Annotated in this window: 37 protein-coding genes and 2 pseudogenes (1 of these 39 cut by a window edge); 26 read left to right on the forward strand and 13 right to left on the reverse strand. The window is 70.9% G+C overall.

The window, feature by feature from the left end; genetic code table 11:
• Positions 1–137, forward strand: the 3' portion of a protein-coding gene (locus ABH926_RS47785; protein ID WP_370337112.1) for a hypothetical protein. 169 nt of this gene lie to the left of the window's left edge; the window shows 137 of its 306 coding nt (coding positions 170–306); its start codon lies off the left edge, out of view; its stop codon occupies positions 135–137.
• 248 nt (positions 138–385) lie between these two features.
• Here the strand turns inward: ABH926_RS47785 and ABH926_RS47790 are convergent, their stop codons facing one another.
• A complete protein-coding gene (locus ABH926_RS47790; RefSeq protein WP_370374048.1) occupies positions 386–1,279 on the reverse strand; it encodes a 2-dehydropantoate 2-reductase in 894 nt (297 codons plus the stop codon).
• Positions 1,280–1,376: 97 nt separating this feature from the next.
• The gene (locus ABH926_RS47795) at positions 1,377–2,876 is read right to left on the reverse strand and encodes a peptide MFS transporter (protein ID WP_370374049.1); all 1,500 of its coding nucleotides are present in this window, start codon (positions 2,874–2,876) and stop codon (positions 1,377–1,379) included.
• 93 nt (positions 2,877–2,969) lie between these two features.
• Between ABH926_RS47795 and ABH926_RS47800 the strand changes: the two genes are divergently transcribed.
• Positions 2,970–3,638 carry a response regulator transcription factor gene (locus ABH926_RS47800; RefSeq protein WP_012785064.1) on the forward strand — a complete coding sequence of 223 codons (669 nt, stop codon included), beginning with the start codon at positions 2,970–2,972 and terminating at the stop codon, positions 3,636–3,638.
• Positions 3,639–3,695: 57 nt separating this feature from the next.
• Positions 3,696–4,961 (forward strand): sensor histidine kinase, encoded by a 1,266-nt coding sequence (locus ABH926_RS47805; protein ID WP_370374051.1) that lies wholly within the window; start codon positions 3,696–3,698, stop codon positions 4,959–4,961.
• Here the strand turns inward: ABH926_RS47805 and ABH926_RS47810 are convergent.
• Both ABH926_RS47810 and ABH926_RS47815 read right to left on the reverse strand, forming a co-directional pair.
• On the reverse strand, positions 4,924–5,481 hold the full coding sequence (locus ABH926_RS47810; protein ID WP_370374053.1) for a GtrA family protein: 558 nt from the start codon (positions 5,479–5,481) through the stop codon (positions 4,924–4,926). The two genes, ABH926_RS47805 and ABH926_RS47810, sit on opposite strands and share 38 nt — an antisense overlap.
• A gap of 46 nt (positions 5,482–5,527) precedes the next feature.
• Complete coding sequence (locus ABH926_RS47815) at positions 5,528–6,070, reverse strand: GtrA family protein (RefSeq protein WP_370374054.1); 543 nt, start codon at positions 6,068–6,070, stop codon at positions 5,528–5,530.
• 247 nt (positions 6,071–6,317) lie between these two features.
• Here ABH926_RS47815 and ABH926_RS47820 point away from each other — a divergent pair, with 247 nt between their 5' ends.
• From ABH926_RS47820 to ABH926_RS47885, 14 genes and pseudogenes are all read left to right on the forward strand, one after another.
• Positions 6,318–7,475, forward strand: a complete 1,158-nt coding sequence (locus ABH926_RS47820; RefSeq protein WP_370374055.1) for a 5-(carboxyamino)imidazole ribonucleotide synthase — start codon at positions 6,318–6,320, stop codon at positions 7,473–7,475.
• Complete coding sequence (gene purE / locus ABH926_RS47825; protein ID WP_370374056.1) at positions 7,468–7,989, forward strand: 5-(carboxyamino)imidazole ribonucleotide mutase; 522 nt, start codon at positions 7,468–7,470, stop codon at positions 7,987–7,989. Before ABH926_RS47820 ends, purE begins: the two co-directional genes overlap by 8 nt.
• Positions 7,990–8,152: 163 nt before the next feature.
• Positions 8,153–12,142, forward strand: coding sequence for a protein kinase (locus tag ABH926_RS47830; protein WP_370374058.1), 3,990 nt, complete (start codon positions 8,153–8,155; stop codon positions 12,140–12,142).
• A gap of 87 nt (positions 12,143–12,229) precedes the next feature.
• Positions 12,230–12,658, forward strand: a complete 429-nt coding sequence (locus ABH926_RS47835; protein WP_370374059.1) for an NADH-quinone oxidoreductase subunit A — start codon at positions 12,230–12,232, stop codon at positions 12,656–12,658.
• Positions 12,649–13,203: pseudogene (locus ABH926_RS47840) on the forward strand (NADH-quinone oxidoreductase subunit B); the annotation flags it as partial. The gene ABH926_RS47835 and the pseudogene ABH926_RS47840, both read left to right, overlap by 10 nt.
• A gap of 331 nt (positions 13,204–13,534) precedes the next feature.
• A complete protein-coding gene (locus ABH926_RS47845) occupies positions 13,535–14,170 on the forward strand; it encodes an NADH-quinone oxidoreductase subunit C (protein WP_370374060.1) in 636 nt (211 codons plus the stop codon).
• The gene (locus ABH926_RS47850; RefSeq protein ID WP_370374061.1) at positions 14,167–15,135 is read left to right on the forward strand and encodes an NADH-quinone oxidoreductase subunit H; all 969 of its coding nucleotides are present in this window, start codon (positions 14,167–14,169) and stop codon (positions 15,133–15,135) included. Before ABH926_RS47845 ends, ABH926_RS47850 begins: the two co-directional genes overlap by 4 nt.
• Positions 15,135–15,812: pseudogene (locus tag ABH926_RS47855) on the forward strand (NADH-quinone oxidoreductase subunit I); the annotation flags it as partial. The gene ABH926_RS47850 and the pseudogene ABH926_RS47855, both read left to right, overlap by 1 nt.
• A gap of 842 nt (positions 15,813–16,654) precedes the next feature.
• Entirely contained in the window at positions 16,655–17,257 is a 603-nt protein-coding gene (locus tag ABH926_RS47860) for an NADH-quinone oxidoreductase subunit J (RefSeq protein ID WP_370374062.1), read from the forward strand.
• A 1-nt stretch (position 17,258) separates the two neighbouring features.
• Positions 17,259–17,669: an NADH-quinone oxidoreductase subunit NuoK gene (nuoK, locus tag ABH926_RS47865; RefSeq protein WP_370374063.1), complete on the forward strand. Its 411-nt coding sequence runs from the start codon at positions 17,259–17,261 to the stop codon at positions 17,667–17,669.
• Complete coding sequence (locus tag ABH926_RS47870) at positions 17,666–19,816, forward strand: NADH-quinone oxidoreductase subunit L (RefSeq protein ID WP_370374064.1); 2,151 nt, start codon at positions 17,666–17,668, stop codon at positions 19,814–19,816. The genes nuoK and ABH926_RS47870 overlap by 4 nt, the downstream gene beginning before the upstream one ends.
• Before the next feature lie 8 nt (positions 19,817–19,824).
• Positions 19,825–21,339, forward strand: a complete 1,515-nt coding sequence (locus ABH926_RS47875) for a NuoM family protein (RefSeq protein WP_370374065.1) — start codon at positions 19,825–19,827, stop codon at positions 21,337–21,339.
• A gap of 1 nt (position 21,340) precedes the next feature.
• Positions 21,341–22,858 (forward strand): NADH-quinone oxidoreductase subunit N, encoded by a 1,518-nt coding sequence (locus tag ABH926_RS47880; RefSeq protein ID WP_370374066.1) that lies wholly within the window; start codon positions 21,341–21,343, stop codon positions 22,856–22,858.
• A 33-nt stretch (positions 22,859–22,891) separates the two neighbouring features.
• Positions 22,892–23,566, forward strand: a complete 675-nt coding sequence (locus ABH926_RS47885; protein WP_370374067.1) for a hypothetical protein — start codon at positions 22,892–22,894, stop codon at positions 23,564–23,566.
• Positions 23,567–23,575: 9 nt separating this feature from the next.
• On the opposite strand, the gene htpX is transcribed toward ABH926_RS47885, so the two are convergent.
• From htpX to ABH926_RS47920, 7 genes are all read right to left on the reverse strand, one after another.
• Positions 23,576–24,457 carry a zinc metalloprotease HtpX gene (htpX, locus tag ABH926_RS47890; RefSeq protein ID WP_370374068.1) on the reverse strand — a complete coding sequence of 294 codons (882 nt, stop codon included), beginning with the start codon at positions 24,455–24,457 and terminating at the stop codon, positions 23,576–23,578.
• 122 nt (positions 24,458–24,579) lie between these two features.
• Positions 24,580–25,317 (reverse strand): ABC transporter permease subunit, encoded by a 738-nt coding sequence (locus ABH926_RS47895; protein WP_370374069.1) that lies wholly within the window; start codon positions 25,315–25,317, stop codon positions 24,580–24,582.
• A 52-nt stretch (positions 25,318–25,369) separates the two neighbouring features.
• The gene (locus ABH926_RS47900; RefSeq protein WP_370374070.1) at positions 25,370–26,524 is read right to left on the reverse strand and encodes an outer membrane lipoprotein carrier protein LolA; all 1,155 of its coding nucleotides are present in this window, start codon (positions 26,522–26,524) and stop codon (positions 25,370–25,372) included.
• A 66-nt stretch (positions 26,525–26,590) separates the two neighbouring features.
• Positions 26,591–27,082, reverse strand: coding sequence for a YajQ family cyclic di-GMP-binding protein (locus tag ABH926_RS47905; protein WP_370374071.1), 492 nt, complete (start codon positions 27,080–27,082; stop codon positions 26,591–26,593).
• 71 nt (positions 27,083–27,153) lie between these two features.
• On the reverse strand, positions 27,154–28,713 hold the full coding sequence (locus ABH926_RS47910) for a S8 family serine peptidase (RefSeq protein ID WP_370374072.1): 1,560 nt from the start codon (positions 28,711–28,713) through the stop codon (positions 27,154–27,156).
• Positions 28,714–28,821: 108 nt separating this feature from the next.
• A complete protein-coding gene (locus ABH926_RS47915; RefSeq protein WP_370374073.1) occupies positions 28,822–30,852 on the reverse strand; it encodes a protease pro-enzyme activation domain-containing protein in 2,031 nt (676 codons plus the stop codon).
• Between the two features lie 95 nt (positions 30,853–30,947).
• A complete protein-coding gene (locus tag ABH926_RS47920; RefSeq protein WP_370374074.1) occupies positions 30,948–33,056 on the reverse strand; it encodes an alpha-galactosidase in 2,109 nt (702 codons plus the stop codon).
• 24 nt (positions 33,057–33,080) lie between these two features.
• Between ABH926_RS47920 and ABH926_RS47925 the strand changes: the two genes are divergently transcribed.
• The 3 genes from ABH926_RS47925 to ABH926_RS47935 all read left to right on the forward strand — a co-directional run bounded on the left by ABH926_RS47925 (position 33,081) and on the right by ABH926_RS47935 (position 37,762).
• Complete coding sequence (locus ABH926_RS47925; RefSeq protein WP_370374075.1) at positions 33,081–35,018, forward strand: glycoside hydrolase family 5 protein; 1,938 nt, start codon at positions 33,081–33,083, stop codon at positions 35,016–35,018.
• 137 nt (positions 35,019–35,155) lie between these two features.
• Entirely contained in the window at positions 35,156–36,862 is a 1,707-nt protein-coding gene (locus tag ABH926_RS47930; RefSeq protein WP_370374076.1) for a sigma-70 family RNA polymerase sigma factor, read from the forward strand.
• Positions 36,863–36,886: 24 nt separating this feature from the next.
• A complete protein-coding gene (locus ABH926_RS47935; protein WP_370374077.1) occupies positions 36,887–37,762 on the forward strand; it encodes a fructosamine kinase family protein in 876 nt (291 codons plus the stop codon).
• On the opposite strand, the gene ABH926_RS47940 is transcribed toward ABH926_RS47935, so the two are convergent.
• Positions 37,757–38,362: a TetR-like C-terminal domain-containing protein gene (locus tag ABH926_RS47940; protein ID WP_370374078.1), complete on the reverse strand. Its 606-nt coding sequence runs from the start codon at positions 38,360–38,362 to the stop codon at positions 37,757–37,759. The two genes, ABH926_RS47935 and ABH926_RS47940, sit on opposite strands and share 6 nt — an antisense overlap.
• 115 nt (positions 38,363–38,477) lie before the next feature.
• Here ABH926_RS47940 and ABH926_RS47945 point away from each other — a divergent pair, with 115 nt between their 5' ends.
• The 5 genes from ABH926_RS47945 to ABH926_RS47965 all read left to right on the forward strand — a co-directional run bounded on the left by ABH926_RS47945 (position 38,478) and on the right by ABH926_RS47965 (position 43,166).
• On the forward strand, positions 38,478–39,497 hold the full coding sequence (locus ABH926_RS47945; protein WP_370374079.1) for a zinc-binding dehydrogenase: 1,020 nt from the start codon (positions 38,478–38,480) through the stop codon (positions 39,495–39,497).
• A 168-nt stretch (positions 39,498–39,665) separates the two neighbouring features.
• Positions 39,666–40,631: a YdcF family protein gene (locus ABH926_RS47950; RefSeq protein WP_370374080.1), complete on the forward strand. Its 966-nt coding sequence runs from the start codon at positions 39,666–39,668 to the stop codon at positions 40,629–40,631.
• Between the two features lie 46 nt (positions 40,632–40,677).
• Entirely contained in the window at positions 40,678–41,268 is a 591-nt protein-coding gene (locus tag ABH926_RS47955) for a PolC-type DNA polymerase III (protein WP_370374081.1), read from the forward strand.
• Between the two features lie 101 nt (positions 41,269–41,369).
• Positions 41,370–42,431, forward strand: coding sequence for a redoxin domain-containing protein (locus ABH926_RS47960; protein ID WP_370374082.1), 1,062 nt, complete (start codon positions 41,370–41,372; stop codon positions 42,429–42,431).
• 54 nt (positions 42,432–42,485) lie between these two features.
• Complete coding sequence (locus tag ABH926_RS47965) at positions 42,486–43,166, forward strand: TetR/AcrR family transcriptional regulator (protein ID WP_370374083.1); 681 nt, start codon at positions 42,486–42,488, stop codon at positions 43,164–43,166.
• A gap of 442 nt (positions 43,167–43,608) precedes the next feature.
• Here ABH926_RS47965 and ABH926_RS47970 read toward each other — a convergent pair whose 3' ends face one another.
• Positions 43,609–44,805 (reverse strand): MFS transporter, encoded by a 1,197-nt coding sequence (locus ABH926_RS47970; RefSeq protein WP_370374084.1) that lies wholly within the window; start codon positions 44,803–44,805, stop codon positions 43,609–43,611.
• Positions 44,806–44,894: 89 nt separating this feature from the next.
• On the opposite strand from ABH926_RS47970, the gene ABH926_RS47975 reads away from it, so the two are divergent.
• Positions 44,895–45,884 (forward strand): helix-turn-helix transcriptional regulator, encoded by a 990-nt coding sequence (locus tag ABH926_RS47975; RefSeq protein WP_370374085.1) that lies wholly within the window; start codon positions 44,895–44,897, stop codon positions 45,882–45,884.
• Positions 45,885–46,108 lie beyond the last annotated feature (224 nt).

Consider the following 46,108-nt stretch of genomic DNA (forward strand, 5'->3'; position numbering starts at 1 on the left):
ACAAGATGGCCTCGATGGGCTCCGCGTGGCGCAACAGCGCGCTGGTCCAGATCAAGTGGGCGCTGTCCTACATGAACGGTCGTTACGGCTCGCCGTGCGCCGCGTGGACCTTCTGGCAGGCCCACAACTGGTACTGAGGTACCCCGCACCACCCGCGTAACGGGTTGGCAATCGATACCGGGTCGGCAATCGACCCCGGGACAGCCCTCGATACCGGGTCGGCAATCGATACCGAGGTAGCCACCGATACCGACGTACCGACCAGGCCCCTCCGGGACCCCACAGCCGCCGCAGGCTCACGCGTGCGGCGGACCCGGGCGGCCGCAACACCGCCCCGCAGCCGAGCCCCCCACCGGCCGGCCGGGCGGACCAGGAAGGGTGCGTCTCAGCCGTCTGAGGCGGCGGCGAGCAGCGGGACCAGAACGTCGGACACCGGCGTCGGGATCCCGTGCCGCCGCCCCAGGCGGCGCACCACCCCGTTGCGCGCGTCCCACTCCAGTTCCCGGCCGGCCAGCCGGTCGAACAGGATCGAGGAGCCGATGTCGGGGTCCATCCGCTCGAAGATGCCGACCAGGGCCTCGGCCTCCGTCTCCGGCAGCGCCGCGCCCTCGGCGCGGGCCACCGCCAGCGTCTCCTGGGCCAGGGCCAGGGCCAGCTCCCGGATGTCGGGGCGCTGGTAGATCGCCGCGCGCTTGCCGGTCGCGGCCATCACGCCGGCGATCGCGTTCGTGGTCAGCTTGCGCCAGGCGGCGGTCGTGAAGTCCGAGACCAGTTCCACCTCGACCGCCGGGGCGCCTTCCAGCAGCCGGGCGAACTCCTCGCCGTCGGGGCCGGCCGGCACCTGCAGCAGCGAGGAGATGTTGTCGCGGACCGTGACCTCGCCGGGGCCGGTCGGCTCGGCGCTGATCCAGACGATGGCCGGGAGCACGTGCGCGTCGTTCGCGTACGGTGCGACCCGCTCGACGTGCTCCACGCCGTTCTGCAGGGCCACGACGGTCGTCGAGGGCTTGCACAGCGCGTCCAGGTAGCCGGCGGCGCCGTCGGTCTGGTGCGCCTTCACCGCGAGCAGCACCCACTCGGCCGGGCCGGCCACGTCCGCCGGGGAGGTGAGGATCGGGGCGTCCAGGTCCGTGGCGGTGCCCGAGACGTCGTCGACCACCCGCAGCGGCCCCGGGTCGCGCCGTGCGCACAGCGTGACGGTGTGCCTCCCCGTCTGCTGCGCGGCAAGCGCCGCGACCGAACCGATAGCGCCAGGCCCCACCACCGCTATGTCCGCCATGGAACAAGAGCGTATTGCTTCTCCGGCACAGTGTGCGAGGCGACAACAGGTTGCGATCGCAGGTTACCGCCGAGTTCACGCGCCCTGCGGCGGCCGCCTACCGCACGTCGCCCATCAGCCGGTTGATGATCGGCGAGGCCAGGAACACCAGCAGCCCGATGCCCGCCGCCACCGCGCCCAGCGTCAGGAAGTAGGTGAAGTCGCTCATCACCGTGCTGAGCTTGGTGACGTAGACGTTGAGCGCGTTCCCGGTCGCGGTGGCCAGGAACCACAGCCCCAGCATCTGCCCGGCGAAGCGGGCCGGGGCCAGCTGCGTGGTCACCGACAGCCCGACCGGGGACAGGCACAGCTCGCCGATCGTCTGCAGCAGGTAGGTGATCGCCAGGAACCAGATCGAGACCCGGTGCGTGGGCGTGGCGTCCTTGCCGGCGATGCTCATCACGAAGAACGAGCAGCCGATCACCACCAGCCCGATCGCGAACTTCACCGAGGTGCGCGGGGCCCGGTCGCCGAGCTTCTGCCACATCCAGGCGAAGATCGGCGCGAACACCATGATGTAGAACGGGTTCGCGGACTGCAGCCACACCGAGGGCATCTGCCAGCCGAAGATCGACAGGTCGGTCTTGTCGGCCGCGAACAGGTTGAGCTGGCTGCCGGACTGGTCGTAGATCATCCAGAACACCGTGGCGCCGATGAAGAACGCGACGAACGCCAGCAGCTTGGGCCGCTCCCCGGCGGTCAGCCCGCCCCGGCTGAACATGTAGCCGAAGTAGACGAACGGCGTGACGATGATCGGCGCGGCCAGGCCGTCGGCGAACGCCGAGACCGACCACTCGGTGATCGCCATCCAGCCCAGCACGATGGCCAGCACCACCGCCACGATCAGCGCGCCCATCCGCAGCGAGCGCCGCAGCTCCGGCGGGGTGATCGGCTTGGGCGGCCGGAGCCCGACGGTGCCCAGGTGCTTGCCCTCCACGACGTACCAGACCACCGCGAAGGTCATGCCGAGCGCGGCGATCCCGAAGCCCAGGTGGTAGTTGACGTGCTGGCCGACCCAGCCGGCGGTCAGCGGCGCCAGGAACGCGCCGGAGTTGATCGCCATGTAGAAGATCGTGAAGCCGGCGTCCCGCCGGTCGTCGTGCTGGTGGTAGAGCCCGCCGACCTGCGCGGAGATGTTCGGCTTGAGCAGCCCGGTGCCCAGCACGATCAGCCCCAGGCCCAGGAACGAGGTGGCCGCGGTCGGGACAGCCATCACGTAGTGGCCCAGCGCGATGATGATGCCGCCCCACAGCACCGAGCGTCTGGCGCCCCAGACCCGGTCGGCGACCCAGCCGCCGGGCACCGCCATCAGGTACACCAGGCTGTTGTAGATGCCGTAGAAGCTGTTGCCGGCCGCGTCCGACAGTCCCAGGCCGTGATGGGCCGTGGTGTCGGTGAGGAACAGGACGAGCAGCCCGCGCATGCCGTAGAAGCTGTACCGCTCCCAGAACTCGGTCGCGAACAGTGTCTGCAGACCCTTCGGGTGGCCGAAGAACGCTCGATCCTCATCCTGCGGCGGCAGGCCCTGGGCAGGCGAGGGAACGTCGTGGGTCGTCATGCGTTCGGTGCTTCCCGGACCAGATCGCCGCATTACAGACAATGCTCCAGATGGGGGAGCGACAGCAGGTCGACCCCGATTACCATCACACTCATGACCCGAGTACTGCTCGCCGAGGACGACGCCGCCATTTCCGAACCGCTGGCGCGGGCGCTCCGACGTGAGGGCTATGAGGTCACCGTCCGCGCCGACGGCCCCGGGGCCCTGCTGGCCGGTCAGAGTGGCGTCGACCTGGTCGTTCTCGACCTGGGCCTGCCCGGCATGGACGGCCTGGAGGTCTGCCGCCGGCTGCGTGCCGACGGCCACACCTTCCCGGTGCTGGTGTTGACAGCCCGCGCCGACGAGGTCGACACCGTGGTGGGCCTCGACGCCGGCGCCGACGACTATGTGACCAAGCCCTTCCGGCTGGCCGAACTGCTGGCCCGGGTCCGGGCGCTGCTCCGGCGCGGCACCCCGGACCTGGGCAACGGCGTGCACGGCGTCCGGATAGACATCGAATCGCACCGCGCTTACCTGGGCGACCAGGAGCTGAACCTGACCGCCAAGGAGTTCGACCTGCTCCGGGTGCTGGTCCGCGAGGTCGGCCGGGTGGTCACCCGCGACCAGCTGATGCGCGAGGTCTGGGACACCACGTGGTGGTCCTCCACCAAGACCCTGGACATGCACATCTCCTGGCTGCGCAAGAAGCTCGGCGACGAGGCCTCCCGTCCTCGGTTCATCACCACGGTGCGGGGCGTCGGCTTCCGCTTCGAGCGCGGCTAGCGCCCGGGCCCGCCTGCTGTGCGCCGCCGCCTGGTCTCCTCCACGTTCCTCGTGGTCATGATGGTCGTCATCCTGCTCGGTGTGCCGTTGGCCGTGCTCGAGGTGCGCTCGGTGGACACCAGCACCAAGACCATCCTGGCCACCGAGGCCCGAATGCTCGCCCAGACCGTGCGGATGCAGGTCAGCAAGGCCAGCCCGGACGGCACCAACTCCGGGCCGGGCGACTACACGCGGGACTGGCAGCAGATGATCGCCTCCGACCACGACGCCACGGTCAACGTCGACGGCCAGAGCCCGGTCCAGGTCAACAGCGCGCTGCCGCCCGGCGCGCCGACCTTCAGCGTCACCTTCGACATCGACAACGTGCTGCGCAACGTCGGAGTGCACGTCACCGTCCGGGCCTCGCGCGAGCCGGCCGACCAGCAGATACGCAGCTCCATGTACCTGATCGGCGGGGTGGCGCTGGCCGTCCTGGTGGCCGCGACCGGCCTGGCCTACCTGCAGGCCCGCCGGCTCACCAAGCCGCTGGAGGAGCTGGCGGCCACCGCCGAGCGCCTGGGCTCGGGCGACCCGCGGCCCCGGCACCGCCGCTACGGCATCAGCGAGCTGGACCGGGTCGCCGAGGTCATCGACAGTTCGGCGGACCGGATCTCCACCATGCTCGGGGCCGAGCGCCGGCTGGCCGCCGAGGCCTCGCACGAGCTGCGCACCCCGCTGGCCGCGCTGTCGATGCGGCTGGAGGAGATCATCACGCTGGCCGACGACCCGCAGACCGTGCGCGACGAGGCCGAGGTGGCGCTGTCCCAGGTGGAGCGGCTCACCGACGTGGTGCAGCGGCTGCTGACCACGGTGCGCACCCACCGGCGCTCGGATCTTGCGGTGCCGATCGAGGTGGACACCGTGATCCGGCAGCAGGTCCACGAGTGGCGCCCGGCCTACCAGTCGATGCGCCGCGGGATCGTGGTCTCCGGCGAGCGGCGGCTGATGGCCATGGCCACGCCCGGCGCGTTCTCCCAGATCCTGTCCACGCTGCTGGAGAACTCGCTGATCCACGGCGCCGGCACGGTCACCGTGCACACCCGCGCGGTCGGCGGCTCGGTGGTGGTCGAGGTCGGCGACGAGGGCGACGGCATCGCGCCGGACCTGGAGGCGAAGCTGTTCGAGCGGGGCGCCTCCTCGCGCGGGTCCACCGGGCTGGGCCTGGCAGTGGCGCGGGAGCTGGCCGAGGCCGACGGTGGCCGGCTGAACCTGGTGCTTCAGCGGCCGGCGGTGTTCGCCGTCTTCCTCACGGAGCACTCGCCCTTGTCGGTGATTGCGCGCTGAAGCCGTCGTCGTCGGAGCCCTCAGCGCCGCCGGCGGTCCCGGTGGCCGCCCCAGTGGCCCCGGCGCTTCCAGCTGCCCCAGCTGCCCCGGTGGCCTCGGGGAAGACGAACAGGTGCGAGGTCGTGAACCGGAACACCCCGGCGACCGGCAGGCCCAGGATGAACTTGGCGACGTTGGCCGCCTCGATGCTGTGGAAGCCCAGCACCCGGTCCCCGACGAACACGAAGCTGTTCTCGATGATCAGGCCGACCAGGCTGATCAGCGCGAACATCGCCATCTCCCGGCGGCGGGCGTCGGCCGGCCGGTCGCGGAAGACCCAGTAGCGGTTGCCGATGTAGGCGGTGACGGTGGCCACGCAGGTGCCGCCGATGGAGGCGACGGTGTGGCTCAGGCCGGTGTACTGCCACAGGAGGTTGGAGCTGCCGACGTCCGAGGCCACGCCGATGGCGCCGACCACGCCGAACTTGAGCATCTCGGCGTAGAGCTTGCGGAACGTCGAGACGATTCTGGCTACGAGCACAGGAGGATTATCTACAAAGACGCGACGGTGCTGTCAGCCCGCGGCCTCAGCGGCCCGCGGTCTCCGGGACCGGGCGCTGGTGCGCCGCGTGGCTGTTCGAGGTCGGGTACAGCGGCGCGGTCGCGGACGCCGGGACGACCTCGGGCTCCTCGACGGTGCCCTCGGGGAAGACGAAGGTCCGGTAGCAGTACAGGCGGAACAGCATGCCCAGCGGCATACCGAAGACGTACTTGGCGATGTTGACCGCCAGCGTGCCGTCCTGGCCCAGGCCGTACTTGCTGATGAAGACGAACATGACCTCGATGACCATGGCGACGCCGTTGATCAGGAAGAAGAAGATCATCTCCCGGTGGCGGTCGATCTTGTCGCGGTCCTTGTAGGTCCAGTACCGGTTGCCGATGTAGGAGACGATGGTGGCCACCGCGGTCGAGACGATGGTGGCGACGATCTGCTTGTCCTTGACCGCCAGCAGCATGCCGTTCAACACGACGATGTTGACCACCAGGGCTGCCGCGCCCACGGCTCCGAACTTCGACAGCTCGTGGACGAGGTGTTCGAAGCGGTTGTACAGAGAACGCACGACCGTCACGCCTGCCACCTGTCTTCCATCGGTTTTCTCCTAGCGACCCGAGGGTACCGTTCCTATCTGGGCCGCTTCGACTGCTGACCGGGAAACCTCCGTTAAATCTACTCATCGCGACGTAGCTGTGACATTAGGCCGCACCCATTCGTGGTGCTAGGTCCGGGATGTCGGAACCGGATGTGTCCAGAGGAGGCAACCGAAATCCACCCCGCGTGCGTTAAGGGCTCACTGCCGCGCCCCATAGACTTAACCGGTGAGCTTTCCCGTGGTAGGAGTCGTCGGAGGCGGCCAGCTGGCGCGCATGATGCAGCAGGCCGCGATCGGTCTGGGAGTGGAGCTGCGCGTGCTGGCGCAGCGGCCGGACGATCCGGCCGCGCAGGTGACGCCGGGCACCGTGATCGGCGACCACCACGACTTCGAGGCGCTCAAGGCCTTCGCCGCCGGCTGCGACGTGCTCACCTTCGATCATGAGCACGTGCCCACCGACTTCCTGCACGAGCTGGAGGCTGCCGGCGTCGCCGTCCGCCCCGGCCCGGACGCGCTGGTCTACGCCCAGGACAAGGGCTTGATGCGGCAGCGGCTCTCCGAGCTCGGGCTGCCGTGCCCGCAGTGGGCGCTGGTCTCCTCCGACGACGATCTCGCCGACTTCGGCACGACGGTCGGCTTCCCCTATGTCCTGAAGGCCACCCGCGGCGGCTACGACGGCCGCGGGGTGTGGGTGGTCGACGATATGGACGAGGCGCGGGCGGTGCTGGCTGGCGCCGTCGAGCGCGGCGTGAAACTGCTGGCCGAGGCCAAGGTGCCGTTCGTCCGGGAGCTGTCGGCCCAGGTCGCGCGCTCCCCGCACGGCCAGGCGGCCGCCTACCCGGTGGTGGAGTCGCTGCAGATCGACGGGATCTGCCGCGAGGTGTACATGCCGGCGCCGGGGCTGTCCGAGGCCGCCGCGCTGGACGCGCAGCGGATCGCGCTGACCATCGCCAAGGAGCTCGGGGTCACCGGGATGCTCGCGGTGGAGATGTTCGAGACCGCCGACGGCGCCGTGCTGATCAACGAGCTGGCGATGCGGCCGCACAACTCCGGGCACTGGAGCATGGACGGCGCGGTCACCGGCCAGTTCGAGCAGCACCTGCGCGCCGTGCTGGACCTGCCGCTGGGCCAGGTGCGGCCGGTGGCGCCGGTGGTGGTGATGGCCAACGTGCTGGGCCTGGACCTGCCCGAGGTCTACCCGGCGTACAAGCACGTGATGGCGCACGACCCCGGGGTCAAGGTGCACATGTACGGCAAGGCCGTGAAGCCGGGCCGGAAGATCGGGCATGTCAACGTCCTGAGCGTCCAGGGCGGGTCGTTCGAGGACACCGTCGAGCGTGCCCGGCACGCCGCCGCGTACCTGCGAGGAGAGATCGATGAGTGAGCCGGCCACCTCCACCGCCAGCCCCCTGGTCGGGCTGGTGATGGGCTCGGACTCGGACTGGCCGGTGATGAAGCTCGCCGCCGAGGCGCTGGAGGAGTTCGGCATCCCCTACGAGGCGGACGTGGTCTCGGCGCACCGCATGCCGCGCGAGATGATCGCCTACGGCGAGAACGCGGCCGGCCGCGGCCTGAAGGTGATCATCGCCGGCGCCGGCGGCGCGGCGCACCTGCCCGGCATGCTCGCCTCCGTCACCCCGCTGCCGGTGATCGGCGTCCCGGTCCCGCTGAAGTACCTGGACGGCATGGACTCGCTGCTGTCGATCGTGCAGATGCCGGCCGGCGTCCCGGTCGCCACGGTCTCGGTCGGCGGCGCCCGCAACGCCGGCCTGCTGGCCGCCCGCATCCTGGCCGCCCACGACCTGGAACTGCTCGGCGCCATGCGCGCCTTCCAGGACGACCTCAACGCTCAGGCCACGGCCAAGGGTGCAGTTCTGCGGGCCGTTAGGGCAGAGTAGGCCGGACGCATAGCGAGACACACTGGTCTGGTATCCGTTGTCTGTGTTTTTCAGCGGGACCGTGCTCATCGCGGGCGACTTCGGCCGGCCTTAGAGGGGACACTGTGGGTAACACGGGAAACCGCCTCTAAGGCGTGCGCGACGACAATGGGGGAGCAGTTCAGTGGACGCCAACCGACCCGCTCCGGGACCCGGCGGCTACGGCGGCCTCGGCGCCGGCAGCATCGTCTCGAAGAACATCCAGCCGCTGCTGGAGGCCGACCCGCGCCAGATCGGGCCCTACGCGGTGGGCGGGCGCCTGGGTCAGGGCGCGATGGGCAGCGTCTACCTCGGCTTCGCCCCCTCCGGCCAGGCGTTCGCGCTGAAGGTGCTGCGCCAGGACTTCGCCTCCGACCGCGACTTCCGTAAGCGCTTCACCCGCGAGATCGCCGCGGCGCGCGCGGTGCACTCCCCGTTCGTCAACGCCGTCACCGACGCCGACCCGAACGCCGCGACCCCGTGGCTGGCCTCGTACTTCATCCCCGGCCCGCCGCTGAGCTCGGCGGTGCAGCTGGCCGGGCCCTTCGCCCCCCGCTCGGTGGCCCACCTCGGCGTCGGCATCGGCCTGGCCCTGCAGGCCATCCACACCGCGGGCATCGTCCACCGCGACCTGAAGCCGGCCAACGTCCTGGTCGCCTCCGACGGCCCGCGCGTCATCGACTTCGGCATAGCCCGCGCCGTCGACGCCAGCATGCTCACCGCCACCGGCATGCGCCTGGGCACCCCGAGCTTCATGGCGCCGGAACAGGTGGCGGGCAGCGACGTGGACGCCCCGGCGGACGTCTGGGCGGTCGGCGGCATGCTGATCTATGCCGCTACCGGACGGACCCCCTTCGGCGATGGCAACGCGATGGCCATCCTCTACCGCGTCGAGAACCACGACCCGGACCTGCAGGGACTGGAACCGGCTCTGGCGCACATAGCGGGCCGCTGCCTGGCCAAGGACCCCGCCGACCGCCCGACCCCGACCCAGCTCGTCGAGATGTGCCGCGCGGCCCTCAACGGCGGCCTGGCGGGACACCCGGCCCTGCGCGGCTCGGACGTCACCGGCTGGCTGCCGTCGGCGGTCTCCCGCGACCTCGCCGCGCGTGCGGCGGAGCTTTCGAACATCGGGCACGTGGTGCCGGGCCCGGTGGCTGCGGCCGCGCCGGTCGCGCCGCCGTACGCCGGCGGGGACACGGGCACCGGTACCGGTACCGGCACAGGCAGCGCGGGCAGGACCGGCGGCGGCCTCGGCGGATTCTTGCGACGCAAAGGCGGAGGACCGGCCGGCGCCGCTTCCGCGACGGGGGCGCCTCTGAGCGGGCAGCCCAGTGGTCAATACAGTCAGGGGACTGCGATGGGTGGCGGGCAGGGTCAGTACGGTCAGCCGGGCGGCCAGACCGGCGGCGGACAGTACGGACCGCCGCCCGGTTACGAGGGTCAGGACCCGAACGGGACGGGTGGCGGCGGGCAGGGCCAGTACGGCGGGGCTGGTGGGACGGGGCAGATGCCGCCGGCGCAGATGCCGCCCGGCCAGGTGCCGCCTGGGCAAATTCCGCCCGGTCAGATGCCGCCCGGCCAGTATGGGGCGCCCGCTCCGCAGCAGGGTCATCCCGGCCAGTGGGGCCAGCCTCAGCAAGGAAGCTTCGGTGGCCAGCAGCCTGCCGCGCCTGCGTGGGGACCCTCGGGCCCTTCGGGCAGCGACATGCCCACCATCGTCACGCCCCCGAACGCGCCTGCTCCTGCACCGGAACCCCAGGGGCCGGCCTGGCGGGTGGCGACGTCTTCACAGCCGCCGGCGGCCCCGGAGCCGGAACCCGCAGGAGTCGCCGGGCTTCCCGCAGGCTTCACTCCGATCGGGGAAGAGGCCAGGCGACTCGCTGAAGCCGTTGACGGTGCTCCGGGTGGCGGTACCGGGCAGCAGCCGGCAGGGAGCGGTCCTGCCTGGGGGCAGACTCCCGGCTCAGGCTTCGGTCAGCAGCCTGCGAGCGGTGCTTCGGGTTGGGGGCAGCCTGCGCCTTCTGACGCTCCTGCTTGGGGCCAGCCCCCAGCTGCTTCTTCTCAGCCGGCCGCTTCCGATGCTCCGGCTTGGGGCCAGCCTGCCGCTGCTTCTCCGCAGCCCGCTGCCTTCACGCCCGACTCTTCCGCAGCCCCCGACGTCGATGCGGCCTTCGGCGCGCCCAAGCCCGCCAACTCGGCCATCCCCCAGATCGCGGAGCCGACCTTCGCGACCAACTTCAATATCCCGGCGGTCACCCCGCAACCTGAGGCCGGCGCCGAATCCGGGCCCGCCCGGTCGGGTATCGGCGTGCCTTCCATCGCCGAGCCGACGTTCGCGACCAACTTCAACATCCCGGCGGTCACCCCGCAACCTGAGGCCGGCGCCGAATCCGGGCCCGCCCGGTCGGGTATCGGCGTGCCTTCCATCGCCGAGCCGACGTTCGCGACCAACTTCAACATCCCGGCGGTCACCCCGCAGCCCGAGCCCGCCGCCGATCGCGCCGAGCAGCCGCAGGCCGCGCCGTCGGCCCCGACCTCGGCCCCGGTACCCGCGCCCTCGTTCGGGATCCCGCAGATCGCCGAGCCGACGTTCGCGACCAACTTCAACATCCCGGCCGTCACCCCCACGCCCGAGCCCGCCGACTCCGCCGCTGCCGCCGACGCCCCCGCGTCCCAGGCCGCGCCGTCGGCCCCGGCGCCGGCTCCCGCGCCGTCGTTCGCGATCCCGCAGATCGCCGAACCCACGTTCGCCACCAACTTCAACATGCCCGCCGTGACCCCGCAGTCCAGTGCCGCGGATTCCGACGCGCCCGAAGCCTCGGCACCCGCGGCACCGTTCGGCGGGGTCAGCGTCCCGCAGATCGCCGAGCCGACCTTCGCGACCAACTTCAACATCCCCGCGGTCTCCGCCGCCGGCCCGAACGCGGACGCCGACTCGGCCACCGACGCGCCCTCGGCCCGTACCGGCCCTCCCGCGGTCAGCGTCCCCTCCATCGCTGAACCCTCCTGGGCCACCGGCTTCATGCCCGCGGTCACCCCCGAAGCCCCGGCCCAGGACCCGATCCCGGACGAGCCGGACCCGGCCCCCAAGCCGGTGACCCACGCCCCGCCGATCCCGCCGCACCTCCAGCAGCCGATGACGCCGCCCAAGGGCTTCGGCGCCCCGTCAAGCACATCGAGCTCGCAGCAGCAGCCGACGCCGCAGCCTCAGCAGCAGGGCTTGCCCTTCCAGCAGCAGGCCCCGGCTCAGCAGCCCTTCGCGCCATCTCAGCCCTCGACGCCCCAGCCGCCGTTCGCCCCGCCCCAGGCACAGGCGCAGCAGCAGGGCCAAGGTCAGCAGCAGCAGCCCTACGCCGCCGGCGGCTACGCTCCCCAGCCCCAGCCCCAGCCCCAGCCCCCGTACGCCCAGCAGCAGCCCCCGGCGCCCCAGCCCCAGCACGGCTACCAGCAGCAACCGCCGCAGCCCTACCAGCAGCAACCTGCGCAGGGGTACCAGCAGCAGCCGCCGCAGGCTTACCAGCAGCCGTACCAGCCGCAGCCTCAGCAGCAGGGCCAGCAGCAGGGCCAGTACCCCCAGCCGCAGTTCGGCTACCAGCAGCAGCCCCCAGCGCCGCCGCAGCAGCAGCACGCGGCCTACCAGCAGCAGCCCCCGGCCCCGCCGCAGCACGCCGCCCCGCCGCAGCAGCACGCGGCCTATCAGCAGCAGCCGCCCCAGCACTCCACTCCGAGCCCCAACGCCAACCCCAACCAACCCACCACCCCCCGCCCGGACCACAACCCCCAAGCCGGCGGCCTCACCATCGTCCCCCTCCCGCCCTCGATGGAGTCCCCGTACGGCGTCCCCGAACGCCCCCACGGCCCCGGCCCGACCCTCCTCGACACCGACACCGCCAAGGGCTGGTCCTCCTGGTCCAGCAGCAAGCGCATCATCGTCCTCGCCGTCGTGGGCATCGTGGTCGTCGGCGGCATCGTCGCGGGGATCCTCGCCATGTCCGGCGGCGGCTCCTCCAAGTCCGGCGCCTCCACCCCCGGCTCGCCCGTCGTCGGCAACACCGCCCAGACCAGCGGCTCCAGCAGCTTCGCCGCCGCCGGCCAGGACCCCCACTGGCTGTTCGAGGCGGCGAACGCCTGATCCACGCGCGGTCTGGAGGTCCGTCCAGCGGTCCACTGGACGGCGCCGTGCTCAACGCGACCCGGCCGGACCACTAACCTGTCAGTCATGACAGGGCATGGACCGGCCGTCGCAGCGGTCGGAAACACGGCGGGCACGGGGAGTAGCGGGACATACTTCAGCGCCTACTCCGTGGTCGGAATCCTCCTGCTCCTGGGAGTGGCGTTCGTGGCGACCGCTTTTGGCGCCAACCGCTTGCTGCGTCCCCACGCACCGAGCCCGGAGAAGCTCCTCACCTACGAATGCGGCGTGGACCCCGTCGGCGAGGGGTGGGCCCACACGCAGGTCCGTTATTACGTATATGCGTTCCTCTACGCCATCTTCGCCGTAGACGCCGTATATCTGTTCCCCTGGGCGACCATCTTCGCGGCGCCCGGCTTCAAGGGCACGACGCTCGTGGAGATGTTCGTCTTCCTCGGCTTCCTTGCGGTCGGCCTGCTGTACGCCTACAAGAAGGGTGTGCTGGCATGGCTGTAGACCTCCCCGTCCCGCGCGTCGGAGCGCCTGTGCAGTCCTCCGCACAGGGAACAGGTACGGGAGCCGCTTTAGGGCTCCTCAACAGTGCCGCTCCCCAGCCGATGCGCGTCGTCCTCAACTGGGGACGCCGTTACTCCCTCTGGGTCTTCAACTTCGGTCTGGCCTGCTGCGCGATCGAGTTCATCGCGACCTCCATGGCCCGCCACGACTTCATCCGTCTGGGCGTCATCCCCTTCGCGCCGGGGCCCCGTCAGGCGGACCTGATGGTCGTCTCCGGCACGGTCTCGGACAAGATGGCCCCGGCCGTGAAGCGTTTGTATGACCAGATGCCCGAGCCCAAGTACGTGATCTCCTTCGGCTCCTGCTCCAACTGCGGGGGCCCGTACTGGGACTCGTATTGTGTTACCAAGGGTGTCGACCAGGTCATCCCGGTGGACGTCTACGTGCCGGGCTGCCCGCCGCGTCCTGAAGCTCTGCTTCAAGGAATCATTAAGCTGCAGGAAAAGATCGCGGGGGAGGACCTCCGGTCTCGCTATAGCGGACGCGATCCTCGGCACCCTCCGCGGCTCCCCTTTATGCGTCGCTCGCCTAAGCATCTCTCCAAGGGGTCCGCGTCCGGGTCCCAGTACGGGTCCGGGTCCGCGTCCGCAGAGTCGACCGACAACAAGGCCTCCTCCCAGACCATCGCGGACATCCTCGCGACGGCCCAGGCGCCGGTCTCGCTTCTTCCCCCGCGCGAGGACGCCTCGACGATCCTCCTCCCGGTCGTGGAGACGCCGAAGCCGCCGAAGCTCTTTTACCGCCGCTACCCGAAGGAGCTGCGGCGCTCCCGCGACATCGGCCTCAACATCCTCAACCAGAAGCCGGACGCCGACGATGACTGAGACCGAGACCTGGGACGACGTCCAGGAGACCTTCGGCGAGCGGACCGTCACCGTCGCCTCCGGCGACTGGCTGGCCACGCTTGAGCGGACCCACGGACTGGGCTACACGTTCTTCGACTGGCTGACCGCGGTCGACGAGCAGGACGCGGGCTTCGACGTCTTCGCGCACGTCGCCAAGGTCGAGGGCGACGAGCGTGCGACCCGCCTGCTGATTCGGACCCGCATCCCGAAGAACAAGCCCGAGCTGCCCTCGGCCGTGCACGTCTACCGGGGTGCGAACTGGCACGAGCGCGAGACGTTCGAGATGTTCGGCATCACGTTCACCAACCACCCGAACCTGATCCCGCTGCTCCTGCCCGACGGCTTCGACGGGCATCCGCTGCGCAAGGACTTCGTACTGGCCGCGCGGGTCGCCAAGGAGTGGCCGGGCGTCAAGGAGCCGGGGGAGGGCGGGCCTTCGCACGCCGCCCCCGCCGGGCGCGCGACGCGCCGCCGGATGGTGCCTCCGGGCGTCCCGGACGGCTGGCTGAAGCCGCTGCCGGAGGACGAGGCTCACGGGTCCGAGGGGTCCGAGGGGTCCGACAGGTCCGATGCCTCTCCGGCCGAGGGACAGGAAGGCGGAGCATGACCGTCACGGACGCCGTCGTCCGGCTGGCCGTCATCCTGGGGTTCTTCCTGGTCGTGCCGCTGGTGGTGGGCCAGATGGAGCACAAAGTCATGGCGCACATGCAGTCCCGCGTGGGGCCGATGTACGCCGGGGCCTTCCACGGCTGGGCGCAGCTGGTCGCGGACGGTGTGAAGTTCGCGCAGAAGGAGGACGTGGTCCCGGCCGCCGCCGACCGCCGCGTGTTCCAGCTGGCGCCGGCCGTCGCGCTGATCCCGTACCTGGTGGTGCTGGTGACGATCCCGATCGGGCCGGGCACGCAGGTCGGGCGGAACCTGGACGCCGGGCTGTTCTTCGTCCTGGCGGTGATGGGCGTCGGCGTGCTGGGCTCGCTGATGGCCGGCTGGGCCAGCGCCAACAAGTACTCGCTGCTCGGCGGCATCCGCAGCGCGGCGCAGCTGATGGCGTACGAGCTGCCGATGATCCTGGCCGCGTCCTCGGTGGCGATGGCCGCCGGCACGCTGTCGCTGACCGGCATCGCCGAGGCCTGGCACTGGTACTGGATCCCGTGGCAGCTGATGGGCCTGTTCGTGTTCTTCGTCTCGGGCCTGGCCGAACTCCAGCGGCCGCCGTTCGACATGCCGGTGGCCGACTCCGAGATCATCTTCGGCGCCTACACCGAGTACACCGGCATCCGCTTCGCCCTGTTCCTGCTGGCCGAGTACGGCGGCATCGTGGTCCTGTCCCTGCTGACCACGGTGCTGTACCTCGGCGGCTGGAAGGGCCCGTTCTACTTCGGCCTGGGGGCGGCCGGCTTCGGCTGGTTCTGGACCCTGGCCAAGACCCTGGTGCTGGCCTTCCTGGTGATCTGGCTCCGCGTGAGCTACCCCCGCCTGCGCGAGGACCAGCTGCAGAAACTGGCGTGGACGACCCTGATCCCGCTGGCGTTGGCGCAGATCGCGCTGACCGGAATCCTGAAGGTGGCCTGATGGCTGCGGACAAGACGGGCCCCGACAAGACGGGCGCCGACAAGCGCGGCCTGCCCGGCGCCGGCCTGGCCAAGGGCCTGGCCACGACCCTGAAGACGATGACCCGCCGCTCCGTCACGGCGCAGTACCCGGACGTGAAGCCGGAACTCCCCCCGCGCACCCGCGGCGTCATCGCCCTGCTGGAGGAGAACTGCACCTCCTGCATGCTCTGCGCCCGCGAATGCCCCGACTGGTGCATCTACATCGACTCCCACAAGGAAGTCGTCCCCGCCACCGAACCGGGCCAGCGCGACCGCACCCGCAACGTCCTCGACCGCTTCGCGATCGACTACAGCCTGTGCATGTACTGCGGCATCTGCATCGAAGTCTGCCCCTTCGACGCCCTCTTCTGGTCCCCCGAATTCGAATACGCCGAATTCGACATCGTCGACCTCCTCCACGAAAAGGACCGCCTCCGCGACTGGATGTGGACGGTCCCCCCGCCACCCCCGCCCGCCGCGAACGCCGAACCCCCGAAGGAGATCGCCGCCGCCCAGAAGGCGGTCGAGAAGCAGGCCGCCGCCGACGCCAAGGCGGCGGCGGACCGCGCGACGGTGGCGGAAAAGCCCGCTCCCGCGAAGCCGGCTCCCGCGAAGGCCGCACCCCCGAAGCCCGCCCCGCGCGCGCCGGAGGCCGACACGACGGAGATCCCGAAGATCACGGGCCCCGCCGCACCGGCGGACCGCGACACGTTGAAGGACACCGCGGAGCTGCCGGTGGTCGAGTCGCCGCAGTCTGGGACACAGCCGCTGCCTCGTCCTGAGGCGGCGACGCAGCCGTTGCCCCGGCCCGAGGCTGCGACCCAGCCGCTGCCCCGCCCGGAGGATGTGGCCGAGTCGCTGTCGGCCGGGCTGATCGCGGAGATCGCGGCCGCGGAGGCTGCGGGCAAGCCGGCGGCGGAGCCTGAGCCGGTCGCTGAAGCCGAGCCTGCTGCCGAAGCTGAGCCGGAACCTGCCGTCGAGCCTGCTGCTGAGGCCGAGGCGGAACCTGCCGTCGAGCCTGCTGCGACTGCCGAGCCTGTTGCCGAGGCCAAGCCGGAACCTGCCGCTGAGCCTGCTGCAACTGCCGAGCCCGCTGCTGAGGCCGAGCCGCAACCCGTCGCCGAAGCAGCCCCCGGCGAGCCCGAGGCCCCAGCCCCGACTCCGGCCGAGCCGGCAGCCGAAGCCAAGCCAGCCCCCACCCGTGCCCGCAAGACCGCGGCATCCAAAAAGGCCGCCGCTCCCAAGACCACCGCCGCCAAGAAGTCCGCGGCATCGAAGACCGCCGCCTCCAAGTCCCCGGCCCAAAAGGCGACCCGCCCTCGCAAGACCGCGGCGGCTCCCGACACCGCAGCCGAAACCCCCACTACCCCCGAGTCGCCCGAAACCCCCGAGTCGCCCAAGCCCAAGCGCCCCCGCAAAACCGCCGCCCCCTCCGAGCCGCCGGCCGAGCCCGACTCGGGCGACGGTGCCTCCGGCCCCGACTCGCCGGAGGCCGCCGGATGACCGCCACGCGGGCGATCGGGTCCACCACCGGGGTCGAGATCACCTTCATCCTGGTCGGGTTGCTGACCTTCGGTGCCGCCGTGCTGACCGTGACCGTGCGCAACCTCGTGCACGCCGCGCTCTGGCTCGTTGTGGCGCTCGGGGGGCTTGCCGGCTGCTATCTGCTGCTCGCCGCCGAGTTCGTGGCGTGGGTGCAGGTGCTCATCTATGTCGGTGCGGTGGCCGTGCTGTTGTTGTTCGGGCTGATGTTGACGCGGGCGCCGATCGGGCGGACCACCGAGCTGGATTCCGGCAATCGGTGGGCCGCGGCGGTGGTGGGGCTCGCGACGGCCGGGGTGCTGGTCAGTGTCGTCGGTGATGCGGTGCGGACCATGTGGTTCGATCCGCGGCAGGCGGTCGTCAACGGGACTGCCAAGGCCGTCGGGTCCAGCCTGTTCCGCTACTGGGTGCTGCCCTTCGAGCTGCTGTCCGTGCTCCTGCTCGCGGCGCTGGTCGGGGCGATCGTGCTGTCCCGGCGCGATGTGTCCGCGGACGCCGAGGGCTACGCCGATGCTGTTGCCGACTCCGGCGCCGATACCGTGACGGAGGCCGAAGCCTGACATGCACGCCATCTACCCCCTCACCCTCGCCGCCCTCCTCTTCGCGGTCGGCGTCTACGGCGTCCTGGCCCGCCGCAACGCGGTGGCCGTCCTCATGGCGATCGAGCTCCTGCTCAACGCCGTCAACCTCAACCTCGTCACCTTCTCCAGCCTCCTGCGCGACCAGTACGGCATGGGCCAGGTCTTCACCATCTTCCTGATCACCGTCGCCGCCGCCGAGACCGGCCTGGGCCTGGCGATCGTCCTGCTGCTGTACCGCAACCGCGGTACCGCGGCCATCGACGACGCCCGCGAACTCGGCGAGGACGGCGCGCTGGGCATGCGCCGGATCCCGCAGCAGGCGGACGGCGCAGGTGCAGCGCGGGGCGCCGGCGCCGGCCCCACCTCCGCCCCGAAGGCGGTGACCAAATGAGTATCAGCACCCTGGCTCTCTGGATCCCGATCCTCCCCCTGCTCTCCGCCGCGGCCCTCGCGGCGGTCTCGCTGTCCGGCCGCGCCCGCGCGGCGGTCCCGGCCCTGGCGGTCCTCCCGATCGCCGCCGCGGCCGTCCTCACCTTCGTGGTCCTGTTCGGCCACGGCACTTCCGCCGCCACCGAGTCCCAGGTCCGCTACGCCGCGACCGGCGGCCCCGAGATCTGGCTCGGCGCCCGCGTCGACGGCCTGGCCGCGCTGATCGCGGTCCTGGTCGGTGTGGTGGCCACCGCGGTCCAGCTCTACTCGGTCAGCTACATGGCCCACGAGGAGCGCTACACCTCCTACTCCGCCCTCATCTCGCTGTTCACCGGCGCGATGCTGGTCGTCGTCTACTCCACCGACCTGATGGTCCTGCTCGTCGGCTGGGAGGTCATGGGCGCCTGCTCCTACTTCCTCATCGGCCACCACTGGGAGCGTCCCGAGGCCCGCAGCGCCAGCATCAAGGCGTTCCTGGTCACCAAGTTCGGCGACGCCCCCTTCCTGCTGGGCATCCTGTTCCTGGCGCACGGCGCGGGCTCGTTCCGCATCCAGCCGATCCTTCAGCACGCGATCCAGCAGGGCGGCCACGGCTACACCGCCGCCGGTGCGATCCTGCTGATCGGCGGCGTGATGGGCAAGAGTGCGCAGCTCCCGCTGCAGACCTGGCTCCCGGACGCGATGGCCGGCCCGACCCCCATCAGTGCCCTGATCCACGCGGCCACCATGGTCGCCGCCGGCGTCTACGTCGTGGCGCGCCTGTACCCGGTGTTCCTGGTGACGCCGGCCGCGTTGTGGATCCTCGCCATCACCGCGGCGATCACCGCCGTGAGCGCCGCGGTGTCCGCGTTCGCCCAACGCGACCTCAAGCGCATCCTGGCCTACTCCACCGTCAGCCAGCTGGCGCTGATGGTCGGGGCGCTGGCGGCCGGCGGCCGGGACGCGGCCGTGTTCCACCTGATGTCCCACGGCGCGTTCAAGGCCTTGCTGTTCCTCGGCGCCGGCGTGATCATCCACAAGGCCGGCACCGGCGACGTGGACGAGCTCAACACCCAGGATCTGCGCCGCAAACTGCCGCTCACGTGCCTCACCATGACGATCGGCCTCGCCGCCCTGGCCGGCGTCCCGCCCTTCTCAGGGTTCTTCTCCAAGGAGTCGATCGCGGGCGTGGCCTACGAAACGGCGACGCACAGCGGCCCGACAAAGTCGCTCCTGGGCATCACCCCGGCCGCGGGCATCGGCTGGCTGGTCTTCGCCGCGACGCTGCTGACCGGCTTCCTCACCGCCGCCTATGCCACGCGCACCTGGTGGATGCTCTTCGGCCCGCTGGAGCGCGGCTGGTTCCGTTCGGCGGTGGAGATCACGCAGCGCCAGCCGAAGACGCCGAAGACGCCGAAGGCCCCGGAGCCGGCCGGCGAGGCCGAGACCCCGACGGCCGCGGAGGTCGCCGCGGCCAGCGAGTGGGCGCTGGAAGCCCTCGTCGCGGAGTCGATGCGCGAGGAGACCGAGGCCGCGGAAAAGGCGGCGGCGAAAGCGAGAACCGGTCCCGAGGCTCCCCGCGCCGAGCTTCTCCCGCTGGTCGTGCTCGCCGCGGTCACCACGGTGTTCGGCTTCGTCGGCCTTAACCTCGGCTGGTTCCCGTCCTGGCTCGGCGACGCGAACGGCGGCGCCTACCGCCCCTCGGCGGCCAGCGCCGGCAAGCTCATCCAGCCCGCCGACGCCTACCACCTGGCCCCCGCGCTGGTGTCGACGATCCTGGCGGTGGCCGCCCTGGCGCTCGGCGTCGTCCTGGTCCTGGCCGCCGTCCGCGCGAAACCGGGCACGGACCCGAACCACGTCCTGGGTTTCCTGCGCAAGCCCGCCTTCCTGGGCTTCCGCGCCGACGACCTCCAGGACGCGATCGTGGTCCGTCCGGTGCAGGCCGCCGCCGACGCGGTCGGCTTCCTGGACACCGAGGTCGTGGACGGCTACGTCCGGGGGAGCGGCGCCGCCGCCCGGCTGCTCGGCGAGGGTCTGCGCCGGCTCCAGACCGGCAACGTCCAGCTCTACCTGACCGGGGTGCTGACCGGAGTCGTCGTCATCGCCGCCGCCCTCGGATTCGGAAGGTAGGGAAAGCGATGAACGCCCTTCTGCTGGCGATGCTGCTCGTCCCGCTGGCCGGTATCGCAGCGCTCTACCTTCTACCGAAGGCCGTCGCCGAACGAGCCGCGACTCGCCTGGGGTTCTACGCCGGCGGCGCGGTCCTGGTACTCGCCGCCGCGCTGGCCTGTGTCTTCAACTATTCGAAGACCGGATACCAGGGGACCGTCGACTGGAACTGGATCCCCGCGCTGCACGTCCGGTTCCACCTCGGTATCGACGGCATCTCGTTGCCGTTGGTCCTGCTCACCGCGCTGCTGTCGGCCCTGTGCTTCTTCTACTCGATCCGGCACATGCCCGACGGTGGAAGTCAGAGGTCTTACGTCGCCCTGCTGCTGCTCCTCGAGATCGGCATGCTGGGGACGTTCCTGGCCGTGGACCTGATCCTGTTCTTCGTCTTCTTCGAGATCGTCCTGATGCCGATGTGGGCGCTGATCGCCTACTGGGGCGGCGACGGGGCGAAGGCGGCGGCGAACAAGTTCATCCTGTACACGCTGCTCGGCTCCGCGGTGATGGTCGTCGGGTTCCTGGTCGTCTTCGCCTACGCGGACAGCTTCGACATCGCCTGGCTCACCGCCCACGCCCGGAGCGACGTGCCCAAGGGCGCCGCCCTGACCGCCTTCGCGCTGATCGCGCTCGGGTTCGCGGTGAAGACGCCGATGTTCCCGCTGCACACCTGGCTTCCCGACGCCCACACGGCCGCGCCGACCACCGGATCCGTGCTGCTGGCCGGGGTCCTGCTGAAGATGGGCACGTACGGCTTCATCCGCATCGCGGTGCCGATCCTGCCGCAGGCCGCGCCGACATACGCACCGGCGCTGGCGGCGTTCGGCGTCGTGGGCATCATCTACGGGTCGCTGGCGTGCCTGTCGATCGCGCGCAAGCCTGACGGGGACCTGAAGCGGCTCATCGCGTACTCCTCGATCGGCCACATGGGCTTCGTGCTGCTCGCGATCGGCTCGCTGACCCCCGTCGGGATGAACGCGGCGCTGTTCGCCTCGGTGGCCCACGGTCTGATCACCGGGCTGCTGTTCTTCCTGGTCGGCGGGCTCAAGGTGCGGGTGCACTCGGCGAAGCTCGACGACATCGGGCGGGCGCTGTACCGGCGGGCCCCGAGGTACGGCGTGCTGATCGCCTTCGCGGCCATGGCCTCGCTGGGGCTGCCGGGGCTCGCCGGGTTCTGGGGCGAGGTGCTCGCGCTGTTCTCGGCGACCAAGCCGGGGTCCGGGTTGCGGCAGGGTTCTTACATCGCGATGGCCTCGATCGCGGCGCTCGGGCTCGTGTTGACCGCGACCTATCTGCTGGCCGTGGTGCGGCGGGTGTGCATGGGCCCGGCCGCGACGCCGAGCGAGGAGCCGGTGACCGAGCTGACCGCGGTGGAGACCGCGACGTGGTCGCCGCTGGTTCTGCTGACGCTGCTCGCGGGGCTGTGGCCGGCGTTGCTGTTGGGCGTCACCAATCCGGCTGTCCAAGTCCTGATGAAGGGAGTCTGACGTGACGATCTCCTCCCTCGTCCAAAACGTCTCGTACGCCCAGATCGCCGCGCCGCTGATCGTCGCGGCCGGGGCCGTGGCGGTCCTGGTGGCGGAGGTCTTCCTGCCGCCGAGGCGCAAGCAGCTGGTGTCGTGGCTGTCGCTGCTGGTGCTGGCCGGGGCCGCGGCGCCGGACATCGCTTTGTGGCCGGGGCGGACGGTCGGGACGTTCTGCATGCCGCAGAGCGCCGCCAGTCTCTACTCGCTCGGGATGGGCGAGCCGCGCACGCTGCCGAGTACGTGCTCTTATGTCGCGGACCGGTTCACGCTGATCTTCCAGTTCATCGCGCTGGCCGGGGCGTTCGTCGTGGTCCTGATGTCCGCCGGATCGATGAAGCGGGACCGGATCCCGACGGGGGAGTACCACTTCCTGCTGTTGTCCTCGGTGGCCGGGGCGCTGGTCCTCGCGGCGTCGCGGGACCTGATCACGCTGACCGTCGCGCTGGAGACCGTGTCCCTGCCGGCGTTCGCGCTCGTCGGGTTGAAGCGCTGGAGCGGAAGGTCCTCCGAGGCGGCGCTGAAGTTCTTCCTGGTGTCGGTGGCCTCGACGGCGGTGATGCTGTTCGGGATCAGCCTGGTCTACGGGGCCACCGGGAACGTGCACTTCGGGCCGGTCGCCCTGCACCTGCACGCGCTGGCCGCATCGTCCAACGGGCCGATCCGGCACCTGGCCTACCTCGGTGTCGGGATGACGCTGGTCGGCTTCGGGTTCAAGGTGTCGGCGGTGCCGTTCCATTTCTGGACGCCGGACACCTATGCCGGCGCGCCGGTCCCGATCGCGGCGTACCTGTCGGTGGTGTCGAAGGCGGCGGGCTTCGCAGGGCTGATCCTGTTGACCGGCACGGCTTTCAGCCCCCTGCTGGACAAGACCGGCCCGCTGCTCGCGGTGCTGGCCGCGCTGACCATGTCGCTGGGCAACCTGGTGGCGCTGCGGCAGCGGGACGCGGTGCGGCTGCTGGCGTGGTCCACGATCGGCCAGGCCGGCTACATCCTGGTGCCGCTCGCCGCGCACGACCCGGTGTCGTACGCGAAGCACGTCAACGCCTCGATCGCGTACATCATCATGTACGCCGCGATGAACCTCGGTGCGTTCGCCGTGGTGCACTCGGTGCACGACACCAGCCTGGAGGCGTACCGCGGCCTGGCCAAGACGCGGCCGCTGGCCTCCGCCGCGCTGGCGTTCTTCCTGCTCTGCCTCGCCGGGCTCCCCCCGGGCCTGATGGGGCTGTTCGCGAAGGTCGCCGTCTTCGGCGCCGCGGCCGGCTCGCACCTGGTCTGGCTCGCGGTGGTGATGGCGGTGAACGTGGTGATCGCGCTGTACTACTACCTGAGCTGGACCGCGAGCCTGTTCGCCGCGCCCGGCGAGGCCACGGCCTCGGTCGGGCGCTCGCCGGCGACGCTGCGGTTCGCGATCGGGATCACGGTGGTGGCGGCGGTGCTGTTCTCGGTGTGGCCGCAGTCGGCGCTGGGAGCGTTCTGAACTCAAGGTTCTGCGAAACGGGCGGGGGAGGCCATGCGGGACGGTGTGGTCGGCTGGGGCGAGGAGACAGTGCCGCCCCAGCAGGATGCGGTGCCCTCGGCGTCGGAGAGCGGGCCCGAACCCGAGTCCTTCTGGAAGCGGTGGCGCGCCGAAACCGCGATCGCAGTCCTGGTCATCGGGTTCATAGCCGGCGCCGTGGTCCCGGTGATGCTGTGCCTGCGAGGCTGGCATTCGGCTGAGACGATCCGTGGCCTCGGAGCCGGCCGGGGCGTGTTCACGGTCGTCTCCTGCGGCGATCAGCAGAAGGACGACGACGACAACTCCACCTACACCTGTACCGGCACGTTCGCGCTCCAGGGGGCGTCCGCCGTCGGCGACTCGGCGGCCCCCCGCATGTACAAGGTGACCGACGACATCACCCACAAAGCCGGGGCGACCCTACTCGGACGCATGAACAGCGATGGCGACGTCTCCCTGCCCGACGGGCTCGGGGCGGCCGCGACGATGGCGTTCTGGCTCGTGGTGGCGCTGGAAACGGCATTGGCCGAGGGAATGGTCGTTCGCATGCTCGCGCGATGGATCCGCGGCGTTCCTCAGGGCCTGGAGTGGGGCGATGCGCTCATATGGGTGCTCGCCGCGCTCTTCGTGGGCGTGATGCTCCACCTGCTGCTTTTGGGGATCGTGGCTGTCTGCTTCGCGATCTGGTAGCGACCGGCTTTACCGCAGACTCTCCCCGGCGATCTGCTCCAACCGGCGTACCCGGTCCGGAATCGGCGGGTGCGTCGAGAACAGCCGCGACATCCCGGCGCCCTGGAACGGGTTCGCGATCATCATCGAACTGGTGGTCATCAGCTCCGGCTCCGGGGCCAGCGGCCGGGCCTGGGTCCCGCGCTCCAGCTTGACCAGCGCCGAGGCCAGGGCCAGCGGGTCGTTGGTGAGGCGGGAGCCGGAGGCGTCGGCCTGGTACTCGCGGGAGCGGCCGATGGCCAGCTGGATCATCGAGGCGGCCAGCGGGCCCAGGAACATGATGGCGATCATGCCGACCAGGCCGGGGCCCTCGTCGTCCTCCGAGCGGCCGATCGGGATCAGCCAGGCCAGGTTCACCAGCCACATGATCACGCTGGCCAGGGCGCCGGCGATGGAGGCGATGAGGATGTCGCGGTTGTAGACGTGCGACAACTCGTGGCCCAGGACGCCGCGCAGTTCGCGCTCGTTCAGCAGGTCCAGGATGCCGGTGGTGCAGCACACGGCCGCGTGCTGGGGGTTGCGGCCGGTGGCGAAGGCGTTCGGGGCGTCGGTGTGGGAGATGTACAAACGGGGCATCGGCTGGCGGGACTGCGTCGACAGCTCGCGCACGATGCGGTACATCGCCGGCTGCTCCACCTCGCTGACCGGCTGGGCGCGCATGGAGCGCAGCGCCATCTTGTCGCTGTTCCAGTAGGCGTAGGCGTTGGTGCCGACCGCGATGAGCAGGGCGATGGTGACCCCGGTGCGCCCCCAGAAGCTGCCGATGCCGATGATGATCGCCGACAGCAGCCCCATCAGCGCCGCGGTTTTCACGGCGTTGTGGCGGCCATGGAGATGCGTGGTGGATGTCATCGACGTCCTTGCCCGTTTGCGTGCGTTCCTTGCCCTTCCCCCTTCGGTCCAACGTAGGTGAAGATCTCCGGGGTTCCCGGGGGTGTGGGCCGGGCGGGTGAGGCGCGAGGGGTTCGGGTGGTCTAAACCGCCAGATCCCGGGAGGTGAAGCGGGCCCAGGCCAGGCTGAGCGCGACCAGTGCGTAGCCCGCCTGGAGCCACAGGCTGTGGGAGATGGTGCCCCAGTACACGGGGGTCCGTAAGAGGTCGGCGAAGGCCAGCCAGTCGAAGGAGAACAGCCAGGGCTGCAGCGCGGCCAGCTGCGGGATCGAGCCGGCGATCTCGGCGGCCACGATCAGTCCGATGGTGCCGGCCAGCGCGGTGGCGGGGGAGTCGGTGAGCGTGGAGATGGTCAGCCCGAGGACCGCGACCCCGGCCATGCAGCAGGTCACGACCCCGGCGATGAGCAGCGCCCGCCCGAAGGCCGCCGACAGCGGGATCGTCGTGCCGCTGAGCAGCGTGACGGCCCGCATCGGGAACAGCATGCTGCCGGTGGCCAGCGCCGACAGCGCCACCGTGCACGTCGCCGCCACCGCGTAGACGACCGCCGCCAGCAGCTTGGCGGCCAGCAGCCGGGTCCGGCCGACCGGCCAGGCCAGCACGGTCCGCAGCGTCCCGTCGGCGGCGTCCCCGGCGACCTGGTCCGCGGCGACCACGCCGACGGCCACCGGCAGGAACAGCGGCACGGTCAGCGCGAGCGAGGCGAACACCAGGAACAGGCCGTTGCCGGCCACCTGGTTCAGCATCCCCGTGCCGCTCCCGGTGCCGATCCCGGACACCTTGACCGACACCCCGACCAGCACCGGCACCAGCGCGAGCACCAGGAGGATCAGGAGGTTGCGACGGCGCCGGAAGGTCAGGGCCAGCTCGATGCTAGGAATGGCTCCCCACCTCCGCGTCCGTCGTCGATTTCCCAGGCGCGGCCGGCGCTCCCGCGACCGTCGCCTCCAGCGACTGCGGCGTCGCGAACGCCACGAACAACCGCTGATCCGGTGTGAACACCAGGCTCACCAGCCGGCTGCTCCACACCAGTCCGACCGGCGTCTTCTCCCCTGCGGCCATCATCATCCGCAGGTAGCTCTGCACCGGCGTCCCCGGGGTCCCGGCCAACGCGGCCAGTACCGCGGCGGGTCCCTCCGGCGCCGGAGCGTCGTGCGGAGTCCCGAGCCCCGCGATCAGTTTCCGCGGATCGACGCCGCCGACCGCCACCGCGGCGGTCCAGTCCTTCCCGGCGCCGTGCACCGGGTTCGCCGGCAGATCCGGCGTGGGCTCCTCGACCACCTTCGCGCCCGGCGGCGGCGTGAACCGCAGTTCGGCCGGATCGGCGGAGAAGGCCACCGACTCGAACTCGGCCTGGATCGCAGGACTCGACGATCCGGTCGGATACACCGCGACGCTCAGCGGCACCCCGGTCGCCGCGTCCACCGCGACCCGCACCGACCCGATCGTGGTCCCGTCCGAATGCGGCGTGATCCGCAGGACATAGCAGTCCCGGCCGGCGACCCGCGTCGTCTCCCGCGTCGAGTAGGCCGTGTCGAACAACAGCGTCTGCACCGCCGACGGCCCGGTGAACGTCTTCGCCAGATCGGCGGGCGAGGCGAACGCCAGCAACGCGGAGGTCAGCGCGTTGACCGACCCGTGGCGCGCCGTCTGGTGCGAGGAGTCCCACATCCACAGTTCGCTGCCGTCGCGGAACAGGTCGTACTCCGACAGCGTGTCCTGCACAGCGACCCGCTCGCGTGCTTCCGGGCCGGAGGCGTCGGTGGCCACCCGGAGCAGGTGGACCCCGGACAGCAGCCGTACCGGATCCGCCCCGCCGTCGCTGCCCAGCTTCGGCAGGCGCGGCAGCCCTATGTCGACCGACAGCTTCACGGTCCCGGACACCGCCTGCGTCTGCGGCTTCCCGATCTTCTTGATCAGCGACAACGGGGATATCCCCGGCAAACGCGGAGGATCCGCCGCCGCCAGGCCGTGCGAGACCGTGGCGACGGCCATCACCGCGGCCGCCGCCACGAGCGGGGTCAGCATGCGCCGGCGCATCGGCTGTGTCCCCGGGCTAGGCCCGGGACGCCTGCCGCGCCGGCGCGGTCCGCCTCACCGGTAGTTGGTGAACTGGATCGCGAAGTCGTAGTCCTGCTCCTTCAGCAGTGACTGCGTGGCCTGCAGGTCGTCGCGCGACTTCGAGGAGACCCGCAGCTCCTCGCCGATGATCTGCGCCTTGACGCTCTTGGGCGCCTCGTCGCGGATCAGCTTGGAGATCTTCTTAGCGTTCTCCGAGGAGATGCCCTCCTGGATGGAGGCGCTGATCCGGTACTCCTTGCCCGACACCCGGGGCTCGCCGGCGTCCAGCACCTTCAGCGAGATCTTGCGCTTGATCAGCTTGTCCTTGAACACGTCCAGCACCGCGGCGACCCGCTCCTCGGAGTTCGCCCTCATCTCGATGCCCTCGCCGGACCACCGGATCTCGGCGTCCACCCCGCGGAAGTCGAAGCGCTGGGCGATCTCCTTCGACGCCTGGTTCAGCGCGTTGTCGACCTCCTGCCTCTCGACCTTGCTCACCACGTCGAACGACGACTCCGAAGCCACAGTCCGGTCCTCTTCTCTTCAGCTCTTCCGGCGGTCCACGTGCGCCGCGCTGAACGATCCTAGACGCGTCCTCACCTCCACGACCGCAAGTAGGACCGAGAAGGCGAACCCAGACCGGTCACATCGTCGTATCCGACACCGGTGGAAAGCAGGCCGTCGTCCCCCAACTGGTACAGCCGTGCCTGGTGTACCCCCTTGCCGTCCACGCCCAGGTCGACGACGGTGGCCGGCGGCGTGCCGGGGCGCGGCGAGTCCGCGCCGAGGGTGAGCGGGCCGACGTCGTGGAACGCTCCCGTGGCGGCCAGGCCGTACAGCGCCGGGTTCAGGAAGCCGAATGGATGACCCGCGGCCTGTTCGGCGTCGGCCATCACGCCCGCGAACAGCGGGGTGGCCAGCGAGGTGCCGCCGATCGTCGACTCGGCGTAGCCGACCGAGCCGTTCGGCAGCTTCTGCGTGACCCCGGTCAGGAAGCCGGTCACCGGATCGGCGTCCATCGCCACGTCCGGGACCACGCGCATCGGCTGCGCCGCCGGCTTGCCGTCCAGCTGGGTCGTGGCCAGCGCCGGAGGGACGACCGCGGCCTGATAGTCGGGCTGCGGAATGTCTTCGCTCGTTCCGCCGCCGCTCCCGAAGCGCCACTGGCCGTTCCCCGCCGCCGGCGCCCACGTGCTCCCGTCCGGCGCCAGCGACGAACGCCGGTCGCCCCAGCCGACCTCCCCGACGTACTGGTCCCACGACCCGATGGCCAGGCTGGTCCCGCCGACCGCGGTCACCCACGGGTCCTCGGCCGGGTACTCCGTCTGCGGCCGCGCTGAACCGGTCGCGCACTGCGCCGACGGGTCCTCGGCGCCGCAGTCCCCGGTCGCGAACAGGAAGCTGATGCCCTGCTGCCCGCCTCGTTGGAACAGGGCCGAGTACCCCGCCATCGTCGCGGCGTCCTCGTCGCCGTAGGTGCTGTGCGGGATGCCGCCCCAGGAGTTGGAGACGATGGTCGCCAGGCGGCCGTCGACGACCGACTGCAACGCGGCCATCAGATCGGTGTCGTCGCAGGATGCGGCGGCGACGTAGACGATGTCCGCCTGCGGGGCCATGGCGTGCACGGCCTCCACGTCCAGCGCCTCCTCGACCGCCCACGACGACGGCGTCTCGCATTCGCCGTCGGTCAGGTGGTGGTACGCCGGCGGAGTGACCTCCCGGTACTGCCCCGGCCTCAGGAGGCGCTCGTCGTGGTTCATCGCGTAGCGGTTCGCGTCGGCGAGCATCGTGGGGGAGGCGTAGGCGTCGACGATCGCGACGGTGACGCCCTTGCCGCGCTTGAGCGACTGCGTGACGCCGTAGGCGTCGCGGAGCTGCTCGGGGGTGTAGCCGCAGACGGCTAAGGGATTGCGGCCGCCGAACGCGTTCGGGACGGTCCTGGCGGTGTGCTCGCCGTAGTAGCCGGAGCACTTCTGCGGACCGATGGTGTCGGTGTCGCCGTCGGTCAGCTGGATGTGGTTCGTGTGCATCGCCAGATGGCGGGCTATGTGCTGAGGGGTCGCGGGCGCGGACGACGTCTCCGAAACAGCGCCCTGCGACACGGCTATCAGCGCGGCGGTGGCCAGCGAGGCGGCCCAAGTGGAGCGACGGACCAAGCGACCGAACATAAACCCTCCCGAATCGGTACGTATGTCCGCTTCGTACCGTCGGGAGGTTGGGAGGATGCGCGGCCGCCCCGAAAGGGTGACCGCGCGTCCTGACTTCTAGTGCTTGAACGAGTTCAGATACTCCTCCCGGGGGGATCCGAGCCCTGTCGCGAGGTCGTAGCCGGCGGCCGCGGCCAGGCCCTGGTCGCGGCCGAGCTCGAACAACCGGACCTGGCGCCGGCCCTGGGCGTCGGCGCCGAGGTCCAGGACGGTCGAGATGTCCGCGGGCGCCCCGGCCGGGTGGGCCACGACGTCGGTGAAGGTGGCGGCCGTCGCGCGCTTGTAGAGGTCCGGGTTCGCGAAGCCGATCGGCTTGCCGCCGCCGGCCGCCTGCGCCTGCTGCCCGTCCGCCTGCGTGGCGGCGAACATCGGCGCCGCGGCCGAGGTGCCGCCGACCGGGGTCTCGCCGTACTGGCCGGTGGCCGGGTCGGTGACGCCGACCTGCACGGCGGTCAGCAGATCGCCGTCCATCGCGACGTCCGGCAGCGTGCGCATCGGCCCGGCGGCCTTCTTCCCGGTCCCGAGTGTGCGGGCGAGGGCGTCGGGGACCACGCCCTGCTGATAGCCGGGCTGCTGGAAGTCCTCGCTGGTCCCGCCGCCCCCGCCGAAGTAGAAGCCGCCGGGGAACGGGACCCAGCTCCTGCCGTCGTCGGACAGCGCCGAGCGCCGGTCGCCCATCGAGGCCTGCCACAGCGGGTTCGCGCCGGGGCCGAGCGCCAGCGCCGTCCCGCCGACCCCGGTCACCCAGGGCGAGGACACCGGCCACTCGGTCTGTGCCCGCGCCGACTGCGGGTCGCAGCCCGGCCCGGTGCGGTCCGAGTCGTCGCCGCAGTCGCCGGTCGCGAAGTAGAGCCCGATGCCCTCGCTCGCGGCGTACTGGAAGACCTGCGTGGCCTGCGAGATCAGGGCCGGGTCGATGTCGCCGGACAGGCGGTGCATGGTCTCGCCGAAGGAGGAGGAGACGATGTCCGCGGCGTGGGTGTCGACGATGTTCGCCAACGTGGCGTTGATGTCCTGGTCCGCACAGGAGTTCGCGCCGAAGTAGTGCACCGTCGCGCCGGACGCCATCCCGTGGACGGTCTCGACGTCCAGGGCCTCCTCGCCGGACCAGTCGCCGGGGCTCTGGCAGACGCCGTCGGTGGTGTGCGTCCACTGACTCGGGGTGACCGACTCAAGGTACTGGTTCCCCGCGAACGGCTGGTCGCCGTGTCCCTGCGCGAAGCGGTTCGCGTCGGTGAGCATCGTCGAGGAGCCGTAGGCGTCGACGACCGCCACGGTGACGCCGGCGCCGTTCAGGCCGGAGGCGTTGACGCCGTAAGCAGTGCGGAGCTGGCTGGGGACGTAGCCGCAGACGTCGATCGGCTCCGGGGAGCTGTAGCCGGGCGGCAGGCTCGGGTCCGCGGTGAGCGCGCCCCAGCTCGGGGAGCAGGACGGCAGAGCATCCCGGGACCGGGACGTCGCCGTTGCTCCGCGGGAGTGAACGACGTCGGGGTGTTCGGGCAGGTCGGCGGGCAGGCGTACTCCGGTGGAGTGAATCGGGGCGGAGGCGCCCGGTGCGGAGGTGGCTGGTGCGGTCTGGGCGTACCCGAGGGTGTTTACGCCCACCGGATGAACGCTCATCCCCCGCCGAGCCGTGATCGCCGCGGTTGCCCCCTCCCGCATCCCCTGCTCCTGCGTCTGGCCGATCCGCGCCACGTTCGCCACCGCGTGCGTCACGTCGGCCGGCGCCGTCAGGGTCCGCATCCCCGCGCCGAACGCGTTGCGCGTGGCCGTCGCACTGCCGGTCGCGTCGATCCAGTGCGCGCCCTGCTTCGTCACGCGCAGCCCGGAGGCGCGCAGCCACTTCCGGACCGACCGCAGCTGCGCGTCCGTCGCCCCAAAGCGGGCCTGGGCCTGGGCGGGCGTCAGGAAGTGGCCGTACTGCGGGCTGCCGGGAGTGGACACGGCCCGCGCGAACGCCTCCAGGCCCGCCGGATCCCGCCCCGCGAGCCCGATCCGCACGCTCACCGGCCCGCCGCGCTCCTGCGGCCCCGCCGTCCCGCCGGCCGCGGCGTCGGCCGTCCCGGCGGCCAGCAACGCGACCGCCATCGCACATCCCAGGTATCGAAACATGAACCGGTGTTATCCGGCACGAACGAGTTCATGTCGGGTGATTCAAGAGTGTGGCAATACCCTCATCCGTTTTACTGCCTGCGCAGGCGTATCAGGCGGCTGGCATAGTCCCCGGACGGAAGCCCGGGTTCCAGACCGTGTTCCCGCAGTACATCGCCTGAATATGTGACGCCCCAGAACAGGTCCTGGTACCGCGATCCGGCCCGCAGCCCCGGCAGCCGGAACGGCGACGGCTCGTGCGCGAAGCGCATCGTGGGCCGCCAAACGAGTACCGCGTGCTCCGAGTCGTCCGGGGCCGCGTAGTGCACCCCGGTGACGCCGTCAGGGGTCTGCAGGCGGTGCGCGATGCCCCGCTGGACGAGCGGCCGCACCTCCTTGTACTCGGCCACCAGAGCGGCCGCCTCCGCCAGTTCCTCCTCCGACCACGCGGTCAGGTTCCCGCCGATGCCGAGCGCGCCGGCCATCGCCACGTGGAACCGGAACCGCAGCGGCGTCTCCCGGAACGTGATCGGGTTCGGGCTGTCGGAGGCCCAGGCCGCCATCGCCGCGGCCGGGTAGACCTGCCCGAAGCCGGCCTGGATCCCGATGCGGTCCACGGGATCGGTGTTGTCCGAGGCCCACACCTGGTCCACGCGCGCCAGCATGCCCAGGTCCAGCCGTCCGCCGCCGCCCGCGCAGCCCTCGATCCGCAGCCCGGGATGGCTCTCGCGCAGCCGGTCGATGACGGCGTAGACGTTCTGGACCGCCACGGCCCACATCCGGTCCGGGTCCGGCGACCCCGGCCACCCGGCGTCGGTCACCGGCCGGTTCATGTCCCACTTGAGGAAGTCGACGCCGTGCTCGCGGACCAACCGGTCCAGGGTGGCGTGGACCCAGTCGGCCACGTCGGCGCGCGCCAGGTTCAGCATCAGCTGGTTCCGCAGCTCCGTGGCCTGGCGGGTCGGCGCGTGCACGACCCAGTCCGGATGGGCCCGGAACAGGTCGCTGTCGGCGTTCACCATCTCCGGTTCCACCCAGAGCCCGAACCGCATCCCCAGCCGGTGTACTTCGTCGGCGAGCGGCTTCAGGCCGTCGGGGAACGCGCCGGGGTGGGGCGTCCAGTCGCCGAGGCCCGCGTGGTCGTCGCGGCGTGCGCCGAACCAGCCGTCGTCCACCACGAACAGCTCGACGCCGGTGCGGGCCGCCAGGCCGGCCAGCGCCTTCTGGCCGGCCTCGGTGAGATCGAAGCCCATGGCCTCCCAGGAGTTGTAGAGGACCGGCCGGTCCTCGTCCGGATGCGGCAGGACGTGGTCGCGGACGTACTCGTGCCATGCGCGGCTCGCGCCGCCGAAGCCGTCGGCGGTGTAGAGCCCTGCGAAGACCGGGGTCCGGATGCGCTCGGCCGGCCCGATGCGGAAGCTTTGGGCCTCGTGGCCGTAGCCGCCGGTGAACGTCACGCGCCCGACGGGATCGCGGTGCACGGCGATCCGCCAGCTCCCGCTCCACGCCAACGCCGCGCTCCAGACCTGCCCGGAGGTCTCGGTCGCGGTGCCGGCGTCCAGGGCCAGCCACGGGTTCGCGTGGTGGCTGGTCATCCCGCGCCGGGAGACCAGGACGGTCTCGGCGACCGGCAGGCGGTCGCGCTGGAGCTGTGTCTCGCTGGCCCAGCCGCCGGCGAGGTGGGTGAGGCGGTAGTCGGGCTGCTTCGGGAGGGTCCAGGACGCGCTGTCGGCGCGTTCGAGGACGATCGGTTCGGCGTCGGCGGGGCCTGTGTGCTCGATCTCCGTCCAGCGCTCGATGACGTCGCTGTCGGGCCGGACGCGGTAGAGGAGGTCGCACGCCAGCGGGTAGACGCGGTCCTCGAGCCTGATCCGCAGAACCCTGTCTTCGATCTCGTGGCCCGCGTATCGCCACTGCGCTCCGCGCACGCCGTCTGCGAAGCGCACGCGCAGCGCGGCCGGGCCGAAGCGCGCCCCGGTCTCGATCGGCAGCTCGTCCGGCGCCGCGTCGGCCTCGAAGCTGCTCTCGGCCGGTGAGCGCCACTCGCGCAGCCGGGTCGCGTCCAGCGGCGCGCCCCAGTAGACGTGGCGCGGGCTGCCGTCGTCGCCGATCCGAAGCGTATAGACCGATTTCGGTGTCCGCAGGACAATCAAGCCGCGCTCGGCATCGACGGACACGGATTCGTGGTCGTGGGCGTTCATAGCGGCATCCTAAAAGGGGAGTACATGAGAGTCCGTACGGTGATCACCGCGCTCGCGCTGATGACATCCGCCCTGCTCCTGCCGGGTTCGGCGCACGCCGCGCCGACGGCGTCGGCGGCGAACGCGCCCACCGCCAATACCGCGTCCTCGCTCTCCGCGTCCTGGACCGGTCCGCTGAGCACCAGCGGGCGCTATGTCGTCGACGCGAACGGGAACCGCTTCAAGCTGATCGGCGGCAACTGGGACGGCGCGCAGGGGCACTGGCTGGGCAGCGGCTCCACGACCGACCCGGCGCAGAACCACGCCGGCGAGGTGTCCTATGACGTGCCCCTGGCCCTGGACCGTGCCCCGATCCCGCAGATCCTGTCCGACTTCCACAGCCTGGGCATCAACACCATCCGGCTGCCGTTCGCCGACGCGATGATCCACGACACCACGACGGTCCCGGACGCCGCGGTCGCCGCCAATCCGCAGCTGCGCGGGCTGACGCCGCTGCAGGTGTACGACGCCGTCGTCAGCGCCCTGACGAACGACGGCTTCGCGGTGATCCTGAACAACCACACCACGAGCTACCGCTGGTGCTGCGGTCTGGACGGCAACGAGCGCTGGAACAGCGGGCAGACCACGCAGCAGTGGGAGTCCGACTGGCTGTTCATGGTGAACCGGTACAAGGCGAACAAGCGCGTAGTCGGCGCGGACCTGCGCAACGAGGTCCGGCGCGACACGTGGGACGACCCGAACTGGGGCTTGTACGACGCCCACGACGAGTACGCGGCCTTCGAGGAGGCGGGCAACCAGATCCTGGCCGCGGACCCGGACATGCTGATCATCATGGAGGGCATCAACTGGTACGGCATCCCGGCGGCCGGCTTCTCCCACGGCCGTCCGATGCTCACCCCGGTCGCGAACCTCTCCAACACCCTGATCGCCTCGAACAAGCTGGTGTACTCGGCGCACTTCTACAGCTACACCGGCCCGAACAACTCCGGCGCCGCCGCCGGTTCGGCCGGCGCCACCAGCGACCCCCGCTACGAGGACTTCACCCCGGACCAGCTCGCCTCGGTGGTGAACCAGGAAGCCCTGTTCGTCACCCAATCCGGCCAGCACTTCACGGCCCCGGTCTGGGTGAGCGAGTTCGGCGCGGCCGGCCGCGGCTCGACCGACACCAAGGAGCAAGCCTGGTTCGACAACTTCACGAACATCCTGGCCGCGAACGACACCGACTTCGCCATCTGGCCCCTCATCGGCTACACGGCCCCCGACGGAACCCTCCAGGACAACTGGGCCCTGCTCTCCTACGACGCCGCCGGCAACCGCACCAGCATCACCGCCCCCGGCGACTGGCGCCTGGCCGACTGGCAGAAGCTGACCGCGACCCCGGCCGTCACCGGCCCGATCCCCGCCTCACCCCACTGGAACATGCTCGACCTGGACCACGCCGACTACGACGTCTCGGCGGCCATGCTGGCGCAGCCCGACTGGTCCTCCGGCAACCGCAAGGGCGACTGCCCGGACACCGAGCGCATGGCCGGCCTCGGCCGCGGCAGCAGCCGAGGCCTGTGCACGGACAACGCAGAGCCGGCTAAGAGTGCCGCGTCTCCCGCGTCCTGGACCGTGGTCACCAACGAGAACTACGTGACCGAAGGCGACTGGGCACCCGGCTATAGCAAACTCCAGTGCCCGGACAACACCTTCGCCGTCGGCTACAGCGTCCACAACAACTCCATGGAAGCGCTTCTTTGCGCTCCCGTAGCCAAGTCTTTGCCCACGACCGGCCACACCGTCTGGTTCAACAAGGGCGACAACCGTCCCGCCGGCGGCGGCTCCACGGCTTCCGACTGGGCGCCGGGCTCCTACAAGGGACAATGCGCCGACAACGAGTACGTCGCCGGCGTGGCGTACACCTACCAGTGGGCCGAAGGTGGCGTTCCGGATGCGCTGTTGTGCCGGCCGCTGATCTGAACTGAGGTGTGCTCCTTCGGCCGGAATCACCCCGTTTGGGACGTGAACACAATCACGAATATTTTTGTGACTCCCGCCCTCGACTAGGGTCTCCCCCTACGTCCGAACAAAACAGCTCGGGTGTGGGAGGCCTGAAGATGGTGACGGAAACTGACGCGAATCTGGTGTCAGCGGCGGCGGCCGGGGACCCGGCCGCCTTGGAGCGTCTGGTCTCCGACTATCTGCCGCTGGTCTACAACATCGTGGGGCGTGCGCTTCCGGTGGCGGCCGATGTCGACGACGTCGTGCAGGAGACCATGCTGCGCGTCGTGCGGAGCCTGCCGACGCTGCGCGACCCGCGGGTGTTCCGGTCGTGGCTGGTCGCGGTGGCGATGAACCAGGTGCGCGACCATGTGCGGGCCTACCACGGCCGGCCGCGGCCGCTGGACGAGGCGCCGGAGTTGGCCGATCCGGGGGCGGACTTCGCGGATCTGACGCTCACCGAGCTCGGCCTGACCGGGCAGCGGCGCGAGGTCGCGATGGCCACGGCGTGGCTGGACGACGACGACCGGGAGCTGCTCTCGCTGTGGTGGCTCGTCGAGGCGGGGCATCTGACGCGCGGGGACCTGGTCAGCGCGCTCGGCCTGGAGCCGCATCACGTCACCGTGCGGATCGCGCGGATGAAGGGGCAACTGGAGACGTCGCGGGCGGTGGTGCGCGCGCTGTGCGCCGTCCCGATCTGCCTGGAGCTCTCCGACCTCGCCATGAACTGGCACGGCCGCCCCGAGCCCTTGTGGCGCAAGCGGTTCGCGCGGCACGTGCGCCAGTGCCCGACGTGCGCGGGGCTGGCGACGGACTTTGTCCCGGCCGAGCGTCTGCTGGTCCGCCTGCCGCTGATCCCGCTGCCGTTCGGCCTGGCCGAGGCCGTCCACCGCGCGGTGCCCTCCGCCTTCCACCCCGGCGCGGCAACCGCGCAGCTGCCGCCGTCGGGCGGTCACGGACCGGGGCTGTCCACCTCGCACCGCCGAATACCCAGGGCCGGTGCCCGCTCCGCCGCCACGCACTTCGCCGCGAAGGCAGCCGTCGCCCTGGCCGCGACCGGGGCGATCATCGGCGCCGTGGTGGTGACGACCGGGGCCACCGACTCCAAGGCCGATTCCGGGCCCGGCAGCACCTCCACTTCGCTCAACGCCGGCGACGGAAGCTCCTCCTCGGGGGCCGCTGCCAGCCCGACGCCCTCGGGTTCCGTAAGCTCGGTAGCCGGATCGACCTCCTCGGTCTCGCCCTCGCCCCGCTCCGACTCCGCCAAGTCGGTCCCGAGCACTTCGAAGAGCACGATGAAGCCCCCCTCGCAGTCCGCGGCCAGCTCGTCCTTGTCGCAGAGTTCCAACACCTCGAGCAGTAAGCCGTCCTCCTCGTCGGCCCCGGCCGGCTCGTCCCTGTCCGACCCGGCCAGCCAGGTGCTGGCCGTGATCAACCAGGCCCGCGCCGGCCAGGGCCTGCCGCCGCTGACCGTCAGCGCCGGCTTGAACAAGAGCGCGGCAGCCCACACCTCGGTCATGGCGTCGGGCTGCGGCCTGTCCCACCAGTGCCCGGGGGAGCCGGCGCTCGGCGACCGCGAGACCGCCGCGGGCGTGTCGTGGTCCGCGGCCGGCGAGAACATCGGCGACGGCGGTCCGGTGTCGGACACGAACTCCGCCATCGCCTCCATGGCGGTCGGCCTGACCAACAGCATGCTCGCCGAGCAGCCGCCGGACGACGGCCACCGTCGCAACATCCTGAGCACCAGCTACCACCACATCGGGATATCGGTGTTCCGGGACAGCAGCGGCACGGTCTGGATGACGCAGGATTTCTCGGACTGAGCAAAGTCCTGGGAGTCTTGGCCGATGCGGACCGACGAGACCGATGCCGGCGACCAGTGGACCGATGAGCTGCTCCCGCCAGGCGTTCAAGCCCTCCGGCGAGAGCCTCTGACCGGAGGCATGGCCCACACCGCCTGGCGGGTCGCGTTGTCCGAAGGCCGCGAGGCGGTGGTGAAAGGCGGCCGCTCGGTGCCCGACGGTTTTTTCGGACAGGAGGCCGAAAGCCTGTCGGCGCTGCGGGACATCGGCGGACTGCCCACTCCCGAGATCCTGCACGTCGGCCCCAAGTCGCTGGTCCTGGAGGCCCTGAAGTCCGAACTCCCCGACACCCCGCAGTTCTGGGAAGCCGCCGGCCGCGCCATCGCCGCGCTGCACAGCCACGGGTCGGACCGTCATGGCTGGCACTCCGACGGCATGCTGGGCCTCCTGCCGCAGGAGAACTCCTGGGACGAGGACGGCCACCGGTTCTTCGCCGAGCACCGGGTCCTGCGCTACTTGCGTGAGCCGAAGGTGGAAGCGGCCCTCGGAACCGAGGATCTACAAGGGCTGGAGCGCATATGCGAGCGCCTTCCCAGTCTGTTGCCGGCGGCTCCCGCGGCCTTGCTCCACGGCGACCTGTGGCGCGCGAACATCATCGCGACCTTCGACGACGCGCCGGTCTTCATCGACCCGGCCGTCTACTACGGCTGGCCTGAGATCGACGTGAGCATGATGTACTGCACCGGCGGTGTGCCGGAGGAGTTCTTCGCCGCGTACTACGAGGTGCGTCCGTCGGTGGGGGAGTGGCGCGAGCGGATGGCGGTGCTGAACCTCCGCGAGTGGTTGTGCATGATCGCGCACTTCGGGGCGAACGACAAAGCGGTGACGGGTATCCGCGAAGTGATCAAGCGCTTCTCATAGCGCCCGGATCCCGCGTAGTACCTGATCCACCAACCGCATGGCGTCGTCCATCCGCATCACCTCGTTGAACAAGGCCAGCCGGGCCAATACCGGACCGGCGATGGCGTCGACCACGAGCGTCGGATCGGTGTCCGCGCGCAGCTGGCCGGTTTCGATCCCGTGCCGCACGATGTCCGCCGACCGGTCCCACCGGTTGTGCCAGTACGCGGTGCGCTCCTGATCGAACTCCGGCGACACCGACAGGGCGCTGAGCCGGACCAAGGCCGAGCCCTGCGGCGTGTTCAGGTAATCGATCAGGGCCCGCATGGTCGAGCGCAGGTCCTCGGCGATGTCGTCGCCGGCCGGCTGGGGCGGCAGGGCTTCGTCGGAGTATTGGGTGGCGGCCTCGTAGATCAGCTTCTCCGGCGTGCCGAACTGCCGGTACAGCGAGCTCTCGTGGACGCCGGCCGCCGCCGCGACGCCGGCCATCGTCACCGCTTGCGGGCCCTGCTCGGTCAGCAGCCGCACCACCACCGCGAAGACCGCACGGCGCATCGGTTCGCCTCGGCGGCGCAGCGGCGGCGCCTTCGGCGGCTGGTCGGGGTTCTCCTGCGGGCTCACGGCACTCGACGCTAACCCCCTGCCGATCCGGGCGCAATGCGAGCGATCTTGCATTAGCTCGCGATGGGGCGTAGCTTCCAAAGCGAGGCGACTTGCAATATGAGAGGAGCGGGCCATGGCGACCATGCGTGCCGCACGTCTGAACCTGTCCACCGGGACGCTGAGCGTCGAGGACGTCGAGAAGCCGGCGCCGGGGACCGGCGAGGTGCTGGTCAAGGTCGAGGCGGCGGGCGTCTGCCTGTCGGACGTCCACCTGGTCCGCGGCTACTTCGCCAAGCCCCGGCTGCTGGTCGGCGACACCGTCACCCTCGGGCACGAGACCGCCGGCACGGTCGCCGAGGTCGGGCCGGCGGTCACCGCCTGGAAGCCGGGCGACCGCGTGGTGCTGCAGGCCGGCGAGATCCGCGACGGCCAGGTGTGGACCCGCGGCGTCGACTACGACGGCGGCTGGGCCGAGTACGCGCTCGCGCGCCAGGACACGCTGGTCGCGCTGCCGGACGCCATCCCCTTCGAGCAGGGCGCGATCATCCCGGACGCGGTGTCGACGCCGTGGGGCGCGATCACCACGACCGCGCACGTCGGCCCGGCACAGTCGGTCGGCGTGTGGGGCATCGGCGGGCTCGGCGCGCACGGCGTCCAACTGCTGCGCGCGATCGGCGCCTGCCCGATCATCGCGATCGACCCCTCGCCGGCCGCCCGGGAGCGTGCCCTGGCTTTCGGCGCGGACCTGGCGCTGGACTCCGCCGACCCGGACCTGCGGGCCGCGATCCGCGACGCGACCGGCGGCGCCGGGCTGGAGTTCGCGTTCGACTTCGCCGGGGTGACGCCGGTGCGGGAGCAGGCGCTGAAGGTGCTGGCGCCGGGCGGGAAGCTGGTGCTGGTCGGCCTGAGCGGCCAGCCGATCACGATCGAGAACAGCACCAAGTTCCAGTCCGCGCAGTTCCAGTTGTTGGGCCACTACGGTTCGCCGCAGGAGGCGGTCGGGCAGTTGATCCGGCTGGAGGCCGCCGGGCGGCTGGACTTCGCGCGGTCGATCTCCGGGGTCATGGGGCTGGAGGAGGCCGTCGAGGCGGTCGAGCGGCTGGAGAAGAAGGTCGGGGATCCCATTCGGATCGTGCTGCGCCCCGGTGGGTAGAACTCTCTAAAGAGGTCATAAGGAAACGCCGTCAGGTGCTCTCTGGCGAGGCACAGTAGATGGTCGCTCCATAAACTGGCCAGGTCAGTACATTCGGCCCGGCCGGTGCGGCCTCGAACTTCGGGAAGCAGACTGTTCGCCTACCTACTCGCCGCGTTTTTCGGCCTCATGTTCGTCAATTCGGTGATGCGCGACCCGCGCGGGTTCCGCAATGCGGTGTTTCTCGGGCTGACGCTGTCCTTCTTGGGGCTGGGTCTGCTTCTCGGGGTGACACATACCTCCGGCGACGGACGGATGCTGGCCGTCGTGTCGGTGGCTCTGCTGCCGGTGCTGGGTCTGGTGGCGCTGGTGACGTTCCTGATCCTCAACGGCATGACGATGCTGCGCAAAGAGGGACGGACAGTGGCCAACCTGCTTTCCCTCGCTTGTGGGGTCGGCATTATCGCGTTGCTGCTCTTGTTGGTGGCGGCGCTGGTGGCCCGGCATCACGTGCTGACGGCCTTGGCCGCCGCCTCGGTGCTCGTGGTCTGCTACCTCGCTTTCTTGTTCTTCTGCTACCTCACCTATGGGTTCCTCTATAGGCGGATGCCGATCCGGCGCCCTCCCGATTTCGTGGTGATCCTCGGCGCCGGTCTGATGGGTGGGAAGCGGGTGTCGCCGCTGTTGGCGAGTCGGCTGGAGCGCGGCCGCGCCGTGTACGAAGCCCTTGATCCGCAATTCGGTCCGATGCTCATCGTCTCCGGCGGCAAGGGGACGGACGAGCGGCTCTCCGAAGCCGAAGCGATGGCGAACTACTTGGTGGAGTCTGGGTTCCCGGCCGATCGGATCCTCAAAGAGGACCAGTCGAGTACCACGGAGGAGAACCTTCTCTTTAGCGCCGCGCTTATGAGGGAGAACCGGCCTGAGGGGTATCGCTGTGTGGTCGTCACGAACGATTTCCACAGTTACCGCGCGGCGTTGATCGCGCGGGACCTCGGAGTTCCCGCGCAGGTGGTGGGATCGCCGACCGCCGCGTACTTCCTGCCGAGTGCCACCATCCGCGAGTTCATCGCTGTGTTCGTGCGCTACTGGAAGGTGAACGTGCCGATCTGTGCGTTCCTCGCGGCGCCGTCCTTGGTGATGCTCGCGCGTTGAGGCGCGCCTTCGACACAGGTGCGTGTCCGCCCTCGAAGATGGGTTGGTGAACGGATACGCAGTAGTCGATGTCGAGACCTCCGGGTTCCAGCCTCCGATCGCGGAGATCGTGGAGGTCGCGATCGTGCATGTGGACGTCACCGGGCAGGTGACGGGCAGTTGGGACAGCCTGCTGCGACCGGAGGGCGGGGTCGGGGCGACGCGGGTGCACGGGATCACCCGCGAGATGGTGGAGCCGGCGCCGCGTTTCGAGGACGTCGGCCTGGAGCTGCACGGGCTGCTCGCGGACCGGGTCGTGGTCGCGCACAATCTGGCGTTCGACGCCAAGTTCCTGGTGACGCAGTTCGCGCGGATCGGCGTGCACTCGCCGGAGATCGCCGGCGGCGCGTGCACGCTGCGGACGTCGCAGGCGATGCTGCCGGGGCCCTCGTACAAGCTGCTGGACTGCTGCCAGGCGGTCGGGGTCGAGCTGACCGACGCGCACAGCGCGCTCGGCGACGCGCTGGCGACGGCCCGGCTGCTCGGATTCTTCCTGCGGCGCGGGGTCAACGTCGGCGGCATGGCGGTCCGCCCGCAGGCGGCGGTCCCGCAGCCCCGAGCCGAGCTCGGCGAGCTGTTCCTGTCCAGGTCACACTAGCTCTTCCACCTTCTCCGCAGCTCCGGCCCGAATCGGTTGCGCAGCCGCGATAACAGCGTTATCGTTTTTGTGACGCCGTTATCACCCCCGAGGAGCCCGCCATGAAATTCACGATCTTGGACGATCACCGCGAGGTCGCGGTCGACGCGCAGCTGTCCGACGACGGCAGCGTCCTGATGCCGATCAGCGAGGTCCCCGCGGCCCTCGGCTGGGAGCGCAAACCCCAGGGCTGGTGCCGTGGCGACATATGCATCCCCGCGCGGGTGGCCGAGGGGGTCGAGCGCGACGGCGGTCTCGTGGACCTGGCCGCCTTCGCCGCGCTGGTCGACCGCCCCTACGCGGCCGTGCCGGACCGGGGCGTCGCGGCCGTGGGCGCGTCGGCCGCCGAGCGGGCCTCCGCCCTGGCCGAGGGCGAGGCGCCGGACTTCGAACTGCGCGACCTGGAGGGCACCGCGCACCGGCTGAGCGATCTGCACGGGCGCAAGGTGGCGCTGGTGTTCTGGGCATCGTGGTGCGGCTGCCGCTACGACCTGCCGGAGTGGGAACGCCAGCACTCCGCGCTGAGCCCCGAGGGCTTCTCGGTGGTGAGCGTGGCTATCGACCGCCGCCCCGGCGACGCCGCGCCGTGGATCCGCGAGGCGGCGGCGACGCATCCGGCCCTGATCGACGCCGACGGCACCGTCGCCGACCGCTACCAGGTCCTGAACGTCCCGACTGTGGTCTGGATCGACGAGCGGGGCCGGATCGCCCGCCCCAACGACACCCAGTTCGCCACCGACCTCTTCCGCTCCCTGAGCGGCCTGGACTCGGCGCGCGCCATGGCCGCCCTGCGGCGCTGGGTCCGCACCGACGACAGCGGCCTGACCGCCGACGACGTCGCCGCCCACGCCCCACAGGTCACCGCGGCCCACCAGCAGGCCCGCACCGAGGCGGCCCTGGCCCTGTGGCTCCACCGCGCCGGCCACCCCGTCGAGGCCGCCGAGCACTTCGCCGAGGCCGAGCGCCTGGCCCCGGAGGACGTCACCATCTGGCGCGGCTCGATGCCCCTGCTCGGCACGGACCCGATGGGCGACGAGTACTTCAAACGCCGCGAGGCCCTGACCGACGCGGGCATTCCGATCTACCGCCCCCTGCCCGACTGGCAGGGCACACCGGGGGAGTGATCGCTACAGTGACGCTCGGCCAGGGGGAGCGACAACCGACAGCGGGAAACGGACATGAGCAAGAAGCCTGAGACAGCCGCCACCGACGACTACGAGCCGATCGCCCCCGGCGTCTACGCCCGGGCCCAGGCCCGCGGCCAAGAAGTCCTGCGCGCATCCCTCCTGGACGTCGCCGCCCGGCTACTGGCCGCCGAAGGCCCCGCCGCTCTGACCATGCGCCGCATCGCCACCGAAGCAGGCTGCTCGACGATGGTTCTCTACAAGCACTTCGGCTCCAAGGAAGCCATCGCCACCGCCCTCTACCTCGAAGGTTTCGCCCGCCTCAAGCGCCACCTCGACGCAGTCCCCCGCGACGACGACCCCGCCGAACACCTCGCCGCCCTCGGCCGCGCCTACCGCGAGAACGCCCTGGCGGAGCCCAACTTCTACGACGTCATGCACGGCCAAGGCATCCCCGGCTACACCCCCGACGCACAAGCCACGGCAGCAGCCAACCAAAGCCTCGCCGTCCTCCACGAAGCAGCCCAACGCTGCATCGACACCGGCACCTTCCGCCCGGACGCCGACCCCACCGAGATCACCGAAGTCCTCTGGGCCGCCGCCCACGGCGTCATCAGCCTCGAGCGCGCCGGCCACATCCCCGCCCCCACCGCCCCCGACCGCTTCCGCACCCTGACCGCCGCCGCAGCAGCCGCCTTCGCCACCACCCCCGCCCCCATCGCCCCGACCACCTGAGGAGTGCGCGGCACCCGAGCCGCCGGCCTCAGCCGCAACGGCAACCGCAACCTTCGCCGGTCCCGCTCCAGCCACAGCCGCTCTGCGAACCTGCCCCAGCGCCGCCAGCCTTTGCCGCGGCCTTCGCCGGGCCCGCTCCAGCCGCTCCGCGAAGCCTGCCTCAGCGCCGCCAGCCTCTTGCCGCCTCTCGACCGACCCGACAGCCTTTGCCGCCCCGGCTCCAGCCTCAGAAGCGCAACCTCTTGCGGCCCCAGCCACGGCCGCCGGCACAGCCCGACCTCGGGTGCTTCGAGCCAGCCTCCGCAGCGCCAGCTTCTGCCCCGGCCACGGCCGCCGGCATCGCCAACTATGGTGCTGCCTCGACTCCGGCCCGGTGGCGCCACTCTTGCCGTCCCTGCCGCCAGTACCGCATCGCGGCGGACCCGGGTTATCGCCGTCCCGCCTAGCCCCGAGCCACAAACCGCCGCCGCCCGAAAACCACAGCCGCCGTCAGCGGAACCGTCGCCAGCCCGCACACCCCGAACACCGTCCCGTACTGCCCATGCGCCGCAGCCCCGCCTCCGAGCGCCGCCCCCAAGGCGCTGCCCACGAACAGCGCCGCCACGTAGAACGACACCGCCGTCCCGCGCGCCTGCGGCACCACCGAGGTCGCCCAGGCCTGCAACGTCGAGTGCAGGAACGCCCAGCCCGCGCCCAACAGGGCCGCCACCAGCGCGTACGTCGCCACCCCCGGCGCCATCGCCGCGCAGCCGTAGCCCACCACGACCACCGCCCCGCCGATCGCCGCCAGGCCGTGGGGCGGCACCCGCCGGGCCAGTGCCTTCACCGCGCGGGTGAAGGCGAGCGTCGCGGCGCCGTACAACGCGGTCAGTGCGCCGGCCGCTGTCGATGACAGTCCTCGATGTTGCAACGCCGGTGCTACGAACGTCAGACCGCCGAGCAACACCGCGCCCTCCACGATCCCCAGCGCCGTCACCACATGCGCGAACGGCGCGTGCAGCACCGCCCCGATCTGCTCGCCCAAGCCCCCGACCGTCGCACGCTCCGGTTCCCCGACCCCGCGCAACAGCACCACCGCGGTGATCGCGACCAGCGAGGGTACGGCGAAGACCAGCCGCCAGCTCAGCCAGTGCGCCACCACGCCCGCGAAAAGGGCGGCCAGTCCGCTGCCCAGTCCGAGCGCCGCCATCAGATCCGCGAGCGCGTTCTGCCGACGCTCCGGTGCCACCGCGTCGCCCACGAAGCTCAGCGACGACGGCACCGCCGCCCCGAACGCGAAGCCCGCCACGCACCGACACACCGTCAGCAGCGCCATCCCCGGCACCACTGCCGAGGCCAGCCCGGCGATCGCCGCGATGCTCAGCGCGATCCGCACCACCGCCAGACGCCCGATCCGGTCCGACAAGATCCCCCACACCGGTTGCGACAGTCCGTACGCCAGCGCGTAGCCACTCGCGAGCGCGACGGTCGACGACAGCGGCGTGTGCATCGCCGCCGCGATCGTCACCAGAATCGGCCCGACCGCGAACCGGTCGAAGTTGGCCGTGAACGCCGCCACGGTGAGCGGCACCGGCACGCGCATGTCGGTGTGGGCGGGGACGCGTCCGGTTTCCGCACCGGCGGCGAGGGTGGAAGTCACCTTCCGATCATCCGGCCGCGCCACCGCTGAAATGCCCGGCAAACGCTCACGCTTCATCCTGTGACCAGAACTAATAGGCTGGCCGTGCCATGGACGATCACGACGCGCAGCGCCGGGCCGCGCTCGGCGCCTTCCTCCGTTCCCGCCGCGAACGCCTCACTCCGGCAGACGTGGGCCTCGCGGACGACTTCGGCCTGAGCAGGAAAGCCGATGCTCGCCCTGCGCTAAGCGACGGCAGCGGCAGCGGCAGCGATGTCGGTGTCGCCAGCGGTGTCGGCAGAGGCATCGGTGCCGGCACCGACTCCAGCGCCGGCCGACCGCGCACTGCCAAGCCCAACCCGCGCCGCCGCACTCCCGGCCTCCGCCGCGAGGAAGTCGCGCTGCTGTCCGGCGTCAGCGTGTCCTGGTACTCCTGGCTCGAGCAGGGCCGCCCGATCGCCGCTTCCCGCCAGGTCCTCGACGCGCTGGCCGCCACCTTGCGTCTCACCGCCGCCGAACGCCGCCACGTCTTCGAGCTGGCTGGGGAGAGCGACGCCGGCGCGTTGCAGGCCCCCGCCGCCGATGGTTGTCCCGTGGTCGGGGAGCATCTGCGCGCCACGGTCGCCGCGCTGGCCCCGGTGCCGGCGTGCCTGTTGGACCTGCACTGGGACATCCTCGCCTACAACGATGCCGAAGCCGCCCTCTACGGCGGCCTGGACCACCTGCCGTCGGCGCGTCGCAACATGATCTGGCTCTACTTCGGCTGGCCGGGCATGCGCGAGCTCCTCAAGGACTTCGAAGCCGAGGCCTGGTCCGTCCTGGCCCAGTTCCGGGCCTCCGCCGACCGGCACGTCGGCGACCCGCGCTTCGCCGAGATCCTCGCCGACGTCACCGCCGCCGACCCCGACTTCCCGCGCCGCTGGGACCGGCACGACATCGCCGCGTTCACGCCCGCGCTCAAGCGGTTCATCCATCCGCGGCATGGTCCGCTGACCTTCCGGCAGACCAAGCTCATCGCCGCCGAGAACCCCGATCTGCACCTGCTCGCGCGTCACCCCGCCGATCCCTCGACCCGTCGGGCGATGGAAGAGATGGCCTAGCACGCGCCGCAAACTGCCCACGCCGCAAACTGCCTACGCCGCAAACCGGCCGCGCCGCACGCCCCGAAGGCGCGCACCGCGGCCGGTCCCGTCTCCGACCCGAATCAGGCTTCTGTCGCCTGCGCCTGCTTCTGCTTCCGGTAGTGCTCCCGCCAGATCAGCCGGTACACCGGCAGCACCCGCGGTACCGACCGCAGGCCGGGGATGAACGGCAGGAACAGCAA

Origin of the sequence: Catenulispora sp. GP43 (assembly GCF_041260665.1) — a bacterium.
GTDB lineage: Bacteria > Actinomycetota > Actinomycetes > Streptomycetales > Catenulisporaceae > Catenulispora.

What these genes read in the sequence shown, in the direction of transcription:
- ABH926_RS47945 (WP_370374079.1), top strand. Translation starts at nt 38,478, where the DNA reads ATGGCGACCATGCGTGCCGCACGTCTGAACCTGTCCACCGGGACGCTG.
- ABH926_RS47835 (WP_370374059.1), top strand. Translation starts at nt 12,230, where the DNA reads ATGACAGGGCATGGACCGGCCGTCGCAGCGGTCGGAAACACGGCGGGC.
- ABH926_RS47885 (WP_370374067.1), top strand. Translation starts at nt 22,892, where the DNA reads ATGCGGGACGGTGTGGTCGGCTGGGGCGAGGAGACAGTGCCGCCCCAG.
- ABH926_RS47950 (WP_370374080.1), top strand. Translation starts at nt 39,666, where the DNA reads ATGTTCGTCAATTCGGTGATGCGCGACCCGCGCGGGTTCCGCAATGCG.
- ABH926_RS47805 (WP_370374051.1), top strand. Translation starts at nt 3,696, where the DNA reads ATGATGGTCGTCATCCTGCTCGGTGTGCCGTTGGCCGTGCTCGAGGTG.
- ABH926_RS47870 (WP_370374064.1), top strand. Translation starts at nt 17,666, where the DNA reads ATGAGTATCAGCACCCTGGCTCTCTGGATCCCGATCCTCCCCCTGCTC.
- purE (WP_370374056.1), top strand. Translation starts at nt 7,468, where the DNA reads ATGAGTGAGCCGGCCACCTCCACCGCCAGCCCCCTGGTCGGGCTGGTG.
- ABH926_RS47915 (WP_370374073.1), bottom strand. Translation starts at nt 30,852, where the DNA reads ATGGCGGTCGCGTTGCTGGCCGCCGGGACGGCCGACGCCGCGGCCGGC.
- ABH926_RS47860 (WP_370374062.1), top strand. Translation starts at nt 16,655, where the DNA reads ATGACCGCCACGCGGGCGATCGGGTCCACCACCGGGGTCGAGATCACC.
- ABH926_RS47960 (WP_370374082.1), top strand. Translation starts at nt 41,370, where the DNA reads ATGAAATTCACGATCTTGGACGATCACCGCGAGGTCGCGGTCGACGCG.
- ABH926_RS47850 (WP_370374061.1), top strand. Translation starts at nt 14,167, where the DNA reads ATGACCGTCACGGACGCCGTCGTCCGGCTGGCCGTCATCCTGGGGTTC.
- ABH926_RS47930 (WP_370374076.1), top strand. Translation starts at nt 35,156, where the DNA reads ATGGTGACGGAAACTGACGCGAATCTGGTGTCAGCGGCGGCGGCCGGG.
- ABH926_RS47920 (WP_370374074.1), bottom strand. Translation starts at nt 33,056, where the DNA reads ATGAACGCCCACGACCACGAATCCGTGTCCGTCGATGCCGAGCGCGGC.
- ABH926_RS47900 (WP_370374070.1), bottom strand. Translation starts at nt 26,524, where the DNA reads ATGCTGACCCCGCTCGTGGCGGCGGCCGCGGTGATGGCCGTCGCCACG.
- ABH926_RS47935 (WP_370374077.1), top strand. Translation starts at nt 36,887, where the DNA reads ATGCGGACCGACGAGACCGATGCCGGCGACCAGTGGACCGATGAGCTG.
- ABH926_RS47925 (WP_370374075.1), top strand. Translation starts at nt 33,081, where the DNA reads ATGAGAGTCCGTACGGTGATCACCGCGCTCGCGCTGATGACATCCGCC.
- ABH926_RS47790 (WP_370374048.1), bottom strand. Translation starts at nt 1,279, where the DNA reads ATGGCGGACATAGCGGTGGTGGGGCCTGGCGCTATCGGTTCGGTCGCG.
- nuoK (WP_370374063.1), top strand. Translation starts at nt 17,259, where the DNA reads ATGCACGCCATCTACCCCCTCACCCTCGCCGCCCTCCTCTTCGCGGTC.
- ABH926_RS47975 (WP_370374085.1), top strand. Translation starts at nt 44,895, where the DNA reads ATGGACGATCACGACGCGCAGCGCCGGGCCGCGCTCGGCGCCTTCCTC.
- ABH926_RS47965 (WP_370374083.1), top strand. Translation starts at nt 42,486, where the DNA reads ATGAGCAAGAAGCCTGAGACAGCCGCCACCGACGACTACGAGCCGATC.
- ABH926_RS47875 (WP_370374065.1), top strand. Translation starts at nt 19,825, where the DNA reads ATGAACGCCCTTCTGCTGGCGATGCTGCTCGTCCCGCTGGCCGGTATC.
- ABH926_RS47845 (WP_370374060.1), top strand. Translation starts at nt 13,535, where the DNA reads ATGACTGAGACCGAGACCTGGGACGACGTCCAGGAGACCTTCGGCGAG.
- ABH926_RS47795 (WP_370374049.1), bottom strand. Translation starts at nt 2,876, where the DNA reads ATGACGACCCACGACGTTCCCTCGCCTGCCCAGGGCCTGCCGCCGCAG.
- ABH926_RS47800 (WP_012785064.1), top strand. Translation starts at nt 2,970, where the DNA reads ATGACCCGAGTACTGCTCGCCGAGGACGACGCCGCCATTTCCGAACCG.
- htpX (WP_370374068.1), bottom strand. Translation starts at nt 24,457, where the DNA reads ATGACATCCACCACGCATCTCCATGGCCGCCACAACGCCGTGAAAACC.